Consider the following 57,671-nt stretch of genomic DNA (forward strand, 5'->3'; position numbering starts at 1 on the left):
AACTCGGACGTGAAACGCATCAGCGGCGAACCTACTGGCAGGGCGACCTGCTGGCAACCTAGCTCGGTGCCAGGCCCACCACCCTAACCCAATCAGTAGGGGAGTATCTTGATCAAGTGATAGTGGTTGAGAGCTAGTTTTTGTTCATAGCTCCTCTCTCTTTATAAGAGAGTAGCTCAGGTTTTGCATAAGGTTTCACCTGTCAGTTCAACAGGCTAGATCCCATCCCAAACATTCCTGCATCACCTGGCCCAATAGGTACAGGGATCCGCAGATTACAGCTGGTGGCTCAGTGAGGTTTTTCGGCTTGAGCAACTGAGCCCGAAGAGCGGAGAGATTGGGCAGTGCCCGTGCCGAGGCGAGATGAGGCTGCAGAGTCTGGGCTAGCTGAGCAAGTTGCTCGGGATCCGTCCCAGAGTGGCCGGCAATTGGCAGGGCAAAAAAGCAATCTCCCGGCCGCAGCAGGGTACTGAGAATGCCCTGGACATCCTTGGTGGTGAGGATGCCCATATACCAGGTGAGGGGGCCAGGTTGATACTTATCCAGATAGCGACGGAGAGCCTGGGCAGCGGGTAAGTTGTGGGCTCCATCCATCAGCAACTGGCGGGATCCAATCTGCACCCGCTGTAGGCGCCCCGGCCAACGGGTGATGGCAAATCCTTTTTCGACAGTGTCATCAGGGATCCGCCAGCCCTGTTGCTGTAGGGTTTCCACAACGGCAAGGGCTACTGCTGCATTGGTGAGTTGTACATCGCCGCTGAGGGGCAAGGTGAGGAGCTGCCCTCGCCAGTGGACGGTTTGAGGCTCTGACCATCGCAGAGGTTCGACCATCTTCAGGGGGCTTCGCAATTGCTCTGCCTTGGCTCGGATAACTGCTGTGACCTCTGGGGTTTGGGGTGCGCACACTGCCGGGATCCCTGGCTTGAGAATGCCCGCCTTTTCAGAGGCAATTTGGGGAAGGCTGTTGCCCAAGCGCTGCCAATGATCCCAGCCGATGGAGGTGATAGCCGTTACCACTGGCTCGATCCCAGCATTGGTAGCATCCAGCCGCCCCCCCAGGCCCACTTCTATCACTGCCACATCCACCTTTTGCCGGCGGAAGTACAGCCAAGCGGCAGCGGTGATAACCTCAAACTGGGTGGGAGAAGCCTCGTCAGGGGCATAGGTTTGTAGGCAGTCCCGCACCTGGGCCAGCGCTTGGCTCCAGTCGTTGGCGGAAATGTATTCCCCGTTCAGCCAAATCCGTTCCCGCCAGTCCACCAAATGGGGAGAGGTGTAGCGGCCCACACGATAGCCTGCCGCCCACAACACGTGGCTGACCCAGGCACAGACAGATCCTTTGCCGTTGGTGCCGGCTACGTGGATGGCCGGGATCCCAGCTTGGGGCTGTCCTAGACGCTGCAGCAAGACTTGCATGCGTTCCAGACTGAGATCCACACCAAAATGGCCCAGGGACTCCAGAAAGGCCGGCCAATCCCAGTCTGGGATCTGGGACAGGGTTAGGGACAAGTTGCTCTGGTTCAAGCAAAGACTCCGTCTTGCCAGGGTGGGTGAGATTTGGGATTTTTTCTAGGGATCAACAATTCTAGAGGTTCACTACAAAAGCGTCACGGATGCCCGGCTGCTTGAGCACCTCTTCCAGGATCCCATCCGGCAGGGGATCGTCCAAGCTGAGCACCATGACTGCATCGCCGCGGATGATCTTGCGCCCCACCTGCATGCTGGCGATGTTGACATTGTAGGCTCCCAGCAGGGTGCCAATCCGTCCGATGATTCCCGGCATATCCCGGTGCAGGGTCATCAGCATGTTGGCGGAAGGGGGCACATTCACCGGGAACTCGTCGATCTGGGTAATCCGCACCTCTCGCTCCCCAATCAACGCCCCCGAAACCGAGCGGATCCCATTGGGGCCGTGGGCAATCAACGTCAGGGATCCGGAATAATCTTTCAAAGAGGGATCTCGGGTTTCCACCACCCGGATGCCCCGTTCTTTGGCCTCAATGGAGGCGTTGACGTAGTTGACCCGCTCCCGCAGCGCCAGCGTCAAAAGCCCTTTGAGGGCGGCAATGACGATCGGCTGACCATCTTTTTCTGCCAGATCTCCCTGCAGGCGGATCTCCAACTGGTTGACGCGATCCCCCGCCAATTGGCCAACCAAGTTGCCCAGGGTTTCGGCCAAGTCCAGGTAGGGTCTGAGGTTTTGCAGCACCTCTGCCTGTAGGCCGGGGATGTTCACGGCAGAGCGGGCCGGCAGCCCCAGCAACACATCGCGGATCTGCTCGGCCACATCAATGGCCACATTCACTTGGGCTTCTTCGGTGGAGGCCCCCAAGTGGGGAGTGAGCAGGACTTCTTTGCCCAGGGAAAACAGCGGGGAGTCCTTCAGGGGCTCATTGGCAAATACATCCAAAGCCGCTCCGGCAATTTGGCCGGATTTCAGGGCTTCGTACAGGGCTTGTTCATCCACCAAACCGCCACGGGCGCAGTTGATCAGGCGGGCAGTCGGCTTCATCATGCGGAAGGTTTCGGCGTTGAACAGGTTGGTGGTTTCAGGGGTTTTGGGAATGTGCAAGGTGATGTAGTCGGATTCCTGGACCAAAGTTGTGAAGTCCACCAGGCGTACCCCCAGTTGCTCGGCCCGCTCCACGGACAGATAGGGGTCATAGGCCAGCAGCTTCATCCCCATCGCCTTGGCAATCTGGGCCACATGGGATCCAATCCGACCCAATCCGACAATCCCCAGCGTTTTTTTGTAGACTTCTACGCCGACAAACTCTTGCCGATTCCACAGGCCCGACTTCAGAGAGGCATTGGCATCGGGTATGTGGCGGGAGAGGGCCATCATCAAGGCAATGGCGTGCTCGGCAGCGGCAATGGTGTTGCCCTCTGGGGAGTTGACCACCAGGATCCCGGCTTTGGTTGCGGCGGGCACATCGATGTTGTCAACGCCAACGCCCGCCCGCCCGATGATTTTTAAGTTCGTCCCCGCCTCGATTACCTCTCGGGTAACCCGTGTACCAGAGCGCACCATGATGGCATCGTAGTTGGGGATGACCGCGATCAACTGCTCTGGGGTGAGCTGGGTTTGCACATCCACCTGAGCGACTTGGGAGAGAATGTCGATCCCCGCCTGATCGATGGGATCTGTGACGATGACTCTGGGCATAAGCAGCGTTAGTCCAGTGGGATGGAGGGCAACAGAAGTAGGGGAACAGATTACCCAAAAAATTGGGTCTAAAGCTCCGTCCTACCGCTACGCAGTTCGCCTTGGCCTCAGGAAGCTGCAGGAGGGCTTTAATGCTATGGTCATCCTTAGCGGCAGGGTAGTCAACCGCTCTGTTCAAGCAAGCGGGCTATAGGCCTTAAGCCCAGCAGTGCGAAGGCCAACGAAGACACGCTGTGAATATTCTGGTCGTCAATGCCGGTTCCAGCAGCCTCAAATCCTCCCTATTTCTGACGGTTGAGGGAAGGGTGGAGGCCACGCCCATCTGGCAAGCCCAGGTGGATTTCACCTACAAGCCGGGGGAGGCCCTCATCCAGACTCGTCGGCGAGGCGGTGGGTGGGAATCTTTTCCCTCCGCTTCACCTGAGGGAGGGATCGGCCAACTGGCCCCGCTGTTTCAAAGCCTCTGGCAAGGGGAGGGATCCCTGCTCCCGCAGGCGGCTGAGATCGGCGGCGTCGGCCATCGGGTGGTGCATGGGGGATCCCTGTACCGGCAGCCCACCTTAATTACGCCAGAGGTGGAGAGGGCGATTGAGCAATTGATCCCCTTGGCCCCAGCCCACAACCCTGCTGCGCTGGCTGGCATCCGTCTGCTAAGGCAACTGTTGCCGGGGATCCCTCAGGTGGCCGTTTTCGACACCGCCTTCCACCAGCAAATGCCTCTGGCCGCAGCCCTTTACCCCCTTCCCTACGCTTGGGCTGAACAAGGGATCCGCCGCTACGGGTTTCATGGCATCAACCACGAGCATTGCGCCCGTCGCGCTGCCGAGATCTTGAACCGACCCCTGGAGGAGTTGCGGCTGATCACTTGTCACCTGGGCAACGGCTGCTCGTTGGCGGCCATTCGCGGGGGCAGAAGTGTGGACACCACCATGGGCTACACCCCCCTGGAGGGCTTGATGATGGGATCCCGGTCGGGGTCGGTGGATCCGGGCATTTTGATCCATCAGTTGCGCCAGGGCATGAGCGTGGATGAACTGGATCGGATCTTGAACCGAGAATCAGGGCTGAAGGGCGTTTCCGGCCTGAGCAGCGATATGCGGGTTGTGTTGGAGGCAATGGAGGCAGGCCATGCCCGGGCGGAGCTGGCTTTTGAGCTGTTTGTTCACCGTCTGCGCAGCCAGATTGGGGCGATGCTCATGAGCTTGGATCGGCTGGATGCGCTGGTGTTCTCTGGGGGGATTGGGGAAAACTCGGCGCCGGTGCGGGCAGCAACCTGTGCAGATCTGGGTTTTTTAGGGATCCAGATCGACCCGGTTTTGAATGCCGGATCCCCCCGCAACTGCGATATCAGCACTTCGGATGCTCCGGTGCGGGTTCTGGTGATCTCAGCCCAAGAGGACTGGGCCATTGCCACAGCTTGCCAAAACCTTTTGCAAGGGGAATAGACGAAGGATTCCAGGCTGCTTCTCGCCAGGTTCTCTCCTTTCCGCCCGCTGGCTTGGTGGAGACAAACTCTAGACAATAAGCTCAAAAAAAGAAGACCTTTTGGAGTGGAGGAAAACCATGCAGCGAAGGCATGAACGGATCCCAGTGCTGGTGCTGCTGAGCAGTGTTCTGGTGGGGTGTGGGGGCACGACCGGCAGCAGCGATCTTCTGCCCCTGCCACCTCCCATACCTGCTCCGTCCCTCACCATTACCGATCTCTCCCCGCGCACCGTCTTGGTGGGGCAAACTCCAACCTTTGTGGTGTCTTTCCGGGTAGAGGCCCCTGCCGGGATCCGGGGTTCCAACGCCTTTTTGGCTTCCGTCACCACCCCACTGGGCAATTTCGTAACTCTGGGAGCTTTTGATGCCGCTCAGTTGCCCGGCTGCTTCGTTGGGGCGACCACCTGCACCGTTACAGGGCTGACCCTGACCCAGAATCGCTTTACCCTCACTCAAACGGGATCCCATCAGCTCACCATCAGTGTGTTCGATCGGCAGGAGCGGCTGGGCAGCGGCAGTTTCACATTTACTGGAGTGCTTTGAAAACGGTTTGGATAAAGACACAGAGGATACTAGTCTTGCAGGATCCCCAGAAACTCAAAACTCACTCTAGGCCCTATCTCTCAGGTGGATTTCTGAGGCTTCCGGCCAAGGGATCAGGCCACCTCGGTCAAACTTGAACGGCCTCGCCGTTCCTGAGGAGATCGAGTTTTGTTGCTTCAAATCGGGTGGGGATAAAGTCGAGTATGTAGTCACTCTAAACATCATGGTCTAAACATCATGAATGAAACCTTTCCGTCTGGCTCCCCTCTCCCTCTGGAAGAGGAGCTGAGGGTGGTCGCGGAAGCGGCGCGGAGCGTTTGGGCACGGTCTCCAGCAGGAATGTAACTCGGAGATCCCAACTCAGGTGATCCGGATCAGCGCAAGCCTTTGGTCAGGGGAGTAGGTTATAGTTATCCAAAAAGATAACAATTTTGACGAAAAAGACATCTTCTGCTTTCCCCAAGCTGACCTTTGGATATGCTGAAGCCGATCTAGGGAATGGAGGCGCTGAACGGTGGAGAATGGGATCGTGTGTCAACTCACTTTAGAATGGACCGAGGCCGACCGGCGCCGATCGCAAACGGTTTCGCCTGTCCCCTCTAAGCTGGTTACCATTGGACGGGATCCCAGCTGTGATGTGGTGCTCAATGACCCAACTCGCTCGGTCTCAGGAGTTCACGCCGGGCTTTATTTTGATCCCAAAACCTTAAACTTTCACATTCGCAACTTAACTCGGGATCGTTTGCCTCCTAAGCAGCCCAACCCCGTCTGGGTGAATGGCCGAAAAATAATTCAGGAAGAGCTTGCGCTTGAGGCCAATAGCCAAATTCAATTGGGGCGCGTTGTGCTGAGCGTGAAGTCCATAGAAGTGGCCAGGAAGAATCAGGGGGTTCCCCTCAGCCGCGGCACTTTGGACGCCCTCAAGGTTAAGTGCAGCCGCCTGGAAAACCCTCACTACCTACCCCCGGAATATCAGGGCCAGAATTGTCCCTACTGTGGGCATTTGGTTTTGAGCGCTACCTTGGTGATCCCTCCTCCAGAAGCTGGCAAAGCCCCGCAATCTCCTGCCTAGGGCAACGATTCTTCCCACGGATCCCGGCAGCCAATCCAAGTCCATAAGGGATTGAAGAAAGGGATCCCGGGCAAACCAAAAGTGACCTGTGAGGTCGCGCTGTTCTGTGTTTTCTCAATGGCCTCTTCATGATCTTTGTAAAGGTAAGCAGAAGCTATGCAAATTCAACTGAGCTGGGAAGATCCCATCACCGAAGAACAGCAGGAGCTGATTTTTCCATTGCCTCTTGCCTTGGGCAGGGAGCTGGCCCAATTGCCACAGGAATGGCAAGGTCGAGAAGTGGCGCGGGCTGTGTTTGCCAGCCAGGAGATCTCCCGTTATCACGCCCTCGTCTATCTCGGTGAGGATGGCCAGGTCATCTATGAAGATCGCAGTGCCAACGGCAGCCGCATCAATGGGGAAAAAATCCGTCAGGCACGCCGGGTGCTCCAGGGGGGAGAAGTGGTGGAGCTTGGCCCCTACAGCATCACCGTGGGTTTGGTGTCCCCCAGGGATCCCAATGCCACCCTTCTGACCGCCACCCCTACTCTTTTGCTGGAGCCGCGCACCGAACTGATTCGCCCGGCCACCCAACCCGACACCGCATTTGAGGTTCCCCCGGCTTCCACGGTGGTTTTTGCCCCAGAGCAGCTTCCCGAGGTGCGGCCTGGCTCGGATTTTCCGCCGCCGGATTTGTTTCGAGCCGAGCAAATTGCCCTGAGCGCCCTCAAAGCCACCGGACTACCTGTGGAAGAGACCCTCTATTTGGCCTTGGGCGGCGGTATCGGCAGCTTTGTCTGGGTGGATACCCTGCGCATCTACGGGGTCAGACCGGAACACATTCGCGTCATCAGCATTGCCCGTAAACCCTACGAACGGTATGAACGGCTTTTGACCAACTGCCAGATCCCCCGCTGGAAGCGAATTCGCTCTGGCTCCGATTCTTGCCCGGACAACATTTGGGGCTGGCCCGGCTATGCCCTGCGAGATGCTTGGCGTTCCTTTTTCTCTGGCCGATTGTTGGAAGCACTCGGTTTTTTGTGGCAGGTGTTTAGCGAGCCTTTGTTGGCAGATACCTATACGCCGCGGGCGGGGGATGTATTTGCCTCGATGGATCGGGAGGCAGCCCGAATCGGTTGGGAGCAAATGCTGTGTTACGGCCATATTCGCGCCATTCGCAAAACGGAGGATGGGCGATATGTGGTGGCCTATTCGGCAACGCGGCCCGGCCATACAGATCACCGCTTTATGGTGGCTAAGTATCTCCATTTGGCAACTGGATATCCGGCCATCAAACTGCTCAACGACCTGCAGGAGTTTCGCGAACAAACAGGAGATTTGAGATCGGTGGTACACGGCTATGAGCCTCATGATCACGTTTATGAGCAGTTGGAGAAACAAGGTGGCACCGTCCTAATTCGGGGATTTGGGATCGTCGCCTCTCAGGTGATGGAACGCCTTTACGAAGCCCGCAAAGTCAACCCCCGCATCTCGGTGGTGCATCTGAGCCGTGCGCCCAAAAGCGGTAATCGCTTCGGACGAGCCAAACGGGCAGTGGATAACCATTGGGAGTTTCAGCCCTTCAACTGGCCCAAGGGCACTTGGGGAGGAGTTCTGCGTGCCAAATTGGAAGCGGCGACCCCCCTGGAACGGCGCGAACTGCTGGAAGCTTGGGGCGGCACCACGACAGCAAGTCGGCGGAAATGGCGGCGGATCGTGCGGCAAGGGTTGCGAGAGGGCTGGTACTCGATTGTGTTCGGCAAGGTGGAGTCGGTGGTTCCCGGCGACAAGGGTAAGCCGGTAACCTACATTCGAGGTACCCACAACAACACGCAATTAAAGGTGGAGGCCGATTTCGTTATCGACTGTACGGGTTTGGTTTCGGATCCCATGACCAATCCTCTCCTCAACGATCTAATTACCCACTACAACCTGCCCCTCAATCCTCACGGGCGCTTGCATGTCTCCAACGACTTTGAGCTGGTGGAGATGCGCAACCGGGATGGGCGAATGTACGCCGCTGGGATCATCACCTTGGGCGGGCCCTATGCGCCGGTGGATACGTTTTTGGGTTTACAGTACTGTGCCCATCGCTCGGTGGAACACCTGGCTCGACTGCGGGCACCGGGGGTCAAAGGTCTAGAAGGGATCCGATCCCTGTGGCAATGGTGCAAGTGGGCCCTAAACATCAGCCCCTAGCTTGCCGACATTGGGCAACGCTCCTGGATTTTGCCGGATGTTTATGGTTATCAACGCTATTGTTGGCGACACATCATGGCTATTCCCCATCCCGTTGAACCTGGTGAAAGGGGTGTTGCGTTGATCCCCAACTCTTCTATACCAAAGGGGGAAGGGTTGGGGGTGAGGGCCAGAAGGTTCCCTCAAACAGACTGGGAGCGACACGGATCCTGATGATCTCGATTGGCAAAACTGCGGGAGGAAAAAATGACTCCGACCTTGATTGGCCGCTGGCAAACTCGGGTTTTCTTATTGGCCACCGTTGGTGTTTTGGCAAGTTTACCCTTTTATTTTGGGCTCACCGGACATGGCGGCAGCCTCACCTATTTTTGGGTATTGCTCTACGTGGGTCTGTTTGGCTGTGTTTGGGATGTCGTTTATAACTATCTGATGGGGTGGATGTGGGATCACGATTGGCCTGGGATCCTTCAGCTTTTGGCCGGCATTTGGGAAGGGCTTTTTTTGGGTACAGTCTTGAAGGTGGTGGGTCTTCCTTATATCCCAACCCAACGGTTTGACTTGGGAGATTTTATTCTCCACTACAGTGTGGTCTGGGTTTGCCTTTACCTCAGCGCTTGGGTGGTGATGCGCATTTTGTTTCCCCGCTGGCGCTTTCGCGGTGGAGAGTGGCTGGGGCCATGGCCTCGCTCTGGCAGCTAGAGAGGGGATCCACTGCCGCTAGAATCAGGCTGGGAGACCTCCCCGGATAAGTCTGTGTTTTGATCAGGTCTGTACAGGCTAAGGGGAGTTGAGACTTGTTGCTGACCCAGATTTTCACCCCATGCAAGCCTGTACCCTGATTGCCCGCGCCAAGATCAACCTCTACCTGGAAATCCTCGGCTCCCGTCCTGATGGGTATTCAGAGGTGGCGATGGTGTTGCAGAGCATTCATTTGGCGGATCGACTGCAGTTGAAGAGCCGTCCTCACGGGATCCACCTCACCTGCGATCGTCCAGAAGTGCCTGCAGATGCCCGCAACCTTGCCTATCAAGCCGCTGAGCTGCTGCAAAAAGAGTGTCACTCTGCCGCTGGCGTGGAGATTCACATCGAAAAGCACATTCCGGTGGCAGCAGGTTTGGCGGGGGGCTCGGCTGATGCGGCGGCGGTTTTGGTGGGGTTAAACCAACTGTGGGGGCTGGGCCTGACGGTGGGAGAGTTGCAGAGTTTGGCAGCCCGCTTGGGATCCGACATTCCCTTCTGTATCCAGGGGGGAACGCAACTGGCCACCGGGCGCGGGGAAGTTTTGGAGCCGCTGGCCGATTGGGAAGGGATCCCTGTGCTGCTGGCCAAGCCCAAGCACCTGGGGGTTTCCACCGCCTGGGCCTATCAAGCCTTTCGTTCTCGTCAGGGGAGCTTGGGAGGGGATGCCCTACCCAAACCCACACTGCCCACCTTGCCGCAGGCGTTGGCGGCTCTCAGCCGTCAGGATCCGCCGGCGTTAGCCAGAAGTTTGCGCAATGACTTGGAACAGGTGGTTTTGCCGGAGTACGCGATTGTAGGGGAACTGCGCCAAGCTCTTCTCTCGGCGGGGGCCCTGGGATCCCTGATGTCGGGGTCGGGGCCAACGGTCTTCGGGATCATGCCCAGCCTGGAGCTGGCCGCCCAAGCGCGCGACACCCTGCGTCGCCAGTTTCAAGATGTAGAGTTTTGGGTGACGCAGTTTGCCCCCACCGGGATTCTGCTGCAGCCGGATCCCTGTAGCCTCAGTCCTACCTAGGTTGTCGACTGGATGGGCTGAATGTGGGATCCCCACCTGACCTTCTCTATCCTCCCCTCCAGTTGACCAAAAAAACTGGGTTACAAGCCCCGCCCTTCTAGGGCGGCTTTTGTAAGATGCTATTAGACAGGAAAGGCAACTTTGCATGTACCTTGTCCGCAAGCTCAAGCTAGGCGTCTCAGAGCAACTGCAGCTGTTGAGCAGGGCAGCAGGCGAGCTGTACTCAAAAGTGCTCGTTCACTTTTGGCGGGTCGTCCGCAAGAAGGGATTGTGGTTAAAGCCTTCCACATTCATGCGTTGGTTTCCCAACGACCCTGAGAATACACTTCATGCCCACAGTGCAGACGCAGTAGTGCAAAGCTTCTTTGCCTCTCTCAAGTCCTGGCGGGAACGCCGCAAAACCGACCCCAACGCCCGTCCACCTCGACGCCGTCGGTACTTCTACAAAGTCCAGTGGAAATCTTCAGCCATCCAAGTCGTCAATGGGAAGCTGCGATTGTCGAACGGGAAAGGCAAGGAGCCCCTGATTGTTAACTGGGCTTGGGATACGCCTGTTTGGGTAGAGATGGGCTGGGATGGCCAGCAGTATGAGCTGAGGGCTTGCTACAAGGTGGGGGATACGCCGCCGGAAGAAGAGGGGGAAGAGAGCAACGTTGCCGCTGTGGATTTGGGTGAGATTCACCCCGCAGTCGCTCATGAGGGGGGACAAACCTACATCGCCAATGGCAGGCTGCTGCGCTCCAAAAGGCGCTACCAGAACAAGCTGCAGGGCAAGCTAGCTCGACTCCTGGCGCGCAAAAAGCGGGGCTCTCGGCGGTGGAAGCGGCTAGTTCGCTCTCAACGTTTGCAGCTCAAGAAGCTGCGCAATCAAATTCGGGATATTCTGCACAAGCAGACAACCCGATTGGTCTCCACGCTCCACAAGCGAGGCGTGCAGACAGTTGTGATTGGCGACCTTCGGGATATCCGGATGTCTGCCAACTACAACAAAAAGGCGAATCAGAAGATCCACCAGATGTTGCATGGTCAAGTCCGGCATCTCATCACCTACAAAGCTGAGCGGTTGGGGATGAGAGTGGTACTGCAAGATGAGCGGTACAGCTCTCAGGAGTGTCCTGTTTGTGGACAGAGAAACAAGCCCAAAGGTCGTGTGTACAGGTGTGGGTGTGGGTTTGAGTTCCATCGGGACGGGGTGGGGGCAATTAACATCCGCAGGAAGTATCTGGGCTCCGGCCCAGTAGTTGGGGCCATGGCATCCCACATAGGGTTGAGGTTTCAGCCTCATGCCCTGTGTAGCTCAGTCGGTAGGAGCAATTCTGCTGGCTGAGAAAGCATCCCCGTCCTTTAAGACGGGGAGTATGTCAAATAGTAGGATGAGCACCTGAACTTAACCTTGCGTTTACAGACTGCTGGCCTTAGCGGTCTAGCTACCTCTTCAGCTTTGAACCTCCCTCATGCCGCCCATCACCAAGATCCTGATCGCCAACCGGGGTGAGATTGCCCTGCGCATCATCCGCACCTGTCAGGAAATGGGGATCCGAACTGTGGCCGTTTACTCCACCGCGGATCAGAACTCCCTGCACGTCCAACTGGCGGACGAGGCTGTTTGCGTAGGAGATGCCCCGGTGGCCAAAAGCTACCTCAACATTCCCAACATCATCTCGGCAGCCCTCACCCGCGGGGCCACTGCCATTCATCCGGGCTATGGGTTCTTGGCGGAGAATGCCAAATTTGCCGAGATGTGTGCCGACCACAACTTGATCTTCATCGGCCCCTCGCCAGAGGCGATGCGCAAGATGGGCGACAAGGCCACGGCCCGCGAGACCATGCAAGCGGTGGGGGTGCCGACGGTGCCGGGCAGCCGCGGGTTGATCACCTCTGAGGAGGAGGCAGTGAAGCTGGCGGAGAAAATCGGCTACCCCGTGATCATCAAAGCCACCGCCGGTGGCGGGGGGCGGGGTATGCGGGTGGCGCGGGATGCCCAGGAGCTGCTGAAGATGCTGCGCACCGCTCAGGGGGAAGCCCAAGCAGCCTTTGGCAACGGCGGGGTTTACTTGGAGAAGTTCATCGAGCGCCCCCGTCATGTGGAGTTTCAAATCTTGGCGGATAGTCAGGGCAATGTGGTGCATCTGTACGAGCGGGATTGCTCCATTCAACGGCGACACCAAAAGCTGTTGGAAGAGGCCCCCAGCCCGGCTTTGACAACGGCTCTACGCAGCCGCATGGGAGCAGCGGCGGTGAAAGCGGCCAAGGTGGTGAATTACGTGGGAGCGGGCACGGTGGAGTTTTTGCTGGATAAAAACGGCCAGTTTTACTTCATCGAGATGAATACCCGCATCCAGGTGGAGCATCCGGTTACTGAGATGGTGACCGGGCTGGATCTGATTGCCGAGCAGATTCGCATTGCCCAAGGTCAACCCCTCACCTTTCGCCAGAAGGATGTGGAGTTGCGGGGCCATGCTATCGAATGCCGCATCAACGCCGAGGATCCCAAGCAGCAGTTTCGGCCTTGCGCTGGCACGATCAGTGCCTATTTGCCCCCTGGGGGGCCGGGGGTGCGCATGGATTCCCACATCTACACCGACTACACCATTCCCCCCTACTACGATTCGCTGTTGGGCAAGCTGATCGTCTGGGGGCCTAACCGGGCAGCAGCCATCCGCCGCATGCAGCGGGCTTTGGGGGAATGCGCCATCACTGGGGTGCCCACCACGATCCCTTTCCACCAGCAGATCCTGCGCCATGAAGCTTTTTTGAGGGGCGAAGTGTACACGGACTTCATCGCTCAGCATTTGATGCCGGGGTAGGGGCCGAGTCCAAGCTGGAGCTTGCTCGCAGGGGAAGGATAGAGTTGGTTGAGGGTTGCCAGTGGGCTAAAGATGAGGGATCCCCGACCTGGTCAGGTTCGACAGACTCAACCGAGCGGCCCTGTTCCCAGCCTCAGCCATCTGGCGGCGCAATTTTTGCAGGAGCGGCAGCGGGATCTGGCCCCTGCCAGCCGCCGTACCTACCGCATTGCTCTGGAGCAGTTTGCCAAAACTTGCCCGGTGCCGCTGCCCCAGGTGCAGCCTGTCCACGTTCAGTCCTTTTTGAACAGCTTGAAGGGCCGTCCGTTTCGCAACCGCTCCGGCCAGCGGATCCATCCGCCCGCCTCTCCGGCCACCTACAACTTGAAGCGGTTGGCCTTGCAGCAATTTTTTGAATGGGCCAGGCAACGGGGCTACCTTCAAGATCCCCTGCCCACTCAAGCCATTCGACCTGCCCGCCTACCCGCTCGTTTGCCCCGCGATCTGGATCGGTTGTTGTTGCAGCGGGTGTTGCAGCGGGCCCAAAACCATTCTCTGCGCTACGCGGCTTTGATTCGCCTGATGCTGGAGTGCGGGCTGCGGGCCCAGGAGCTGTTGGACTTAACCGTTCAAGATTTTCAAATCAGCCCCGAGGGATCCCTGTTGGAAGTGCGCTGTGGCAAGGGGAGTAAACCTCGCGCTGTGGCAGTAGGGGATCCCCTCTCCGAGCTGTTGCAGCAGTATCTGAGCCGAGAACGGGGCCCGTGCGCGCCGACGGATCCCTTGTTTGTTTCCCAATCTCGCTGCTTGGCCTACCGGGGGCGCCCCCTCACCTACGATGGCCTGCGGCATATTGTGCTCAAGCTAACCGAGCCTGAGCCGGGACATCAAACCCCCCACCAGTTTCGCCACAGTTTTGCCACCTTGTTGCTGGATCGCGGCGTTGCCCCCGAACACATTCAGCACTTGCTGGGCCACACAACTGCCGCCATGACGATGCGCTACACCCAGCGGGCCAACTTGAGAGCAGCCATCGCCCGTTCCCGTGAGATCTTGAATCAGGGCTTGGTTTAGGGATCCCTGGCTGTACTATGGCCTCTGTCGTTTCCAGTGAGACAGACGCGGATTGCTCGCAGAAAGAGGGATCCCCAAAAAGAGATCAAGGATCCTCAAGGACGGACAAACCTGACTAAGGTGGTTGGAATGACCTGAAAACAACCGATAACCAATGGGTTATTTCAAGTTACACGCTGGAGAGGAATGTAGAGCACATGCTCTCTCCCCTTGCCAATGGGCAACTGCGGCCCAAGACTGGCCTTCTGTTGTTCCAACCAGATGATCAGGTTTTTGTTCTCAGGATAGTATTCCAAAACATACTTGATGAAGTCATCAATTGTACATGGCTCGTTGAAACCTCCCATCCACTGATGAAAGTGGCTATGCACTTCGCTGGCTATAGTAATCAGGTTGGAAAGATTTGCTGCAATCTTTGGATAGTGCGCTTCAGAGTAGAGATGGTGAACCGTTAGGCTACTGGCTGTTTTTCGAGTAACTCTACAGAGATTTTTATCCCTTCTTCTTGCAAGCTCTTTTGCCCTTTCTATCTGCCTTTGTCTATCCTGGATTGTCTTGACGATTGCCTGAATCTGGGGTTCAATGCGTTCGCCAACATCTCGACACCAGTCTTTTCTGTGGTTTTGCTTGAGGACTTCTACCATAATCTTGGCAAGCTCATAGATGCCTCGCAAAGAGAGGTAGACAGTGTCGTCGTTGCCAAAGCGTGTGTAATGAACGTCTTTGATGAGTTTACTTTGTTTTGATGCAATCTCAAGCGCTTTCTTAAGGTAATCAGTTCGAGTTCCAAAGATCGTCACAACATCTTGAAGAGATAGCCAAAACTGATCTTGTCTTCTGACCAGAGAGGAGCTGTTTTCGAGGATCCTATGATCCACCAGAGCCTTCTGCCTCTTGCGATACTCTTCCTTGAACCAATTCCTAATGCTTGTGCTAATGCTTGTGTCTGTAGAGTACTTACGACCTTGCTCTGACCTAGACCTTAAAAAGGATAAAATGGCGTAAGCACCAGACTGCGTGTATTCTCTCAGCCCCGAACTTTTGTTGATAACGCGATAGTCTTTACCTTCCACCAGTTCCCACTCATCATCAGGGATACTGTCAAAGTAGGCTTCAATCTCCCTGAGTTCCTCAAGGCTGATACCCAAAAATTCGGCGAGCTTGTTTGAAGAAACATAGACTATAGCCATTGCTCAAATTTCTCCGTAAGGCTTTTGTAGAAGAGAGTCAATCGCTGGAAAATTTTGTCATCCCCGGTTGGAGAATCGGGATGGTAGATCTTGCTCAGGCGATAAAAGGCAGCTTTGATGTCCTCATTGGTAGCTCGATCGGGGTCAAGTCCAAAAACCCGCCATGGCAAGTCGTACTTGAAGATGTTGATCCCGTTGATGCAGCCATACCCCTCTTCCCCCTCTTCGTTGGGAAGGATCCCGATGTGCTGACGATAAATGCGCTCCAAATCGTCTATGTTGGATAAGCTCAGCTTGCCCATGCCGCTGGTTGCCAGTTTGAAGCTGGCTGACTTTCTCAGCTCGGCTGCGTTTTTAACGCCAAAGTGGTTGTAAATCGCTTTCTGCAGCTCTTTGACAGACAACCGAGGCGGTGGCTGTAGCTGCCTGACCACAAACCGCGCAAAATTCTCCAGGAGTTCCTTAGAGATGCCGTAGGTATCGGAAAGGCGCTGGATTTCTGCAGCAATCGCCCCTTGCGGATCGGGCTTGGTCTCTTCTCTTGAGGTTGCCCTAGTTGTTTTTGGTTTTGTGCTGGCGGCTTTTTTGGGCATGGCTTCCCCTCAAGTCAGTGATGCCAAGTGTAGATCCGCACAAAGCTTATAGGCTGTCTGTGAATTTATTTGCACAATGATGCAGACAATCTTAGGTCAGTGTAACAATGTTGCCGGTACCTGTAAAGCTTTGCACCACATAAGCTTCGCCATACCGATGCCCAGTTGGATGGCTTGGTGTGGGGAGCAGATCCGCACTGGGCGGCCCCGCAGGCGAATCTCGCCAGCATCCGGCTGGTAGAGGCCCGCCAGCATGTTCATCAGGGTGGTTTTCCCGGCGCCATTCTCCCCCCGGAGAGCGTAAATCTCCCCGGCCCGTAGTTCAAAGTCCACGCTAGAGCGCCCCCAGCTTGCCTGTTCGGTTGAGTTCCCCCGCCAGGATCCCTACCAGACAGGCTCTCTCATAAAAAGGCTGATCATAAATGGAAGGCTCTCTGAAGAAAGAGGTACACAGGTTGAGTACCACCTTTCCTTGGCAGTGAACGTATTTCCGGCTACTTTTCAGCGCCAGCTTGGGGCCGCCCCTTCAGCTTTTGGGGATCAGTCGCTTCGGACAGGCAGCACGGATGTGGGATTCGCTCAGGTCGGGCATGAGAGCCAAGGCCCGCTGGGCATCAATTTGCGCTTCGCACACCGCCTCCAGCACCTGTTCGGCCATCAGGGAAAGGGGCATATCGGCAGTTTGTTCGGGATCGGTATCCACGGAAATTGGTCGGACTCCCACAGGGGGGGGTGGCAACACCGGCGGAGCTGCCTGCGGGGATAGGGTAGTGGAAGTGCCCACCTCCAACTGCGCTTCTGCCAGGGCCACACCGCGCCCCACCATCAACAGGGATCCCAGCAACAGGAGCCATCCCAGCCCACGCCCCCCTTTGCGGAACTGAGTCGGAGCCTTCTGCTGTCGCTCAAGGCTGCTGATGTTTACGGCCCTCTTGAACCTGTCACCGAGCATGTCACCTCTCCGAAACCACCCCTTTGCTCAAGATATCCAACACAACTTGAATTTGCAGTAGGCTATCGTTGGCCCTCCAGGTAGTGCCCACCCGTTGCCAAACTTTGCCCGCTCCAGCCCTGCCCCCTCTATGGCCCGTCTGTCTCAAGAGCTAGCCCGGTTTTCCCGCCTTCCCGAGAGCCCAGAGCAACCCGAACCCTCCCCGGAAGGGTTGATCCGCATCGAAGACATTCTAAAACTGGCGGGCGAGCGCAGTTTTGGCTTGTTTTTGGCGGTGCTCTCTTTCCCTTCTGCTTTGCCTCTGCCGGCTCCCGGCTATTCCACTCCCTTTGGCGTGGTCATCCTGTTGCTGGCCGCACAAATGCTGGCAGGGCGAACTACTCCTTGGCTGCCGAAATGGGTGTTGCAGACCTCTATTGAACGGAAGCATTTTCAAAAGTGGGTGCAGGCCGGGATCCCATGGTTGCAGCGCATTGAAAACATTGCCCGCCCCCGTTGGAAGCAGCTCTGCACCACACGGCTCGGCCAAGTCTGGCTGGGCACCTGGATCGGCTTGATGGGGATTTCCATGATCATCCCCGTTCCAGGCACCAACACCCTGCCGGCAATGGGGGTTTTCGTCACCGCTTTTGGCCTCCTGGAAGAAGACGGGATCCTGTGCAGCTTGGGATCCCTGATCTGTGTGGCAGGAGGACTGCTGACCACTTCCATTTTGATCGGCCTGTGGTGGGGGGGAACAACCCTCTTGGATTGGCTGGGGAGATAGCCGTGCCGACACCACTTATGATTCCGGCCTTGCACCGGTTATCGGGATGTCGGGGCCAGCGCCAGATCCTGAGTGAGGCGCAACTCGATCACCTGATTGGGATCCAGCACCACCACCTGTGGTGCCGTTACATTGCCGATCACCGCTCCGGCCACCCCTGCCCCCAGCACTTCTTCTGTGGCAATGGCATTGTCTCCGGTTACCAAGCCGAGAATGGCGCCCGCTGCCGCGCCGATGGCTGCATCCTGAATGATTTTGCCTGTGGTGGTGTAGCGGGGATCCTTGACATCGTGAATGATGTCCGATTGGGCAGCCAAGGGGAACAGTTGGTTGTTGACAATGATGCTTTCCGCCACAAAACGGGTGCCCCCTGGGGCCGGCTCAAAGCGGCCATCCACCCGTGAGCCAAAAGGCACCAGAATATCCCCCTGGGCGTTGCGAATCGGGTTGCGGACGATCAAAGACATGGGCCGGGTTTCGTTGGGGGCAATGAAGAGGCGCTCGTTGAAGGGGGTGGTGGTTTGCATCAGGGTGCCCGCCGCCAGAGTGGAAAGGCGCAGGTCAAAGCCCGGCTGGGAACCGGAGAGGGATCCCCCTGGGTTTTGCGCCACCAAGGATCCCCGGCTGAGCATGGCCTGGTGGGTGAAGGCTGCTACCTCGGCGCGAGTGGCGGGACGGTTGGGTTCCAAGAGCATCGGGTCTGGATAATTGACGATCAACCCGGCGCGGTTGGCCGCTGCAATTTGCGCCAGGGCCCAATTGGGGATGGCTGCCGCATCTCGGTAGCGGCTGAAGAGATCTCCGGGCTGAGCGGCTGGGATCGCTCCCGTGTTGCCAATGGCGTTGGTCAAAACCACCAGCGCTTCGGTGCGGGTAACGGGCTGCTCAGGGCGGAAGGTGCCATCGGGAAAGCCTGCCACCAAGTTGTTGGCTGCTGCCGTCGAGATGGCGCTGGCTGCCCAGTGGGTGGGGGGCACATCCCGAAAGCCGATGAACGTACCAGAGGTATTGCGAAGGCGGAAAGCGGTATTGACAATGGTGGCAAACTGAGCGCGGGTAACCGGCTCATTGGGGCGGAAGGTGCCATCGGGGAAGCCGTTCAACACTCCCTGAGCGGAGAGGGTCTCAATGTAGGCTTGGGCCCAGTGACCAAAGGTGTCGCGGAAAGGGGCGGCCATGGCCACCTGGCAGTGGATACCCAAGACAGCTCCCGATAGGAGTATGCCTGCTGCACGTGGATTTAAAAGAGAGGGAAACATCGTTCATTCACCGAGTTGTCGTAGCGCCCATTGCTGGGTCGATGGCTACTTTTATTCTGGCTATTTCCTCAGTGATGACAATGGCGGAAACCCTTGCTCTGAGGTAATTTGAGCGTTTCTAACCTAAGATTTGCAGCAAAACGCAACTGCAGAGGATTGATAAGGAAACCCCTAAATCTCTGTCGCGTCAGCTAGAAATCGCAGGAGCCCCGCACTGTACCCGTAGGGTCAGTGTCGGGAGGAAAGCGCTTTGATGAAGTACAATGAACTTATGAGCCAAGTCCTGACCGTCTCCTGTAAGCTCAAGGCGTCCCAGTCGCAAGCCGCCAAATTGGACGCGACGATGGATGCCTTTGTGCAGGCACTGAACTGGGTCAACCAGAACACGCCGGAGAAGATCGTCAATGCGGTCAAACTGCAATCCCTTTGCTACTACGAGATTCGAGCCCGGTTCGGCTTGTCCAGTAACTTGGCCCAACAGGTCTGCAGACGGGTGGCCGGCGCTCGCAAAGTGGCGAGACAGCGCAACCGTCCAGTTAAAGAGTTCAAGCGTGGGTTCGTTACCTACGACGCACGCATCTTCTCGTTCCGTCAAAAAGACTGGACGGTGTCGCTGACCACGGTTGAAGGGAGAGAACGCTTTGAGCTAGCCATTGGTAACTACCAGAGGGGAATGCTGGCTGGCTCTAACCCCAAATCGGCCACCCTAGTCCAGCGGAAGGATGGCTCCTACTACATCCAGATTTGCGTAGAGGAAAAGCCACCCAAGCAACAAGATACCGACAAGGTGATCGGGGTGGACTTTGGAAGGACAGATATTGCCCATACATCGGAAGGAGATAACTGGAATGGACAGCAGTTGAACAGAGTCCGAGACCACTACTCCCGGTTGAGGGCGGCACTCCAACGCAAAGCCAGTAAGGGCACACGCAGTTCGCGGCGCAGATGCAGAGAACTGTTGCAACGGCTGTCTGGCAAGGAGAGACGCTTTCAAGTGTGGGTCAATCATCGCATCTCCAAAGCTATTGTCTCTAGGGCAAAAGCTACCAACAGCGCTATTGCTCTGGAAGACCTGACAGGGATCCGGGAAAGGGTCAATCAACAGCCACGCAGCAAAGCCGAGCGGCGTAGGACCAACAGTTGGGCGTTCTACCAACTACGTCAGTTTCTGGAGTACAAGGCGAGGGTTGCAGGGGTTTCTCTGATTCTTGTGCCGCCCGCCTACACGTCGCAGACCTGCCACCGGTGTTTGCACATCCATCCCGACCCTGCGCAATCCTACCGCAGTGGTAAGTCGTTCAAGTGTGGGCACTGTGGATGGGAAGGGGATGCGGATTTGAATGGTGCGAATGTGATTGCGCTCTTGGGGGCTGTCGTAAACCAGCCTAGAGGTCCGGGCTTGTTTTGTTCTCTGGTAGAGCAGAACAGGCTCAGGGCTACTGAAAGCCCGCTCCGTACCGCTTAGCGGTCGAAGCCGGGTAGTTTACTCCCTCATTTCACAGCTACCGTAGTCTTCAGCTTTCAACCAGGCCACCCTTGAAACCACTATTATGGGTCAAGGCACCCCAGCCAAATGACGAATCCTGTCCGTCTCCCTAAAATAGCGACAGATAACAGGTGAATAGCGCTTTACCCTTTTCCCTAACAGCCTCCTCGAGTCCTCATGAAGCGTGTACTGGTCGTAGATGACGATCCCCTCTCCCTGAAGGTGCTGAGCCGCCACCTGACTCAGCATGGCTATCGGGTTTGTACAGGCGCTTCGGGTGTAGAAGGGTTGCGTCTGTTTGCCCAAGAGCAGCCGGATGTGGTGGTTTCAGATGTGGTGATGCCGGAAATGGACGGCTTCGAGTTTTGCCGACAGCTGCGCCAACAGCGCGGCGGCGAGCTCGTCCCCTTCATTTTTCTCTCTTCGCGGGGAGAGATCGATGACCGAGTTCAGGGCTACGAGCGGGGGGCGGATGACTACATCATCAAGCCCTTTGAACCCCTGGAACTGGTGGCCAAAATCGAGGCCCAGATTGAACGCTCCCGCCGCACCCAATCGGAAATTCTGCGGCTGATCCAACAGCAGTCCCAGCCAAAACCGGAAGCGGCCCCCCGACCCACTCCACCCGAATTGCCCCTGACCCCTGCTGAGGAGCGGGTCTTTCGGGAAGTCATTCGCGGCTTCACCAACAAGCAAATCGGCGAGAAGCTGTTCATCAGCCCGCGCACCGTGCAAACTCACCTGACCAACATTCTCAGCAAGCTTTCTTTGGAAAATCGCTCGCAACTGGTGCGTTTTGCCTACGAACGGGGCTACACCGCCGAAGAGGAGCCGGGCCAGAAGGGATCCCTTTCAGGCCAGGTGTAGCCTCAAAACAGCACGTGGCGCTTTTCGCACCCGGCAGGGGATCCGCTCCTTGCCCAAGCGGACAAATGCCTCGTAGCGATGGCAGCCGGAGAACCCGTAGTACTCCCCTTCCACTTCCAAAACCTCAATGGGCTCCTGTAGGCCGACTGCTTCAATGGAAGCCATCAGCGCCTGCACCTTATCCGGATCCGTTTGCCGCGGCAAAGGGCGGCGAATTTGGGCAAGGGGAATCTCGCGAATCTGCGCCATGTTGAACTTTCTCCCTAAGCAAGCTACTTAATCATACTCGTTATGACTTTGCTCTATCAAGACTGGCAGAGGGGATGGATTCTCAGGCCAGAGCATGGCAGGATAACACCATTCCTCACTGCTCTATCGCTCAGAAGTTAACCCAGCCATGTGGCAACTCCTCAAAGCCTTATGGGGAAAGATCGCCGGCCAAGCCCCCCCTGCACCCCCCGCTGCCGCGCCACGACCACCCCTTGACAAGAGGCTGGTTCAGCAGCCCTCTCCCCGGAATGTCCCTGCTGCAGAGGCCGCCCGCAAAGAAGAAGCCCCTGAGCCCACACCAGAACATCCCGCCCCAAAAGTTGCAGTAGCTCAACGGGGTGAGGAACCTGTGGTGTTGCTCCCTTCTCAGGAGAAATCCCCAGACTCTGTGGCAGTAGAATCCCCCATCGGCCCGGCTCAACCCACCTCTACAGCCAAAAGCATCAGCAGCTTCTGGGCCATGACCGACACTGGATCCCGGATTTCCTGCATTGCTGCCACCACCGACAGTGGCCGTGCGGTCAGCTCCATTGCGACTGCTAGGCTCCGCCAACCGGAATAGCGACCGGGATCCCTCTGGCTCCAGAAAAAAACTTCAGGGCAAGTTAGGAATAACTCCCATCCATTTCCACCCGCTACTGCAGGGATCCCCAGGGGGCATTGGGCCGATAATGGACAGGTAGCGTTGGGGGTTCCAAGCATGCTGGAGATGATCTTTAACGGGGCCAACTGGTTTGCTCTGCCCTTTTGGGCCTTGATGATTCTGCTGCCGGGTTGGAAGGTAACCCGCAAAGTGATGGAATCGCTTTTGCCCATCGCTCTTCTGGCGGCGGTTTATTTGTATCTTTTGGTCACCGGGTTTAATGCCGATGTTCTCAAGGAATTTTCCAACCCTCAACTGTCTCTGACCAGCCTAACCGACCTATTCAGTCAACCCGCTGTTATGGCGACGGGATGGGTCCACTACATCGTCATGGATTTGTTTGTGGGCCGCTGGATCTTTTTGGAAGGGTGGGATAAGCGAGTATGGACAACCCATTCTCTGATTTTGTGCTTGTTTGCCGGGCCTGTGGGTCTGCTCTCCCATTTGCTTACAGTGGCGATTGTACAAGCAACTCGCCAGAACCGGCCCAGTGTTGCTCAACCTGAAAAAGGCTCAGAAGTGCCGCAAGAATCCATCTAGCCCCTGCTTGGCTTTATGGCTCTTTCCGATGCACAGGGTGCAAAATGAGCAGCGTGGGATCATCCTCGACCTCAACGTTGCTGCCACGCAGCTCCCCAGCGCTACGTACTCGCCAGCACACAGGGTGGTTCCCGAGTGCCTTTAGGTGCCGTTGTAAACAACAACCACAAAACCCACTGAGGTCGGATCCAACCGTCAGGCTGTCGGGTTTAGGGCCTACAGCCCGTTTACGCGAACAATGCGCCCTGTGCTGCTGTGGGCGAGAGCGGCTGACTACCCTGGCACTGCAGGCAGCGTAGCACAAAGCCGCTTTAAAGGGCGGGGCTTCAAACCCAGTTTTTCGGTAACCGAATTCTTGTATTCTGAAACCCTGACATACTCCCCGCCCTACTGGCTTGCTTCCGCGCAGCGATGGGACGGGGCCTTAAGCTCAGTCTTCGGGTAAACAGGAGTGCAAACCTCTCATGACTGCTACCTTTGTTCACGCACCCTTGGCGCAAACTGTTCTGCCTCGCCCTTCCCGAACTCGGGATCTCCTGCTGGTTCTGGGGGGAAGTTTGTTCGTAGCTGCCCTGGCTCAGGTGCGGATCCCTCTGCCCTTCACGCCGGTACCGATTACCGGGCAAACCTTTGGGGTGATGCTGGTGGGGGCAGGCTTTGGGGCACGGCTGGGCTTTCTCACGTTGCTGGTCTACCTGCTGGAAGGGATCCTGGGATTGCCCTTCTTCAGCGGTGGCGGATCCGGGCTTGGCCACTTGGCCGGGGCGACGGGGGGCTACCTGTTGGCTTTTCCCCTGGCTGCAGGGCTGATGGGCTGGTTGGTGGAGCGCTGGGGCGTGGATCGCAACCCCTGGAAGATGGCGCTGGCGATGTTATCCTGCTCAGCTCTGATTTTTTTGCTGGGAGCCACTTGGCTGGGGGTGTGGCTGAACCAGAATGTTGAGCCCACCTCGATCTTGGCCGTCCTCAACAAAGGGGTCTTCCCTTTTATCCCAGGAGACTTGGTGAAGTGCGGACTGGCGGCAGTGCTGCTGCCCACCATCTGGCGCCGGGTGGGTCGGGAAAGGCCACCGGCAGACTCCTAGCCCACTGGGCAAGAGCAGCAACTCTAAAGACCGCTCCGGCAAAGCAGAAGGGGCCTGGGATTAGCCTCGGGTCGGAAAATCTAAAAAAAAGATAACAGCTCCGAGGATTTGGCCTTTTTTCTGAGATTCTAAAAACTGTGCTCAATGCGATGTTCAATACGGCCTATTCATGGAGCTTTTCTTTATATTGCTCTAGAGTTTTATAAGTCGCTGACTGGTCGCGGCAGAGCCCCCTTGTGGGGCTTTTTATTTTCTATCTGCCGACCGGAAAAAGTTGAACTCAACCTACTATGGTCATTCCAAGCTATAATTTGATCTCTATAGACTCCCTAAATAGACGGGATCCCTGCCATGCAACAGACGCGCCGGATCCCAGAAACATCCTGGTGGGTAGTCATTCAGCCCTTGACGGGCACCTTCTTTTCCAGCCACTGAGCCACTTGATCTGCCAGGTCAACTCCTTCCAACTGACAGAGTTCTCGCAGCATTGTTGGGCTGGTCACATTCACTTCGGTTAGTCGTTCCCCGATAACATCAATCCCGACAAAATACAGCTTCTCCTGCCTGAGCACCGGTGCCAAAGCCCCGCAGAGAGCCCGTTCTTTTTCGGTAATCTTGGTTTTTTCCACTCGACCGCCGGCAGCAACATTGCCCCGAAAATCGCCCTCTCCAGGGATCCGATTGACGGCGCCCAAAGGTTCTCCTTCCAGCAACAAAATGCGTTTATCTCCTGCCGCCGCCTGTGGCAAATACTCTTGCACCATCACGGGCAGCCGACCAAATTGGGTGCTCATTTCAATCAACGAGTTGAGGTTTGGATCCCCGGCATTGACCCTCAGGATCCCTTCCCCACCTTTGCCACCCAAAGGCTTGAGCACCGCCTGTCCTTCCTGTTCGACGAACTGACGCAGCAGGCGTTTGTTGCTGCTGACGCGGGTACGCGGGATCCACTCTTGGAATTGCAGGGCATAGAGCTTTTCGTTGGCCGAGCGGATCCCGGCAGGATGATTGAGCACCAGCGTGCGGCTGGGGGAGAGACGATCCAAAAGGTAAGTGGCATAGAGATAGGCCGCATCTACCGGCGGATCCTTGCGCATCCACACCGCCTGCATTTGGCTCAGGGGCAGCAGTTGCCGGTCTTTGACCTCATACCAGGGATCCGCCTTCAGATCCAACCGGATTTCCTCAAGGGATCCCCACGTTTCCCCTTGATCCCAGTAGAGATCCGCCAGGCCCAGGCAGAAAATGCGGTGCCCCCGTTTCTGCAGAGCTTCCATCAGGGCAATGCTGGTGTCATGGCCCACCTGCAACTGAGGCAATGGATCGACAATAAAAGCTACCTGCATGGGAGGTGTGGTTCACTGACGAAAGGCTGCCCCGAGTATGCAACAAATCGGAGCCGATTGTGCTCTGCTGGCAGGCTGTTTCCACAAGAGAAGACCCCCTCTGGAAAGCTCGATGCAGAGTTGTCTTTTTAATATCCTCTTAACCTCGACAGGCGACGCAAACGTTAGCTTGATAGGTGGAATCCCCAGTTGGCCCTCAGTTCTCGGCTGGGTTGACCGGATTTCTGGCCTAACCTGTGAGGAATGCTCCATCTGTGAGTGCTCCCCCTTCTCAACCCTCAGAGCCGGTTCGCATTGAAACCACGCGGGACTTGCTGGAAGCCTTGCGTGAGGGGCGCTCCCTGGTGGGTGCCAACCTGGAGAATGCCTACCTCTCGCGGGGCCTGTTCGACCGCATTCAGATGCCCAAATCCAATTTGACGCGGGCTAACCTGCGCTCGATCAGCCTGCAGCAAGCCGACCTACGTCTGTGCAACTTTCGCCGCGCTGAGCTAGAGCGGGCCAATTTTACCGCCTCAGATCTACGGGGATCCAGCTTTAGCCAGGCTCTGGGGGACTACAGCAACTTTACCGCCGCCAAACTGGACAAAAGCAGCTTTCAGGGGGGCCGTTTCAGCCATGCCATCTTTCGCGAAGCCAGCTTGGTGGCTGCTAATCTGGCGGAGGGGAACTTTTTTGCCGCCGACTTCCGCCAGGCCAACCTATCTCGCTGCAACCTCTCCCAGGCTGCCTTGGTGAGTTGCCAGCTTCAGTTTGCCAACCTAGAACAAGCCATTTTGGTGGGGGCCAACCTACGGGACGCTCAGATTGAAGATACGCTCTTCAGTGGAGCCGATTTTACCGATGCCAAGCTCTCCGATGAGACGCGCAAGCTCTTAATCGAGCGGGCCAGCGGCACCAACGAGCTTACCCAACGGGATACCCTCAACACCTTGCTGGCGGGATTGCAGCCCAAGTCGCGTAAGCTTTTTGGCTTGCTGTGAGGTTGGAGCTGTCAGACACAACTGGGCTGAGGAGAAAGCTCAAAACCGGTTGAGGTCGATCCCGGCTTCCCGGGCCATGGCTCCTATACCCTTGGCCTTGAGAGTCTTCAAGGCTTTGGTGGAAAGGCGCAGACGAACAAACCGCTTACCCTCTTCCCACCAGATGCGCTTCCACTGCAAATTGACTTCCTGCAGGCGCTTGGTGCGCCGGTGGGAGTGGGAGATGGCAAAAGCGTTGTTGCGTTTCTTGTTGGTTAGTTGGCAGCGACGCGCCATGGGATCAAAGCAAACTCAGCCTAGCTATCGTAAGGCATCTTTTTGTTGGGCAGCAAGCTGAAGTTGACTTTGCAACTGGGCTAGCTCTGCCTTCAGTCGGTCAAAGGTTTGTTGGCAGTGGTTAACGCTTTTTAGGGGCAGCTCTTCATTTTTGGCAATGCAGGTCACCTGTACAGAGCCGTCGGCAGCCTGACGGGTGCGATCCACAAACACTTCCACCGTCACCAGTTTGGTGTGGGGATTTTTTCCGGGAGGCTCGCCGGCCACCCAGTAATCAGGGCTGCTGTGGAGGACATTGAGTTGGCAGCGCTCCAAAACGGCGCGGATCGACTCGCTGAGCTGCTCGGCTGAGCCCACAAGCTGGGTAACGCAAGAGTATCGAGCCATAGAACAGGCAAGCCACCACGGTTATCCTACCATTAAGTTTTCGGCTCCTGCAGCCAAAGGCGAACCGGCAAAATTGCGCTCAAGAGTACTCTACACCGGCTCGGTTAGCCCTGCTGCGAGGAGGTGAATTACGTTAGAACATGAACAACTCCCAGGAGAGTTGCCATGTTTAGGGTCTCCTGTTTGGCTCATTCTCTTTTGCTACTGGGATCCCTGGGCCTGGGTTGGATAGGCGTGTCTTTTGCCCACGCGCAGCCCTTTCAGGCGGGCGACCTGGATGGGGATGGCCGTTTGACGGTGCAGGATCTCAACCTGTTGGGGGCCTACTTGCGGGGAGAACGGGGATTGACCGACGACCAGATCCGAGCTGCCGATGTCGACCAGGATGGACGGATCACAGAAGCCGACTGGCAAGTGTTGCAGCAGCGCATTCAGGCAGCAACGGATGTGCCCACAGGACAGGTGCAGTTGGATTCCGCCTATTCGGGACAGGTGGTGGATCGGCTGACAGGGCAGCCCTTGGCCGGGGCGGAGGTGGCCATTCCGGGGGCGGGTATTTCGGTGCGCACCGATGCCCAGGGTCGGTTTCGCCTGCCAGGGCCGCTGCCGGCAGAAGAAATTTTGGTGGCGCGGCTGGAAAATTACTTGCCCTATTCCCAAAGTACAGGCAACGGTCAAGCCAGCGGGGATCGGCCTTGGCAACTGCAGTTGGAGCGCTGGGATCCCAACACAACTTTGGTACTGGAGGCGAATGTCATCCGCCTGGGGGATAACCAGTACTCACCGGAATCGGCTGCCGCCGGGCAATTTTTGGGCCCTGCCCAAGGGGTGGAGATGACCCGCTCTTTCACTTTGCAACGCCTGCCTTCGCGCCCACTGGTTTTGCGGATTGGATCCCTGATTGGGTTGGATACAGCTGCCGCCTATCGGGCCGGTCAATCCCGGATCCCCAGTGCCAACATGTCTCCCATGCAGGTCATCCTGAACGGAGTGGAAGTCGAACAGATTCACCTGGGGGGAGATAACCTACAGATTCCCCTGCCGCTGCAACCTCTGCGCCTAGGCCTGAACACTGTTACCCTGCGCACTGGCAAAACCCTGATTCAGCCCCCCATGGTCACCCGTGGTCCCCAAGTGCCGATCAGCATTCCCCTTTTCGGGGGATCCCTGCACATCTCGGTGCCGCTGGGAGGTGATACAGTCATCCGGCACGGTGGAGCCTGGGTGGATCATGACGATGTGCAGTTGGCTAACGTAACCATCGAGATCCCCAAGTAAACTACCCGGCCCTGACTGCTTCGCAGTACGGGGCGGGCTTAAGGCCTCCGGCCCGCTGGCGCGAACGGTAGCCCTGCAGTTGGCAAGCCAACCACGGGCCTCTAGGCTGGTTTACGACAGCCCCAAGCTTGGCAATCATGTTGGCCCCATTCCAGTCCGCATCCCCTTCCCATCCACAGTGCCCACACTTGAACGACTTGCCACTGCGGTAGGATTGCGCAGGGTCGGGATGGATGTGCAAACACCGGTGGCAGGTCTGCGACGTGTAGGCAGGCGGCACCAGAATCAAGGTAACCCCTGCACGCAGAGCCTTGTATTCCAGAAACTGCCTCAGCTGGTAGAACGCCCAACTGTTGGCCCTGCGCCGCTCGGCTTTGCTGCGTGGCTGTTGATTGACCCTTTCCCGGATCCCTGTCAGGTCTTCCAGAGCAATAGCGCTGTTGGTAGCTTTTGCCCTAGAGACAATAGCTTTAGAGATGCGATGATTGACCCACGCTTGAAAGCGTCTCTCCTTGCCAGACAGCCGTTGCAACAGTTCTCTGCATCTGCGCCGCGAACTGCGTGTGCCCTTACTGGCTTTGCGTTGGAGTACCGCCCTCAACCGGGAGTAGTGGTCTCGGACTCTGTTCAACTGCTGTCCATTCCAGTTGTCCCCCTCTGACGTATGGGCAATATCTGTCCTTCCAAAGTCCACCCCGATCACCTTGTCGGTATCTTGTTGCTTGGGTGGTTTTTTCTCTACGCAAATCTGGATGTAGTAGGAGCCGTCTCTGCGCTTGACCAGAGTGGCCGATTTGGGATTGGAGCCCGCCAACTGTTCTCTCTGGTAACGGCCAATCGCCAGCTCAAAGCGCTCTCGACCCTCCACTGTGGTCAGCGACACCGTCCAGTCTTTCTCGCGGAACGAAAAGATATGAGCGTCATAGGTCGCGAAGCCCCCCTTGAACGCTTTGACGGGGCGGTTTTTCTGTCGGGTAACCTTGCGGGCACCGGCCAGCCGTCTGCAGACCTGCTGAGCCAAGTTACTGGACAAGCCGAACCGGGCACGGATTTCGCGGTAGCACAGAGATTGAAGTTTAACGGCGTTGGTGACTTTCTCGGGCGTGTTTTGGTTGACCCAGTTCAACGCCTGCACAAAGGCATCCAAGGTCGCGTCCAACTTTGCGGCCTGCGACTGGGACACCTTGAGCTTGCAGGAGACGGTCAGAACTTGGGTCATGGTTCTATCGTAACTTCCGCATTCCTCCCGACACTGACCCTACGGGTACAGTGCGGGGCTCCTGCGATTTCTAGCTGACCCTGCTCCGTTCAATGGTTTTACGGCCCATACCGTCAGCCAATAGCTTGGACGTTGAATCCAGGTTGAGCGGGCCACGGGGCCTGTCGGTCAAGAGGAACAAGTTTGAGCCTGCTTTCGATAACTGACTCGATATCTGATCCGTTTGCTCAACAAGGGAAATACGTTTGTCCAGCGATTGGAAGATTCCCCTTCCAATAGCAGGCATACTGCAGTTGCTGAATTGCTCCTCTTCGATGCCTCTGGGAGTTCTGGGCATCTCGATCTTCGAGAGGGATCCCTGAGGTGGCCCATGTGAGTGAGGTGAAATCCCGGCAACCGATCAGACCGATCAACCCAAACCAAGGAGAGCTGACCATGAGCATGAATAGGGCTTCTGCCTTCCCCTTAACCTGGCTGTGGACGGGATCCCTGGCCCTGGGGGTGACGGCCCTGGTGACCCGCCAAGTGATCTGGGGGCTCTTACCTTTGGCAGCAGCCTACCCTGCCATCCGCCGCCGCGAAGAACAGCTTGGCCAAGTTCTGGAACAGACCTGGACACAGCAGCAACAGACAGCAACCCAACTGGAGACCCTGCAAGCGCGTTTCGAGGTGCTGGACGCTCGGCTCACTGCTGAACCGTCCCTTCTGCAGCAGACCTTGGCTTCCCCGGCTGAAGCCATTCAAGAGCTCGAGCAGAAAGTAAAGGTTTTGGAGCCCATCTGGGTACAGCAGCAGCAGACGGCGGCCCAACTGGAAACAGTTCAAGGACGGATCGACGCCCTCGAAGCTCGGCCCACGTCTCATCTGTCCGTGCGGCAACAGCTGGCCCCCATCACCCAGGCCATCCAGCAAATCCAGCAGCGGTTAAAAGCCGTGGAGCTGCGGTTGAATGCTCTGCCGGTATCCCAGCCCCAAGTGACTTTGGAGCAACTGGAGTTGGTGCAGGCGCAACTCCAACACCTGCAGCAGCTGGTGGCATCCCAGCCGAACCCTGCTTTTCCCCGCAAAGCCCTGGGGGTGTTCATCGACGCGGCCAATCTCCACGCCAGCGCCCAGCAGCAGGGATCCCATCTCGACTACCCCAGTCTGCTGAGCTGGCTGGCCCAGGGCAGATCCGAAATGGAAGTGCATGTCTACAGCGGGGTAGATCGCCACAACCTAGCTCAGCGCCGTTTCCTGCGGGAGTTGAGAAAACAGGGCTATCGGGTGGTCACCAAGCCGGTGGTGATCCACGCCGACGGCAGCCGCAAAGCCAATCTGGATGGGGAGCTGATCGTGGACTTGATGGCGATGCACTCCCACTACGAGACGGTGCTGCTGCTGAGTGGGGATGGAGATTTTGTGCCGGCCCTCAAGCATATCCGCCGCCAAGGCTGCCGGCTGGAGGTAGCCGCCTACAGGCCGAACACGAACCCGGCGTTAATTCGGATAGCCGACCAGTTCGTGGATTTGTGCGCTTGGCAGGGGACAGGAACGCTGGTGCCGCTGCCTGCAAAACAGACTCCGGCCACCGGCTAAACCTTGCCATCTCAGCACAGTTACATCGATCCCTGACTCCCCTCTCCCAAGGCAGGGAGAGGGGCTGGGGGTGAGGGTAGGCGGCACAGCGTCTTAACCTTGTTTATTTAAAGTGATCAGAAGTGCTCATCTTCTCTAACCATTTTCTGATTTGCAGTCTCAACGCCTGAGACTCGCTTGGATCAACCTTGCCCCAGCAGTCAACTTAACCCCAATTGGAGAGTCCAGATGTCAACGCAACTCACACAGCGGTTTGTGCAGGCAATGCACTATGCCCATCGCTGGCATGCTTCTCAAACCCGCAAGGGAACCGGGATCCCTTACCTCAGCCATCTGTTGGCCGTAGCAGCCATCGCCCTGGAGCATGGGGCGGATGAAGATGAAGCGATTGCCGCTCTGCTCCACGACAGCCTAGAGGACGGCCCCCACAACACAGGCGAGCCCCGCGCCCAAATCGAGCAACAGATCCGGGAGCACTTTGGAGAACGGGTGCTGCAGATCATCCTGGGATGTACGGATACCGAAAGCGATGGCTCCCGAGGCGAGCCCAAAGAAAACTGGAAAGAGCGCAAAACCGCCTACCTGAAGCACCTGGAAACGGCAAATGCCTCGGTTTTGTTGGTGGCCGCCTCTGACAAGCTGCACAACGCCCGCTGCATCTTGCGGGATTTTCGCCAACTGGGGGATGAACTCTGGCAGCGGTTTTCCGCCGGAAAAGAGGGATCCCTGTGGTATTATCGATCGTTGGCAGAGATTCTGAGGCGACGGCTGCCCGGCAATCTATCGGCGGAGCTTCAAGAGCTGGTGGCTGAGTTGCAATGCCAAGCTGGAGCGGTAATGCCTTGACAGAGACAAGCAGGGCTGAAGAAAATGCTGAGGGCAGCCCTATTCATCACACTTTTTGGGTCACGCACCTATGGTTCTCGCTGTTGGCACCCCTGCTCCTGGGTTTAACACCACTGACACCCAAGGCAACCAAGTCTCTCTGGCTGATTTTGCCGGCAAAACCGTAGTCCTCTACTTTTATCCCAAAGACGACACCCCCGGCTGTACCAAAGAAGCCTGTGGATTCCGCGACGCCTACGCCGATTACCAGAGCAAGGACGTGGTGGTGCTGGGGGTGAGCATGGACGACCAAGCTTCTCACCAAAAGTTCACCGAAAAGTACAACTTGCCTTTCCCCCTACTGGTGGATAGCAGTGGGGTGATCACCCGCGCCTACGATGTGGATGGGGGCGGCTATGCCAAGCGGGTGACCTACGTCATTGATGGCGAGGGCAAAATTGCCAAGGTCTACCAGAACATCAATACCGAAACCCATGCCCGCGATATTTTGGCGGATTTGGGTTTGTAGAAACGCTGCCTCTTTTCAGCTAGAAATCGCAGGAGCCCCGCACTGTACCCGTAGGGTCAGTGTCGGGAGGAATGCGGAAGTCACAATAGAACCATGACCCAAGTCCTGACCGTCTCCTGCAAGCTCAAGGTGTCCCAGTCGCAGGCCGCCAAATTGGACGCGACTTTGGAGGCTTTTGGCCAAGCCTTGAACTGGGTCAACCAGAACACGCCGAAGAAAGTCGCCAACGCCGTTAAGCTCCAGTCTCTGTGCTACCGCGAAATCCGTGCCCGGTTCGGCTTATCCAGTAACTTGGCAAGGACTACGTCCCGCTTACGCGACCAGCAGGTCTGCAGGCGGCTGGCCGGCGCCCGTAAAGTTGCCCGACAGAAAAACCGCCCGGTCAAAGCGTTCAAGAGAGGCTTTGCGACCTACGATGCCCGTATCTTTTCGTTTCGCGAGAAAGACTGGACGGTGTCGCTGACCACGGTGGAGGGTCGGGAGCGCTTTGAGCTGGCGATTGGCCGCTACCAGAGAGAACGGCTGGCGGGCTCCAATCCCAAATCTGCCACTCTGGTCAAGCGTAAAGACGGTTCCTACTCTATTCAGATCTGTGTGGAAGCGGAGCCATCCCCACCGCAACGCACGGATAGAGTGCTGGGCGTGGATTTGGGAAGGACGGATATTGCTCATACGTCAGAAGGGGATAACTGGAATGGACAGCAGTTGAACCGAATCCGAGACCACTACTCCAAGCTGAGGGCGGTACTCCAACGCAAAGCCAGTAAGGGCACCCGCAGTTCGCGGCGCAGATGCCGTCAACTGTTGCAACGGCTGTCTGGCAAGGAGAGACGCTTTCAGGCGTGGGTCAATCATCGCATCTCCAAAGCTATTGTCTCTAGGGCAAAGGCGACAAACAGCGCTATTGCCCTGGAAGACCTGACAGGGATTCGGGAAAGGGTCAATCAACAGCCACGCAGCAAGACAGAGCGTAGGCGGGCAAATAGTTGGGCGTTTTATCAACTCCGTCAATTTTTGGAGTACAAGGCTCTGCGTGCGGGGGTTGCTCTGATTCTTGTTCCGCCTGCCTACACGTCGCAGACCTGCCACCGGTGTTTGCACATTCATCCCGACCCTGCGCAATCCTATCGCAGTGGAAAGAAGTTTAAGTGTGGACACTGTGGATGGGAAGGGGATGCGGATTTGAATGGTGCGAATGTGATTGCGCTTTTGGGGGCTGCTGTAAACCAGCCTAGAGGCCCGTGGTTGGCTTGCCAACTGCAGGGCTACCGAAAGCCCGCCCTGTACTGCGAAGTAGTCAGGGTCGGGTAGTTTACTACTCCTCGCTAGATCCCGGCCTTTGCGCATGAAAGACGACATTCCGGTCGCCCGTCGCCAGTCCACTCCGGCGAAAAAAGCGCAAAGTTCGGTGCCTGCCCTGAGGTCCCGTCTAGTCTTGGGCCTGGTGCTGGTTGGGCTAGTGCTCCTGGCGGGTTGGGGGATAGAGAAGTTACCGGGATCCCAGCAGGCGGCGGATCCCCAAGTTCTGGAGGAAGCCGGTCAGCCCTCTCTGCCGCAGCCAACTGTGCAGAATGGGCGACCTTCTCTGTTGGGGCACTATGCCTATTCAGAAGCTCCTGCAGATAGCTTGCGGGTGGTGGGCCACTACCACGGTCGTGAGGTGCGCCTGCGCCAGGCGGCTGCCGAAAGTTACCTTCGCATGAGCGAAGCAGCTCAAGCTGCCGGGATCCGCCTTGTCCCCATTTCCGGGTTTCGCTCCATTGCGGATCAGGAATTCTTGTTTTTTCAATTGGCTCAATCCCGAGCCTTGCGACCCGAGGAGCGAGCTGCTGTCAGTGCTCCCCCTGGCTACAGCGAGCACCACACTGGCTATGCCATCGACCTTGGGGATGCCGGGTTTCCGCAGTGGGATACTCAAGAAGCCTTTGAGACCACCCCGGCCTTCCAGTGGCTGCAGAGCAACGCGGCCCGCTTTGGCTTTGAGCTGTCTTTCCCCAGAAACAACCCTCAGGGGGTGAATTACGAACCCTGGCACTGGCGCTTTGTGGGTGACCGTGACAGCCTGGAGACCTTCTACGCTCCCCAAATCAAACCATTCCCAAATCAGCCCAATCAAACCGAGACCCCTACTCTCCCGTCTTCCAGAGGGAGAAGAGCTGGGAGTGAGGGCTGACTCCTTTGGGGAGAGAGGAAAGGGGGAGCTCCTTGGGACTACCGTCACGGCCCTCTCCCTTGCAGGGATCTCATTCCCCTCTTGAATGGGTTCACAAGCCTAAGCAAGCGGATGACGCGATTCGAACGCGCGACCGTCTCGTTGGCAACGAGAAGCTCTACCACTGAGCTACATCCGCGTCGGGAAATTTATGATGGCAAGTTTTGCGGTGGTTTGTCAAGTCAGGGATCCCTGGCGCATTTTGTTCCAGAATGAGAGAAGTTCATCTTTCTTTGCAGTTGCGCAAAGTCTGGGCGGGATCCCGGGCAGCGCCTGTTTGAGGGTATTGCTATGCGGGTAGCCATTATTGGGGCCGGATTGGCCGGGTTGGTGACGGCAGTCGATTTGGTTGAAGCAGGACACGAGGTGCAGCTCTACGAGGCGCGGCCTTTTGTCGGCGGCAAGGTGGGATCCTGGCAGGATGCCGATGGCAACCACATCGAGATGGGGCTGCACGTTTTTTTCTGCAACTACAGCAATTTGTTTGCCCTGATGAAAAAGGTGGGGGCCTACGAGAACCTGCTGCCCAAGCAACACACCCACACCTTTGTCAACCGAGGTGGGCAAACGGCCAGTCTGGATTTTCGCTTTCCCCTGGGGGCGCCTTTCAACGGCCTCAAAGCTTTTTTCACCACCGAGCAGCTCTCTTGGGCGGACAAGCTGCGCAACGCCTTGGCGCTGGGCACCAGCCCTTTGATTCGCGGCTTGCTGGACTATGAAGGGGCAATGCGGCAAATTCGCGCCTTGGATCGGATGAGCTTTGCCGATTGGTTTCGGCGGCATGGGGGATCCGAAGGTAGCCTGAAGCGGATGTGGAACCCGATTGCCTATGCCTTGGGCTTTATTGACACAGAGCAGATTTCTGCCCGCTGCATGCTGACGATCTTTCAGATGTTTGCCAGCAAAACAGAGGCTTCCAAGCTCAATCTCCTCAAGGGATCCCCGGACACTTACCTCACTCAGCCCATCGTCCGCTACATCCAAGCCCGCGGGGGCCAGATCCACACCCGCAGGGGGGTCAGCCGCATTGAAGTGAGCGACTCCTCTCCCTACCCCGTGACCGGCTTGCTCTTGGCCAACGGAGAGCGGGTGGAGGCAGATGTGTACGTGTGCGCAGCGGCGGTGGAAGGGGCCAAACGGCTGATCCCGGAAGTATGGCGGCAGTGGCCACAATTCGACAACCTCTACAAGCTGGAATCCGTACCGGTGGCCACGGTGCAGTTGCGCTTCGATGGCTGGGTGACGGAGCTGAACCCCCAAGGCCAGGCCAAACGAGCCAGCCAACACCCAGAGGCTCTGGGTATCGACAATCTCCTCTACACCGCCGATGCCGATTTTTCCTGCTTTGCCGATCTGGCCCTCACCAGCCCCGCCGACTACTACAAGCCGGGCCAGGGATCTCTATTACAATGCGTGCTCACGCCGGGGGATCCCTTCATTTCCATGCCCAACGAGCAAATTGCCCAGCACGTGTTGCACCAAGTCCACGAGCTGTTTCCCTCATCCCGGCAACTGAACATGACCTGGTACAGCGTGGTGAAACTGGCCCACTCCCTCTATCGAGAAGCACCGGGCATGGATCCCTATCGCCCACAGCAAAAGACCCCAGTACCCAACTTCTTTTTTGCCGGCAGCTACACCGCCCAAGACTACATCGACAGCATGGAAGGGGCCACCCTCTCCGGCCACCTGGCTGCTCAGGCCATTCTGGCTGCCCACAGGGATCCCTGATAGGAGCATGACTCTAGTCAATAATAAGCTCAACTATACTGAAAATAATGTATAATATGTTCAGTACGGATTACTACCAGTTGATCTTTCTGTTTACTTTCGAGTCTGCCAACATGGTAGCCAAAGCAAAGCAGAAAATTGGTAGTAAGACGACACGGAAACTGCGCTTTGGGTATTCTACTCAAAGCTTTGCGGGATACCGCCATTCTGGTTGGAAACAAACAGAATGCTATCGCTGCATAGTTGAACAGTGATGTTCAGCAGTGTTCAGCGTAAATGTATCAGGACTTAAAACCGGCTTAAAACCGTCGTGAAGCCGCTTGCCAACTCCAAACTGCTGTCTCCTTTTATGGAAGAAGGGGACTTTTGCTGTGGGAAAAGAGCTGGAAGTGAGCGCAACATAGCAATGGGGAGCTGGAACAGGCTCCGCTCGCAGCTCTGGAAACCCGCAGTTTATGGCTCGACTGGAAGATCTCACCCCTGGCGCCAAGGTCAAAGGGATCCTGCCCAATCAAACCGTTGCCATCGTGAGTGTGAGGTGGTACGGCAGCAGCACCATCGAGGCCATCTACAAAGACACTCAGGGGCGTCTCCATTCAGAGCTTCTGTTTCGGGATAAAGAGCCAACCCTAGAGGTGGTAGCCGAGGGATCCCTTGGCAACTTCGAGGGAGACGGCGCCTTATTTCGCCTAGCTTCAGAGGCCTATCGGATTCGGCTGGCGCACCTGTTTGATCCCTTGCTGGCCGTTCACACCTCTCTGGTAGAACCCCTGCCCCACCAGATCAGCGCCGTCTATGGGGAAATGCTCACGCGGCAGCCGCTGCGGTTTTTGCTGGCCGATGACCCAGGTGCCGGCAAAACCATCATGGCAGGGCTTTTGGTTAGAGAGCTATTGATTCGAGGTGACTTGCACCGCTGTCTCATCGTTTGCCCGGGGAGTCTAACGCTGCAGTGGCAAGATGAGATGGTGCAAAAGTTTCATTTGCCCTTTGAGATCTTGACCAACGATCGCATTCAAGCCGCCCGAACTGGCAACCCTTTCCTGGAGATACCTCTTCTCATTGCCCGCCTCGATAAGCTCAGCCGAGATGAGGCCCTGCAGGAGAAACTGAGGCAAACTGATTGGGATCTGGTTATTGTTGATGAGGCCCACAAACTCTCCGCATCCTTCTTTGGGGGAGAAATCAAAGAAACCAAGCGTTACAAGCTGGGCAAGTTGCTCTCGCAGCTAACACGCCACTTTTTACTGATGACAGCCACTCCCCACAACGGTAGAGAAGAAGACTTTCAGCTTTTTTTGGCTTTGCTGGATGGGGATCGCTTTGAGGGGAGATTCCGAGATGGAGTTCATACCTGTGATGCCTCGGATTTGATGCGGCGGCTGGTGAAAGAAGACCTGCTCAAGTTCGATGGCAAGCCTCTCTTTCCCGAACGGCGAGCTTACACCGTCCAGTACGTCTTGTCTGACCTGGAAGCCAGGCTCTATAAGGAAGTGACCGATTACGTGCGCGAAGAGTTTAACCGCGCGGAAGCTTTAGAGCAAGGTAGCCGCAAAAGGACGGTCGGTTTTGCTTTAACCATCCTGCAACGTCGGCTAGCCTCTTCTCCAGAAGCGATCTACCAATCCTTGCTGCGAAGACGAGAGAGACTGCAGCGGAAGCTAAAGGAAGAACAATTGCGCAGCCGGGGAGACAACCTTGCTTTTACCACTTCCCTGCTAGACGAAGAAGGCTGGGATGAGGATTTTGAAGACTGCCCTGCTGAAGAGCGGGAACCGCGAGAAGAAGAGCTGGTAGATCAGGCAACTGCCGCCCGCACAATTGTCGAGCTGCAGGCAGAAATTCAGCGGCTGCAGGAGCTGGAAAAATTAGCCTTGCAAGTGAGACGTAGCGGCAAAGACCGCAAGTGGGAGGAGCTATCGAAACTCTTGCAAAATCAGGGGGAGATGTTTGATGCCGGCGGACATCGGCGCAAGTTGGTTATCTTCACCGAACATCGAGATACCCTCAACTATCTGGCTGACCGAGTGGGGAACTTGCTGGGCCAACCGGAAGCGGTGATCACCATTCACGGCAGCATGGGTCGAGAAGAGCGCAAAAAAGCCGAGGAAGCCTTTAAACAGGATCCCGCCGTTCAAGTACTCATTGCTACCGATGCTGCGGGAGAAGGGATCAACCTTCAACGGGCCCACCTGATGGTGAACTACGACCTGCCTTGGAACCCCAACCGCCTGGAGCAGCGCTTTGGGAGAATTCACCGCATTGGTCAAACCGAGGTCTGCCACCTGTGGAACCTAGTGGCCGAGGAAACGCGGGAAGGAGATGTCTACTTGGCTTTGCTGAAAAAAATAGAAATCGAGCAAAGGGCCTTGGGGGGCAAGGTCTTCGATGTCCTGGGCAAAGCGATTGCCGGTCAAGAACTGCGAGAGCTGCTGATCGAGGCCATTCGCTACGGGGATCGTCCAGAGGTCAAGGCCCGACTCAATCAAGTGATTGCAGATCGCCTAGACCACGAGCGGCTCAGGGAACTCCTGGCAGAACGCGCCCTGGCCCACGACTCGATGGATACGACCAAAGTGCAGCAAATCCGGGCGGAAATGGAGCGAGCCGAGGCCCGCAAGCTCCAGCCTCATTTCATTGCCTCCTTCTTCCTAGAAGCTTTTCAACGCTTGGGTGGCACCATTCGAGAGCGGGAACCCAAACGCTATGAAATTACCCATGTGCCGGCAGCAATTCGCAATCGCGACCGCCAGATTGGGTTGGGCGCACCCATCTTAAAAAAATACGAGCGGATTACCTTTAACAAAAACCTCATCAGCGTCCCCAACAAGCCCCCGGCAGAGTTCATCTGCCCAGGCCATCCCCTGCTGGATGCCACTCTGGACTTGGTTTTGGAGCAACACCGAGATTTGCTCAGACAGGGATCCATCCTCGTCGATGAAAACGATCCCGGCGAAACACCACGGATACTGGTGTACCTAGAGCATGCCCTTCAGGATGGGCGCCTAGACCGAAATGGCCAGCGACGGGTTATCTCCCGACGGATGCAATATGTGGAGATCTTTCTCCCCGCTCCCCAAGGGCTAGGAGGAGGAGAGAGCGTCAGGGTAAGAAGCGCCGGCTATGCTCCCTACTTGGACTACCGGCCCCTAACTCCCGCAGAGCGCGACCTTGTGAAAGCGAAAGCTGGATCCCACATCCCCCAGCTCTCGGCTTCAGAGGTAGAAAGCCAAGCCATCGCTTACGCCATTGAGCGTTTAGTTCCCCAGCATTTCCAGGAAATCAAAGCTCAGCGGGAAGAATTGATCAACAAGACGGAGCTGGCTGTTAAAGATCGCCTCACCCGAGAAATTAACTACTGGGATCATCAAGCTGCACAGTTGCGGCTGCAAGAGCAAGCCGGCAGGCCCAACGCCAAGCTCAACTCTGCCAAGGCTCAGCAGCGGGCGGATGAGTTGGCGGATCGCCTTCAGAAGCGCCTATCGGAGTTGGAGCAGGAGCGCCAGCTATCCTCCTTGCCGCCGGTGGTAACCGGGAAAGCCTTGGTGATCCCCATCGGACTGCTGCAGCGGCTACAGGGCAAGCGAGGGTCAACCCCTACCACCTTTGCCCGCGAAACCCGGCGAGTAGAACAAGCAGCAATGGCTGCCGTTATGGCCATAGAGCGGGCGTTGGGCTACGAACCTCGTGATGTCAGCGCTGAAAACCTGGGCTATGATATCGAATCCGCTGGAAGGGAAGGCCTTCGCTTCATTGAAGTCAAAGGCAGAGTTGAGGGAGCAAAGACGGTAACCGTTACCAAAAATGAAATCTTGACAGCTCTCAACAAACCCGACCATTTCATCCTGGCTTTGGTAGAAGTGCCAGCCGATCCCGCCTTTCCAGAAGGGGATGCCTTCAGGGTAAAGACCCCTGCAGGCACCTACACCGTGCCGGGCGAAGGCTGCCAGGTGCGGTATGTGCGGCGGCCTTTTCAACGGGAGCCGGATTTTGGGGCCAGTAGCGTCAACTATGATTGGAAAGAATTGTGGAATCGAGGAAGGGATCCCAAATAGATACTAACTTTCATTGGTAGGATGAATTCATGCTACTGGAATTGCGGCAAATCCATGTTCCAGCAGGTCAGCGAGTTGTCTTGCAGGGCATCTCTTGGCAAGAGTTTGAAACCATACTGAGCGAATTGGGAAACCAGCGGGGGTCTCGGTTGGCTTACGATCATGGCTTGCTGGAGATCATGATGCCGCTTCCAGAGCATGAGGATGATAAAGAGATCATTGGTGATTTAATTAAAGCGCTGTTGGAAGAGCTGGATATTGAGTTCCGCAGTTTAGGTTCGGTGACCTTAAGAAAGCCTACAACTTATGGCCTGGAGCCTAACCAGTGCTTTTATATTCAGAATGAGATAGCAATTCGCGGCAAGAAACGAATAGATCTCATGATCGATCCACTACCCGATCTTGCAATTGAAGTTGATATCACATCCCGAACCCATCTTGATCTTTACGCAGCACTTCAGGTACCGGAGCTATGGCGATTTGATCAAGGCATTCTTCAAGTTAATGTACTCCGATTTGGCAATTACCAAGAAGTTGATGAAAGCCCAACTTTCCCAGGCTTAAACCTAAAGCAAGTTATCCCTCATTACCTACAGGAGAGCAAAGTCTTAGGTAGAAACAAAGCAATTCAAGCATTCCGCCGATGGGTACAAGGACAAATCCAGTCGTCGTCCAGAAAAAGTAGCAACTCAATCGGCACCCAACATGGCTTGTCCCAAATCAAGATGCCTCAGTTGCTCTTGAACAGACTGGGGCCATCTCTTCGTTGAGCCCGCCTTCCCCTCAGACTAAACTCTAAACTGCAGCCTGTTTAACCCGAGTAAACTACCCGACACCAACCGCTAGGCGGTACGGAGCGGGCTTTTAGTAGCCCTGCAGTTAGCAAGCCAACCACGTTCGCGAAGCGAGCCGTAGGCTTGACCTCTGGGGTGGTTTACAGCACCCCCAATCGACCGTTACCAGTGCCTTAAACAACCGTTTCTGGTGTCCGCAGTGTTATTATAGCATTCCTCCCGACACCGACCCTACGGGTACAGTGCGGGGCTCCTGCAATTTCTAGCTGACCCTTGTCTAATGAGCCGCCGCAAGAAGCTGATTGAAGTTGCCCTGCCCCTCGAAGCCATCAATCTGGAATCGGCTCGCGAGAAATCCATCCGCCATGGTCACCCCAGCACCCTACATCTCTGGTGGGCGCGGCGACCCCTGGCAGCCTGTCGGGCAGTGCTCTGGGCTTCCCTGGTCGATGACCCTTCCAGTTGGCCGGACAAGTTCCCCACCGAGGCCGACCAAGAACGAGAGCGGCAGCGGCTGTTCAACATCCTGGGCCGCATAGAGATCGAACAGGGGAAGCGAGTAGTGCGGGGTCTGGTGTCCTGGGATGACGTGAACGATCCCAACTCCGGCGTGCTGGAGGCAGCGCAGCGAGAAATTGCCCGATGTCTAGCCTGGGATCGAGGAGAAGAGCCCCCTACGGATCCGGCAGCAGTTAGAGAATACATCGCCAAGTACGCGCCGCCCGTTTACGATCCCTTTGCCGGTGGCGGATCCATCCCGTTGGAAGCGCAGCGCTTGGGGTTAGAGGCCCATGCCAGCGATCTCAACCCGGTGGCGGTGCTGATCAACAAGGCATTGATCGAGATTCCACCGAAGTTTAAGGACAAAGCCCCCATCAACCCTGAAGATCGGGCCAAGAAGCATATCTCAGCCTGGCGGGGTGCCCAAGGATTGGCAGCAGATGTCCGGTATTACGGGGCTTGGATGCGGAAACAAGCCTTTGAACGCATTGGACATCTCTATCCTTCCTATTCAAACCCCTTAGGCACAGAGGAGTTGACGGTGATTGCCTGGTTGTGGGCGCGGACGGTGACCTGTCCAAATCCAGCCTGCCGCTGTCAGATGCCCTTGGTGCGATCGTTTCAGCTTTCGACGAAGAAGGGGAAAGAGGCTTGGGTAGAGCCGGTGGTGGTGAATGGGGGAGAGAGCGCTTCTGCTCCCTCAATCCGGTTTGTGGTCAGGTCAGGTAAGGGCAAAGCGCCGGAGGGAACCGTAGGCCGCAAAGGAGCACGCTGCATTGCCTGCGGAACACCTGTACCACTGGAGTACATCCGCAAAGAGGGTCAGGCCCGACGCATGGGATCCCAGATGATGGCCATAGTGGCAGAGGGGCCAAACGGCAGAGTGTACCTGCCTCCCACGGCAGAGCATGAAGCCATCGCCAATTCTGCCCAACCCACCTGGAAACCGGATACCGAATTAATTCCTAATTCACGTCATGTTACGCCTGTAATTTACGGCATGACCAAACACGCCGATCTTTTCACCCCCCGGCAACTGGTAGCCCTTACAACCTTCAGCGACTTGGTGACGGAAGCACGGGAAAAAGCCATCAAAGATGCGATCGCCGCCGGACTCCCCAATGACGATGTGCCCTTGGCTGAGGGGGGAACAGGAGCTAGGGCCTATGGAGAGGCGATTAGTGTTTATTTGAGTTTTGCGATCAACAAAAGTTCGGATTATTGGAGCAGCATTTGCACTTGGCACACCAGTGGCGAGAAAATGAGCCATGTTTTTACACGACAAGCAATTCCTATGGCTTGGGATTTTGCCGAAGCCAATCCCATGAGTGATTCAACAGGAAACTTCAATGGTGCGATTGATTGGATTGTTAAAGTTCTTGAAAACGCGCTTCCCAATTCTCTTGCTCAAGTCACCCAACACGACGCAACAGCTCCTCACCCCCACGACACCACCCCCAAACTCATCTCCACCGATCCGCCTTATTATTCTGCGGTTCCCTATGCAGACCTGTCGGATTTCTTTTATGTTTGGTTGCGCCGCTCCCTTGGTTCCATCTATCCCACCATTTTCAATACCGTTTTAGTCCCCAAAGCCCAAGAAATGGTGGCGGATCACTTTCGGCATGGCAGTAAGGATAACGCCAAGGAATTTTTTGAAGCCAGCCTAATCAAAGTTTTCCAGCGTGTTAACCGTCTGAATCATCCCGATTATCCCGTTACAGTTTACTACGCTCTCAAGCAAACGGAAGAAGACTCCTCATCCCCCGATTCTCTCTCCCAAGTGGAGCAAGGGGAAGAAGATGAGGATATAGACGATCCAGTTCCCCTCTCCCCCTCTGGGAGAAGGGCTAGGGGTGTTCGCGTTAGCGGCACAGAACCCATGGGCAGAGTCTCTACCGGTTGGGAAACGATTCTGGAAGGACTGATTCAATCCAACTTCAGCATTGACGGCACTTGGCCCCTACGAACCGAACTCGCTAACCGAATGCGGGGTCAAGACTCCAATGCTCTTACTTCTTCCATTGTCCTGGTCTGTCGTCCTCGTCCTGCCGATGCGCCCAAGGCTACCCGTCGCCAATTCCTTGCCGAGCTGAAGCGCGAGCTGCCCAAGGCGCTTAAACTTCTGCAGCAGGGCAGCATTGCGCCTGTGGACTTGGCCCAAGCCAGCATCGGCCCCGGCATGGCCATCTATTCCCGCTACGCTGCAGTTTTGGAAAGCGATGGCTCGCCCCTGACCGTCCGCACTGCCCTGCAGCTGATCAACCAGTACCTAGATGAATATCTCAGCGAACAGGAAGGGGAACTCGATGAGGGCAGCCGCTGGGCCACCACTTGGTTTGCCCAATATCAATTTGAGCCAGGCCCCTACGGGGAAGCAGAAGTCCTCAGCAAGGCCAGAAACGTCAGCATTGAGTCCCTTGAGGAACTTGGGATCCTAGAAGCCAAGGCCGGCAAGGTGCGGTTGTTGAGAAGAGAGGAAATAGCCCAGAGAAAAGAAAAGGGAGCAGATTCCCTCTCCTTGCTCCTTGCTTCCTCCGCCTGGCTCATCACCCAGACCCTCATCCACACCCTCGATCGGAAAGGAGAAATGGAAGCCGCCGCTCTCCTGGCTGCCTTGGGAGATAGAGGTGCGGTTGCCCGCGATCTGGCCTATCGGCTCTATACCCTCTGCGAAAAGAAAGGCTGGACTCAAGAAGCCCTAGCCTATAACACTCTCGTCATTGCCTGGCCGGAAATTAACCGGCTAGCATCCGAGATAAAGAAAAAGCAGCATGATCCTTTCCAGCCCAGCTTGCTTTAGTTCCCTACCTCTGGGGGAAGCAAAGCGTGACATACTCCCATCGCTGACCCTACGGGTACAGTGCGGGGCTTAGCTACCCCCACACCCCCATAAGCTAAAAGACCTCAGAGTTTCTATCCTTACACCCAACCAGACGATGGTCACCCTCCAGCTTCGACAACTCACCATCCCACCCGGCCAGCGCCTGCTGATTCACAATCTGAATTGGTTAGACTTTGAAGCCATCCTAGATGAGCTGGGCGAAAAGCGAGCCAGCCGCATTGCCTACAGCGATGGGATATTGGAAATCAGAATGCCCTCACCCAAGCATGAGCGAGAAAAATCCATCATTGGAGACATTGTCAAAATCTTGCTAGAGGAACTGGAAGTTGACTGCGAATGTTTTGGGTCAGCTACCTTCAAACAGCAAGCAATGAACTACGGGATCGAACCTGATGAATGCTTCTATATCCAAAATCACCAGGCCGTGATTGGCAAAGATCGGCTGGATCTATCTGTTGACCCGCCTCCGGATCTGGCCATCGAAGTGGATGTTACTTCCAAAACCCAGATTGAGGCTTACACCCGCCTAGGAGTGCCCGAACTTTGGGTTTATCAAGGCAACCAGCTAACCATCTACATCCTGCAATCCGGCCAATATCAGGCTTCTGCCACCAGCCCAACCTTTCCTCAGCTACCGATTTTAGAGTGGGTGCCAGAAGTCTTGGCCCAAAGTCGAGATCTGGGTAGAAGTCCAGCCCTTCGTGCCCTTCGCCAAAAAATACGCTCCATCTTAGGGAATTAATACGAGCCATAGGCCACGTACTCTGAGAGTTTTGCCCAAAGAAGATGATGCTTGCCCTCAACCTGCAACCGGCTTTGAATTTAACCGATGAAGTTTTCGAACAGCTTTGCCGGCAAAATCCTGAGCTGCGCCTAGAGCGCACTGCCCAAGGAGAACTGATCGCCACGGCCCCTGCAGGCAGCGAAAGCAGCCGTCAAAACTTGAGCCTTAGCGCCCAGCTCTGGCAGTGGAACCGGCAAACCCAGCTTGGTGTAGCCTTTGACTCCTCTGCAGGTTTTGCCCTGCCGAATGGGGCCATCCGCTCTCCCGATGCCGCTTGGATTGCCAAAGAGCGCTGGCAGCAGCTTACCCCAGAGCAGCGCCGTCGCTTTGCTCCTCTTTGCCCTGACTTTGTGCTGGAACTAAAGTCTCCTACTGACGAGCTGGCTATCCTTCAGGCCAAGCTGCAGGAGTACCTGGACAACGGATCCCAACTGGGCTGGTTAATCGACCCGGAAAGCGGGAAGGTCTATGTCTATCGCACAGGTCAGCCGGTGCAAGTTTTGGAGCAGCCTGTGAGTTTGTCTGGGGATCCCGTTCTCCCTGGCTTTGTGGTGGATCTCACCTTAATCTGGGAATAGTGCTCCCCACGCTCTAAAACTGCCCACCAGGATGAGCTCATGATTGCCCTCAACCTGCAGCCGGCTGTGAATTTAACCGATGAAGTTTTCGAGCAGCTTTGTCGGCAGAATCCTGAGCTGCGCCTGGAACGCACCGCCCAAGGAGAACTGATCGCCATGGCCCCTGCAGGCAGCGAAACTGGATTCCGCAATGCCGACCTGCTGGGCCAACTGTGGCAGTGGAATCGAGGCAAGAACTTAGGTTTTGTCTTTGACTCTTCCGCGGGCTTTGCCCTGCCCAATGGGGCCATCCGCTCTCCCGATGCCGCTTGGATTGCCAAAGAGCGCTGGCAGCAGCTTACCTCGGAGCAGCGTCGTCGCTTTGCTCCTCTTTGCCCCGACTTTGTGCTGGAACTGAAGTCCCCCACTGACGAGCTGGCTATCCTTCAGGCCAAGCTGCAGGAGTACCTAGACAACGGATCCCAACTGGGCTGGCTGATCGATCCAGAAAGCCAGCGGGTTTACGTCTACCGCCCAGGTCAGCTGGTGCAAGTTTTGGAGCGGCCTACTAGCTTGTCTGGGGATCCGGTTCTCCCTGGCTTTGTTGTGGATCTCACTTTAATCTGGAAATAATCGACCCACCCCCTAACTTCAATTTCATTCAATCACTTATGGCTATCAGCAACCACGAACGAGTTGGACGCGCCCTCAACCTTCTGCGGCAGGGGCTTTATCCTTTTGTCGTGCGGGAGATGCAAGCCTTCCATGGAGAGAAGTGGCTGACAGTTGTCGCCGACAACCTGCCCGAGCGCTCTCCCAAATTCAAAAGTCCTGAGCAGATCCTGGAGGAAGATGTTTTGGCGCTGCTGACTCTCATGTGGGAGCAGTGGAACACCGTCTTCAGGCAAACTCTGGGACAAGCGGAGCGCACCCTAGTCAGCGAGCTGCGCAATACCCGCAACACCTGGGCCCACACCTGCACTTTTGGTTTTGACGATGCCTATCGCGCCCTCGATAGCGTTGCCCGACTGCTGAGCGCCATTGCTGCCCCCCAAGCTGCCGAAGTTGAAAAACAAAAACAAGAGCTACTGCGACTGCGCTTCGAAGAACAGGCCAAGCGGGAAAGCCGTCGCGCTATGGGATCCCCTACAGAAGGTCAGCCCCAGGCTGGCCTCAAGCCCTGGCGCGAGGTTGCCACTCCCCACCCCGATGTGGCTTCAGGTCGCTTCCAACAAGCCGAATTTGCCGCCGATCTTTGGGAAGTCTACCTGGGCGAAGGTTCGGATGAGTACCGGGATCCCGTCGAGTTCTACCGCCGCACCTACCTTACCGAGGGATTGCAACAACTGCTCACCAATGCCCTGAAGCGCCTCAGCGGCCAAGGGGGGGATCCCGTGATAGAGTTGCAGACCAACTTTGGCGGCGGCAAAACCCACGCCATGCTTGCCCTCTACCACCTCTTTGGAAGAGGGGCTAGGGGTGAGGGCCCCCTACCCGGCACAGAGTCTCTTCTCCAAGCCGTCGGCCTGCAGAGACCACCTCAAAACGTCAGGATAGCCGTCCTGGTGGGGAACAAGCTCCAGCCCAGCGGCATTCCCTCCTACAAGCCTGAGCACGCCCAGCAAAACCGCCCCCTGATCCGCACCCTTTGGGGGGAGTTGGCCTGGCAACTGGGAGGTGCCGAAGGCTATGCGCGGGTGCAGCAGGCCGACGCAACTTCCACCAACCCCGGCGATGCGCTTAAAGTCTTGTTCAACCGCTATGCCCCTTGCCTGATCCTAATCGATGAGTGGGTGGCCTATGCTCGCCAACTCCACGACAGCCCTGACCTAGCCGGCGGCAGTTTCGACACCCAGTTTACCTTTGCCCAAACCCTGAGCGAATCGGCCAAGAACGCAAAAGATACACTGCTGGTGGTGAGCCTTCCTTCTTCGGATATCGAAATTGGCGGGGAGCGGGGCAAAGAAGCTCTGGTTCGCCTGAGAAATGCCATTGGCCGGGTGGAATCCCCTTGGCGGCCCGCGAGCGCTGAAGAAAGCTTTGAAATTGTCCGCCGCCGCCTGTTTCAGCCCCTCACCAATCCCGAGCTATTTGTGCAGCGGGATGCCGTGGTGAAAGCGTTCATGGATCTCTATCGCAGCCAAAGCCAGGAATTTCCCAGCGAGTGCAAAGAAAGTGACTACGAACGCCGCCTCAAGGCTGCTTATCCCATTCACCCAGAGCTGTTTGACCGCCTTTACTCCGACTGGTCTACTCTCGACAAGTTTCAACGCACCCGCGGTGTGCTACGGCTGATGGCCAGGGTCATCCACACCCTCTGGGAGCGAAATGACCGCAGCCTGATGATCCTGCCCGCCCACATCCCCATGGACGATCAACAGGTACAAGCAGAGCTGACCCGCTACCTAGACGACAACTGGCTGCCGGTAATCGACAAAGACGTGGATGGCCCCACTTCCCTGCCCCTGACTCTCGACCGAGATCACCCCAACCTGGGCCGGTATTCCGCCTGTCGCCGGGTTGCCCGCACCATCTACATGGGATCCGCCCCCACCCTGCGGGCCGCCAACCGCGGCATTGAGGAGCGCCGCATCAAGCTGGGCTGCGTGCAACCGGGAGAACACCCCATCACCTTCGGCGATGCCCTGCGGCGGCTATCCGACCAGGCAACTTACCTATACGGAGATGGCAGTCGCTACTGGATTTCCACCCAGCCCAACGTCAACCGCACTGCTCAGGAGCGAGCCGAGCAACTGTTGAGGGACGAGCCCCACACCCTCTGCCAAGAGATCATCCGGCGCCTCAAAGCCGACAGAAATCGCGGTGAGTTCAGCGCCGTTCACGTTGCCCCCGACTCCACTGCCGATATTCCCGACGATCCCACTTTAGGCGTGCGGCTGGTGATCCTGCATCCTCAGTATTCCCATAGCCGGGGTAGCCAGGATAGCCCTGGGCGAGTCTGGGCTGAGCAGGCCCTCCAGCGTCGCGGCAGCGGCCCCCGCTACTACAGGAACATGCTGCTGTTTTTGGCGCCCGACAAAACCCGCCTGGAAAGCCTAGAACGCAATACCGCCCAATACCTAGCTTGGAAAGGGATCCTGGAAGACAAAGATCTCCTCAACCTAGATGCCTTCCAAACCGCCCAAGCCAATACCAAGCTGCACCAATCCGAGGCTGCTGTTGAGGCTGCTCTGCGGGAAACCTATCAATGGCTGCTGATCCCAGCCCAGCCTGATCCCCAAGGCAGTCTAGAGTGGAAAGAATGCCGACTGCAGGGGCAAGATTCCCCCATTTTGCAAGCCAGCCGCAAAGCTGTCCACGAGGGGGATCTGGTTACCGCTTACTCTGCCATCACCCTCCGCCTGGATACGCTGGATAGATTCCTCTGGCGCGAGGCTGATCACATCGATCTCAAACGACTGTGGGAATGCCTGGCCCAGTACCTCTACCTACCCCGCTTGAAAGACCCATCCGTTCTTCTAAGAGCTGTAGAAGACGGGGTAGCCTCAACTGCTTGGGAGGATAGCTTTGCCTACGCAGAGGCCTTCGATGAGTCCAAAGGCAAATACCTCGGCTTGCAAGTGGCAGCCATAGTCAAGCCCAGCATCGGTTCCAACAGCCTGCTGGTCAAGCCAGAGGTTGCCCGCCGTCAATTGGAAGCCCTTCAAGTTCCTTCCCCAAAGGCGCCCTGCATCTTCCCAGACAGCACTCCGCCTCTTCCTGGCCCCGGCGAGGAGGATTCCCCAGTTACGAATCAAGGAAATCAAGTTTCCCAGCCGGCGTTGCCGAGGCGATTTTACGGCAGGGTGGAAATGGATCCCCTGCGGGTCAACAGAGATGTTGCAACCCTTGCCGACGAGGTCATCCGGCACCTGACCAATCTGCCAGGAGCCACTGTCAAAATTACCCTGGAAATCGACGCGGAAATACCGGAAGGCTTACCGGAGAGCGTGAGGCGCACGGTAGCGGAAAACTGCCGAACCTTAAAGTTCTGCACCCTGGAGTTCGAGGACAATCCGCATAGTCATTTTTAAGCGGGAATGAAACTTTTTCCTTAGCATTGTGCACTAGCTGATACATTCACGCTGAACTCTCCTGAACATGGTTCAGGAAAGAAGCGATCGCATCCTGCCTATCTCTGAGCAGGAAGGCGGTATCCCGCAAAGCCCTGAGGAATACCCCCCGAGCGCTTTCCCCCTTCACTTCCCGGCAACCGTTGCGGTGGACTCAAGGATCAGGGGGAAACTTGGTCTACTATATCCCTCTCAATGACTTTTGCCAAACCGCCTAAAGCTCAGTAAATTCAGCAAAGTTCAGGGTTTTGGGGGTTAGAGGCATGCTCTCCTCTTCCACTGGGAGAGGGGCGGGGAGTGAAAGCTAGCAGCGCAGAAGGCTTGGGATCCCTAGGAATCTACTCTTCCAAATCCTGCAAGTACTGGCGGATATCGGCCAAGATGCGTTCTAGGTCTTCTGGGGCCTGGAGAGCGCGTGCCCATTCTAGGTCATGACCACCTTGGGATCCCTGCTGGGCCAGCGCTACCCCCAAGTGCTCCAGCTCGCGAACCACTTGGCAAAAAGCGTTGGCTCCCACATTGGAGCTGGCTCCTTTGAGGCGATGGGCGATCCGCCGCATTCTTTCTGCGTCGTAACCGGCAATAGCTTGGCGCAATTGCGGCAGCTGGTCTTCACAATCTTGGATGAACACCTGCAGCAGCTCCCGCTGAAACCCGCGATCCCCGCCGGAAACCTGATCCAGATAGGCAGAGTCGATGGGATAGGGCAAGGTGGGAGAAGAGGGATCCCGGCTCTCAGCGGGGGAAGCTGGAGAGGCTGCTTCAGAAGCGGCTTGGTTGGAGGATCCCCCTGCAGACTGAGCAATCAGCTGGCTCCAGTGGTTGAGCAACCTTTGCAAATCTTCCTTCAGCACCGGCTTGCTGAGATAGTCGTCCATACCTGCCTGCAGGCAGCGCTCCCTATCCTCCTGCATGGCGTTGGCCGTGATGGCAATCACCACTGTGCGGTGGCCGGATCTCCGTTCCTGTTGGCGTAGGCGGCGGGTGGCCTCGTAGCCGTCCATCACCGGCATTTGGCAATCCATGAGAATAAGGTCATATCTGACCTGCTGCAGGAGATCCAATACCTCCTGACCATTGGCCACCACATCGGCCTTGTAGCCCAAACTCTCGAGCTGGCGCAAAGCCACCTTTTGGTTGACGGGGTTATCCTCTGCCAGCAAAATGCGCAGCGATTGACGGGGACGATCCTCCCTGGGGGTCGTCTGAGGGAGGACGGGACTCATTCCCAAGAGCGAAGTGGATAAACCAGAAGATTTCCCCAGGGCCATGACCAGCGCTTCCTGCAGACGGCTTTGTTTTACCGGCTTAACCAAGTAGGCGGCAAAGCCGATTTCGGCAGCGCGGCGGGAGTGCTCCCCCAGTCCCAGGGAGGTCATCATCACCAGTTGCGTCTCGGCCAGTTGCGGATCTGCCTTGATCCAGCGGCCCAAGGTCTCCCCATCCACCTCTGGCATTTGCATATCCAAAACGGCCAGGGAGAAGGGTCTGCCTTCCCGAACGGCTTGGCGCAGTTTGTCCATAGCCTGATAGGCATTTTCGGCCTCTTCCACCACCATTCCCCAAGCCGTGGCCTGGCAGCGCAGGATCTTGCGATTGGTGGCATTGTCGTCCACCACCAACAGCCGCTTGCCCTGCAAATCCACCGGGACACGAGCAGAAGGCTGGGAAAGCTGCTGGGCATAGGGCTGCCGCTCCAGAGTCAGCTCGACGCTGAAGGTGCTGCCCTGTCCCTCCTGGCTTTGCAACGAGATGGTTCCCCCCATCAGTTCTGTCAGTTGTTTGCAGATGGCCAAGCCCAGTCCCGTACCTCCGTATTTGCGGGTAGTAGAGGCATCCACCTGGCTAAACGGTTGAAACAGCTTGCTCTGCGCCGCCGCCGGGATCCCGATTCCGGTATCTCTCACCGAGAGCCTGAGGTGGACATGGGTAGCGGTTTCTTGCAGCACCTCCGCTTGGATCACCACCTCCCCCTGGTGGGTGAACTTAATGGCGTTGCTTACCAAATTGTTGAGGATTTGCCGTAGTCGCGAGGCATCTCCCCGCAGGTAGCGCGGCACTTCCGGTGGCATGAGCACCGCCAGCTCCAATCCCTTGGCGTGGGCAGTGGGGGCAAACAGATCCGCCACCTCCTCCAGACACGAGCGGAGATCGAAATCCAGGATCTCCAGCTCCATTTCCCCGGCCTCCAATTTGGAGAAGTCCAGGATGTCGTTGATGAGGGTGAGCAGGGCATCGCCACTGATGCGGATGGTCTCTACAAAGTCTCGCTGTTCTGCATTGAGGGGGGTCTCCAGCAGCAGGCCCGTCATCCCCAACACCGCGTTCATGGGGGTGCGGATCTCGTGGCTCATGGTGGCTAAGAAGCTGCTTTTGGCCTGGGCAGCCTGCTCTGCTGCTTTGCGGGCCTGCTCCAGCTCCAGGCCGCGCTTTCTCTCCCGTTCCAAAAGGGCTGCCTGGGTGAGGGCAATGCCAATTTGGCTGGCCAACTGCGACAGCAGCTCCATCTCAAACGGCTGCCACTGACGCGGGCCAGAGCACTGGTGGGCCAGCAACAACCCCCACAACTGCTGCTCCAAAAACAGCGGCACCACCAAGTTGGCCCTGACCTGCATTTTTTGCAGCAGCTCTAGGTAACAAGGCTCCAGTCCTTCACTTTCCACATCGCTAACAACGCGAACGCGGCCCTGGCTGTAGAGCTGGGCGTACTTTTCCTGAAAACAGGGATCCTCGATCACCTCTCCCAGCAAGGAGGGGATCCCCGGCTGAGTTTTCTCTTTGGAGATGATCCCAGAACCATCCGGCTGGAAGCGGTAGACCAAGACTCGGTCCGCTTTGATCAGGGCTTGGATTTCTGTTACCGTCGTCTCTAGGATCTCGGCGATATCCAAAGATTCGCGGATCTTCAAGCTGAGATTGGCTAGCAACTGAGCCCGGCGGTTTTGCCGCTCCAATTCCTCTGCCGCTTTCTTCTGCTCGGTAATGTTGCGGAAGATGCCTCGCGTAGCCACCATCACTCCATCTTCAAAGCGGCAGTTGACATTGCCCTCCACCCAAACGGTTTCACCGCTGGCCGTGAGGAAAGCTGTCTCTACCCTCTCCAGTTTCTCCCCTGCTAGAAGCTTCTGGAAAAGAGCCTGGCAGTGCTCTCGGCAGTCGGGATGGAGAATGTCGAAGAGGGTCATTTGATAAACTTGAGCTTCGTCATAGCCCAAGGTCTCTTTCCAAGCGCGGTTGACATACAAAAAGTGCCCTTTAGCATCCACGCTTTGGATGAGGTCAGTGGCATTTTCAAAGAGATCCCGGTAGCGCTCTTCGCTTTCTTTCAAGGCCAGCTCCGCCAGCTTGCGGTCGGTGATGTCGATGCCGGTGCCCATGACAAACTCCACCTCGCCGGCAGCGTTGATTAGGGCGGTGTTAGACCAAGAAATAAGCCGCAGTGCCCCCTGCTTGCTGCGCCAAAAATTCTCATGGCGATTCAAAAAGAGGGAATGATTGCCCTTGAGCTGTTCAAAAGCTTGCTTCACACCAGGCACATCTTCCGGCGGGATCAAACCCAAATCCCATAGCAGCCGGCCCTTGACCTCTGCCAGCGAGTAGCCAGAGAGCTGCTCGGCAGCGCGGTTGAAGCGCAAAATGTGTCCCTCAGGATCCAGAACCACCACCAGCGCCCCTGCCGTATCGATAACCGCGTTGGTAAAATCTCGCTCTTGCTTGAGGGATCGCTCTGCCTTTTCCCGCTCAGCACTTTCTCGGCGAATGAGGGAGTAAACAGCAGCCAAGATGCAGTAGGTAAACGTTAGACTCGCTAGCAGGATGGCATTGGTGCCGCTCCAGGCTAGCTGAAACTGATCGCTACTTTGCTGCAGCCGGCGGTGATCTTCCTCTTCTAGCGACGCTACCACGTCGACAATCCGCTGCCTCAATTTTTCCTCTTCCTGACTTTGCAGCGCTTCTTGAACCGCAGATAGCTCCCCTTGCTTCCTCAGCTCAATCAAATCATGGTTGAGTTTCAGCCACGGCGCCAGCAGCAGCTCTAGCCGGCTCAGGTGCTCTTGCTGCACGGGATCCGAGGCCGCAAATTCCTGTAGCCGATCCAGAAGATCAAACAGCGAATCGGTGCTTGTCTGATAGCTCCGTAAGAAGCTCGCATTGCCTGTAAGGAGATAGCTGCGCTTGTGGACTTCTGCGGCCTGCACTTCTCTTAGCAGCTTCTCTAGAACCTCGTGCTCTTCTAGAAGCTGGGTTACCTCCCTGTTGATCTGGGGCAGACGGGAAGCAGCGCGGTGGGCGGAGTAGGCGATCCCTGCCAAGATCAGGGCAGCCAGGCCAAAACCAGCGCCAACCTTGAAAAGAAGTCCGCTCTTACGGGCAGACTTGTCCTCCTTTGACCTTTGGGCCGGCAGCAGAGGCGTCTGAGCCAGTTCCCTCAAAGTACGGCGCAGCTCCAGTTGGGCCACCACCTGATGGGCCAGGGCTTGTAATTGCTCCAGTTGTTCTGGGGTCAGGTGCCGAGGCTGATAATCGACAACGCAAAGCGTGCCCAGGGCCTGCCCTTCTGGAGTTACCAAGGGAATGCCAGCGTAAAAGCGAATGTGGGGCTCTTGAGCGACAAACGGGTTATCGGCAAAGCGGGGATCCTGAGTGGCATCGGGCACCACCAGCGGCTCTTTAGGCGACAAGATGGCGTGGGCGCAGAAGGCCACATCCCGTGGGGTCTCCTGCACATCGACGCCGAATTTGGCTTTAAACCACTGGCGGTGTTCGTCGATAAGGCTGACCAGAGCAATGGGCGTGCCGCAGATGTGGGCGGCAAGGCGGACGATCTCGTCAAAGGCAGTTTCAGGTGCCGTATCGAGAATCTGATACTGCCGCAGGGCAGCCAGCCGCTGCTCTTCGTTGGGAGGGAGGGGGGCCTTAGGCATAGGTCAAACTAAGCGGAGAGAAAGGGAGCCCGATCCACCGATCTCGGAGGTCGATAGTCTCAAGGTAAAAGAGGTAACCCCAGCATAACTTCCAAGCCTCTCCACCGGAAGCTACAGGGATCCGATCCCCAAGCTTGCTTCCTGTTGGATTAGTTTGCTACATTTTCGCCATGCTGGTGTCAGCTACTCTGGCTTCTGCAAACGAGCCAAAATAAGGGTCTGAGCCGTGGCCCGTCCAGAGCCGCCGCGGGCAGAAGGGAAAAAGACTTACCGGATCCCAGTTTCAGTATTTATACTGATGTCAAAGATGAGAAAGCTCAATAAGCATCCTCTGATGCATTTGGTTTCACTCACCCTATAAATAATCAAATCCTAACATTTTTAAGCAAGCTTCGAGTTGAAATTTCTCAACGGAAGACTTACTATAGAGCGACGAGCTTTGTAAAGGGGGAATACTCTCAGTCATGCAAAAACTCCAAGACAGTTTGGTAAAAGCTCTGAGCATCGATGGAGCACTGGGGTAGCACTGGGGGATTGGAAAACCGGGATGTGCCTGGGATACAAGGGTACCAACAGCCCTGCCTTTCCCGAAGCTAATCTAGAGCTGGCTGTTGCCGGAAACACAGAGGTGATCCGCGCCAAAATGCGAGTTGCTGAGTCTCTTAAGCTTACTGACAAAATCGAGGAGGTTCTTATCCTGCTGGAGACTCAGTACCACCTAATGCATCTAGTCCAGCACATCTCTGGTTTGTTTTTCTATCTGGTTCTGGATCGAGAGAAAGGCAACTTGGCCCTTGCCCGCATCAAGCTTGGCCAAATCGAAAAGGAGCTGGCCCTCTAGAAGTGGAGGTGAAGCCGGACAACCTGGCAGTATCCCCTGAAACCCATTTTGGGGGAGTGCGGAACCGGGGACTTGAACCCCGATGGCATTGCTGCCACTAGAACCTGAATCTAGCGCGTCTACCATTCCGCCAGTTCCGCGGTGATCTATAAGGATGCCCAAGGAAAGGGATCCTTGTCAAGGTCTGAGGCGGGCTTTGGAAGGGGATCCTGCCCTTATGCTAAGCTCGGCTGCGCACGCACTGGATCCAGAGCGCTAACTTTGGCAGCTTTTACCTTTGTTTGCGAGGGCACTTGTCCCAATACCCAGGCGCGGGCAGGATACTTCATTACCCCCCACGGGGAGATCCCCACCCCCTGCTTCATGCCGGTGGGGACTTTGGCCAATGTGAAAACCCTCACCCCTGCCCAACTCAAGGAAACCGGCGCCCACATTATCCTCAGCAACACCTATCACCTCCACCTCCAGCCTGGCGAAAGCATCATCCAAGAGGCCGGGGGGCTGCACCGCTTCATGGCTTGGCCGGGCCCCATCCTCACGGATTCGGGCGGCTTTCAGGTCTTCAGCCTCAGCGCCATCCGCCAAATCGACGAGGAAGGGGTAACGTTTCGCTCGCCCCGCGATGGCCGTCTCATCCGTTTCACCCCGGAGCTGTCTATCCAGATCCAAAATGCCCTGGGGGCAGACATCATCATGGCCTTTGACGAGTGCCCGCCCTATCCTGCTAGCCCTGAGGCGGTGGCGGCAGCGGTGCGGCGGACTACTCAATGGCTGAAGCGCTGCGTGGAAGCCCATCGCCGCTCAGATCAGGCTTTGTTTGGCATTGTGCAGGGGGGAGTTTACCCTGAGCTGCGCCGGCGGGCAGTGGAAGAGGTCTGTCGGTTGGATCTGCCGGGCTATGCCATTGGCGGGGTGAGTGTGGGGGAGCCGGTCGAGTTTATGCACGCCGTTGTGCGGCAAACAGCCCCTCTACTGCCGGCAGATCGCCCCCGTTATCTCATGGGGGTGGGCACCTATGCCGAGATGCGGGCCGCCGTGGCCGCCGGAGTGGATTTGTTTGACTGCGTGATCCCCACCCGCTATGCCCGCCATGGCACGGTGATCAGCCGGGGCAAACGCTGGAACATCAAAAATGCCGAGCACCGCCGCAGCCTGGATCCCATCGATCCCGACTGTCCCTGCTACACCTGCCGCCACTTCAGCCGAGCCTACTTGTGTCACCTCATCCGCGCGCAAGAGATCCTGGGCTACACTCTGCTCTCCATCCACAACATCACAGAGCTGATGCGCTACACCCAGAAGATGCGTCAGGCCATCTTGGAAGGCCAATTTCATGAGCACTGGGATCCCTGGAGCTAAGCCGGCCGGGAGATTTGTCTGGAAGCATCTGATCCATTTTGGTAGAATAAGTACATGGGATAGTACGTGCATTTAAGCTATCCCATGTAGCCGCAGGAAGGAGTCAGATCATGGCTATCCGAACCCTCAGCAGCGTGATTGAACAGCACATCGCCGGCCTTCCGGGCGTGGTTGCTGTTTTGATAGGGCGGGCCACTGATGGTACCACAGTAGCCAAAGTAACCTACGTCAGCGATTCCCAAGAGGAGCAGGCCCTAGAACTTTTGGGCACCTATGCCAGCGACCTAGTCCAGGCCAACAGTCGTCTATGCCAGCTTGTCAGCTCTGACCAAGAGGCGGACTACCTTTTGGCCGGCACTTCGGCGTTGCGGGTTGTCATCAAAGCGTTTCCCAAAAGCCCCTACTTTGTGTTATTCCTGACCCGTTCCATCACCGACCTGAAAGCGATTTCAGACCGGATTAAGGCCATCTTGATCGACGGAAAACCGCTGCTGCCCCCTGTGCAGGACAGCGCTATGTCTGTGGCTCAGGCTTTGATGGACTATGCCAAGCGCTACGCTCCGGATCCTAACTTTGTGGCTCTGCGCCTGTCTTTGAAAACGGGCCTAGACCGCAACCGTCTCGAAAAGGGCACCCTGACCCGACAGGAGCTGCGCATTCTTTACAAAGCGGTAGCAGATCTTTTGGGCCGAGAGCGTCTGCCTATTGCCATGCCGGCCTGAGTAGTTCAAAATAGCTAGCAAGCTTTGTCCAGGGGTAGTTGCTACACCTGGAAGGCTTTTTTAGGTTTACTTTAAGTTTATTTGCTCGCGCTTAAACCCTTTCATCTCGACTGCGACCGCAGGCTCGTCTCTTGAAGGCT

The 57,671-nt window shown here is 56.6% G+C and carries 44 protein-coding genes, 2 tRNA genes and 1 pseudogene; 32 read left to right on the forward strand and 15 right to left on the reverse strand.

The window, feature by feature from the left end:
- Positions 1-207: 207 nt before the first annotated feature.
- Together ACVW0C_RS07810 and serA are read right to left on the reverse strand one after the other, a co-directional pair.
- A complete protein-coding gene (locus ACVW0C_RS07810) occupies positions 208-1,509 on the reverse strand; it encodes a bifunctional folylpolyglutamate synthase/dihydrofolate synthase (protein WP_457384867.1) in 1,302 nt (433 codons plus the stop codon).
- Positions 1,510-1,585: 76 nt separating this feature from the next.
- Complete coding sequence (serA, locus tag ACVW0C_RS07815; RefSeq protein WP_011433001.1) at positions 1,586-3,166, reverse strand: phosphoglycerate dehydrogenase; 1,581 nt, start codon at positions 3,164-3,166, stop codon at positions 1,586-1,588.
- 233 nt (positions 3,167-3,399) lie between these two features.
- On the opposite strand from serA, the gene ACVW0C_RS07820 reads away from it, so the two are divergent.
- The 9 genes from ACVW0C_RS07820 to ACVW0C_RS07860 all read left to right on the forward strand — a co-directional run bounded on the left by ACVW0C_RS07820 (position 3,400) and on the right by ACVW0C_RS07860 (position 14,060).
- Positions 3,400-4,611, forward strand: coding sequence for an acetate kinase (locus tag ACVW0C_RS07820; RefSeq protein ID WP_414382804.1), 1,212 nt, complete (start codon positions 3,400-3,402; stop codon positions 4,609-4,611).
- A 118-nt stretch (positions 4,612-4,729) separates the two neighbouring features.
- Positions 4,730-5,194, forward strand: coding sequence for a hypothetical protein (locus ACVW0C_RS07825; protein ID WP_457384833.1), 465 nt, complete (start codon positions 4,730-4,732; stop codon positions 5,192-5,194).
- Positions 5,195-5,723: 529 nt separating this feature from the next.
- Positions 5,724-6,266, forward strand: a complete 543-nt coding sequence (locus ACVW0C_RS07830; RefSeq protein ID WP_414332257.1) for an FHA domain-containing protein — start codon at positions 5,724-5,726, stop codon at positions 6,264-6,266.
- A gap of 156 nt (positions 6,267-6,422) precedes the next feature.
- Complete coding sequence (locus tag ACVW0C_RS07835) at positions 6,423-8,444, forward strand: FHA domain-containing protein (protein ID WP_457384834.1); 2,022 nt, start codon at positions 6,423-6,425, stop codon at positions 8,442-8,444.
- A gap of 246 nt (positions 8,445-8,690) precedes the next feature.
- A complete protein-coding gene (locus tag ACVW0C_RS07840; RefSeq protein ID WP_414419742.1) occupies positions 8,691-9,143 on the forward strand; it encodes a hypothetical protein in 453 nt (150 codons plus the stop codon).
- A gap of 121 nt (positions 9,144-9,264) precedes the next feature.
- Positions 9,265-10,200 carry a 4-(cytidine 5'-diphospho)-2-C-methyl-D-erythritol kinase gene (ispE, locus tag ACVW0C_RS07845; RefSeq protein WP_414522547.1) on the forward strand — a complete coding sequence of 312 codons (936 nt, stop codon included), beginning with the start codon at positions 9,265-9,267 and terminating at the stop codon, positions 10,198-10,200.
- A 145-nt stretch (positions 10,201-10,345) separates the two neighbouring features.
- Positions 10,346-11,527, forward strand: a complete 1,182-nt coding sequence (locus tag ACVW0C_RS07850; RefSeq protein ID WP_457384835.1) for an RNA-guided endonuclease InsQ/TnpB family protein — start codon at positions 10,346-10,348, stop codon at positions 11,525-11,527.
- A 127-nt stretch (positions 11,528-11,654) separates the two neighbouring features.
- Positions 11,655-13,007, forward strand: coding sequence for an acetyl-CoA carboxylase biotin carboxylase subunit (gene accC / locus ACVW0C_RS07855; RefSeq protein WP_457384836.1), 1,353 nt, complete (start codon positions 11,655-11,657; stop codon positions 13,005-13,007).
- A 72-nt stretch (positions 13,008-13,079) separates the two neighbouring features.
- Entirely contained in the window at positions 13,080-14,060 is a 981-nt protein-coding gene (locus ACVW0C_RS07860; protein WP_457384837.1) for a tyrosine-type recombinase/integrase, read from the forward strand.
- Between the two features lie 164 nt (positions 14,061-14,224).
- Here the strand turns inward: ACVW0C_RS07860 and ACVW0C_RS07865 are convergent, their stop codons facing one another.
- The 4 genes and pseudogenes from ACVW0C_RS07865 to ACVW0C_RS07880 all read right to left on the reverse strand — a co-directional run bounded on the left by ACVW0C_RS07865 (position 14,225) and on the right by ACVW0C_RS07880 (position 16,795).
- Positions 14,225-15,250: a hypothetical protein gene (locus tag ACVW0C_RS07865; RefSeq protein ID WP_457384838.1), complete on the reverse strand. Its 1,026-nt coding sequence runs from the start codon at positions 15,248-15,250 to the stop codon at positions 14,225-14,227.
- Positions 15,241-15,843, reverse strand: a complete 603-nt coding sequence (locus ACVW0C_RS07870) for a J domain-containing protein (RefSeq protein ID WP_083757641.1) — start codon at positions 15,841-15,843, stop codon at positions 15,241-15,243. The genes ACVW0C_RS07865 and ACVW0C_RS07870 overlap by 10 nt, the downstream gene beginning before the upstream one ends.
- A gap of 150 nt (positions 15,844-15,993) precedes the next feature.
- Positions 15,994-16,176, reverse strand: a pseudogene (locus ACVW0C_RS07875) (ATP-binding cassette domain-containing protein); the annotation flags it as partial.
- A gap of 193 nt (positions 16,177-16,369) precedes the next feature.
- Positions 16,370-16,795: a hypothetical protein gene (locus tag ACVW0C_RS07880; RefSeq protein ID WP_457384839.1), complete on the reverse strand. Its 426-nt coding sequence runs from the start codon at positions 16,793-16,795 to the stop codon at positions 16,370-16,372.
- A gap of 130 nt (positions 16,796-16,925) precedes the next feature.
- Here ACVW0C_RS07880 and ACVW0C_RS07885 point away from each other — a divergent pair, with 130 nt between their 5' ends.
- Positions 16,926-17,561 carry an exopolysaccharide biosynthesis protein gene (locus ACVW0C_RS07885; RefSeq protein WP_457384840.1) on the forward strand — a complete coding sequence of 212 codons (636 nt, stop codon included), beginning with the start codon at positions 16,926-16,928 and terminating at the stop codon, positions 17,559-17,561.
- 38 nt (positions 17,562-17,599) lie between these two features.
- Here ACVW0C_RS07885 and ACVW0C_RS07890 read toward each other — a convergent pair whose 3' ends face one another.
- Positions 17,600-18,763 (reverse strand): S-layer homology domain-containing protein, encoded by a 1,164-nt coding sequence (locus ACVW0C_RS07890; protein WP_457384841.1) that lies wholly within the window; start codon positions 18,761-18,763, stop codon positions 17,600-17,602.
- A 328-nt stretch (positions 18,764-19,091) separates the two neighbouring features.
- Here ACVW0C_RS07890 and ACVW0C_RS07895 point away from each other — a divergent pair, with 328 nt between their 5' ends.
- Both ACVW0C_RS07895 and ACVW0C_RS07900 read left to right on the forward strand, forming a co-directional pair.
- On the forward strand, positions 19,092-20,285 hold the full coding sequence (locus ACVW0C_RS07895) for an RNA-guided endonuclease InsQ/TnpB family protein (protein ID WP_457384868.1): 1,194 nt from the start codon (positions 19,092-19,094) through the stop codon (positions 20,283-20,285).
- Positions 20,286-20,483: 198 nt separating this feature from the next.
- Positions 20,484-21,173: a response regulator transcription factor gene (locus tag ACVW0C_RS07900; RefSeq protein ID WP_414389514.1), complete on the forward strand. Its 690-nt coding sequence runs from the start codon at positions 20,484-20,486 to the stop codon at positions 21,171-21,173.
- On the opposite strand, the gene ACVW0C_RS07905 is transcribed toward ACVW0C_RS07900, so the two are convergent.
- Complete coding sequence (locus ACVW0C_RS07905; protein ID WP_011432677.1) at positions 21,159-21,422, reverse strand: sulfiredoxin; 264 nt, start codon at positions 21,420-21,422, stop codon at positions 21,159-21,161. The genes ACVW0C_RS07900 and ACVW0C_RS07905 overlap by 15 nt on opposite strands.
- A gap of 721 nt (positions 21,423-22,143) precedes the next feature.
- Between ACVW0C_RS07905 and ACVW0C_RS07910 the strand changes: the two genes are divergently transcribed.
- Positions 22,144-22,626: an ABA4-like family protein gene (locus ACVW0C_RS07910; RefSeq protein ID WP_457384842.1), complete on the forward strand. Its 483-nt coding sequence runs from the start codon at positions 22,144-22,146 to the stop codon at positions 22,624-22,626.
- A gap of 464 nt (positions 22,627-23,090) precedes the next feature.
- Positions 23,091-23,711: a biotin transporter BioY gene (locus tag ACVW0C_RS07915; RefSeq protein ID WP_457384843.1), complete on the forward strand. Its 621-nt coding sequence runs from the start codon at positions 23,091-23,093 to the stop codon at positions 23,709-23,711.
- A 398-nt stretch (positions 23,712-24,109) separates the two neighbouring features.
- On the opposite strand, the gene gshB is transcribed toward ACVW0C_RS07915, so the two are convergent.
- Complete coding sequence (gshB, locus tag ACVW0C_RS07920) at positions 24,110-25,057, reverse strand: glutathione synthase (protein ID WP_457384844.1); 948 nt, start codon at positions 25,055-25,057, stop codon at positions 24,110-24,112.
- 254 nt (positions 25,058-25,311) lie between these two features.
- On the opposite strand from gshB, the gene ACVW0C_RS07925 reads away from it, so the two are divergent.
- Positions 25,312-26,040 (forward strand): pentapeptide repeat-containing protein, encoded by a 729-nt coding sequence (locus tag ACVW0C_RS07925; RefSeq protein WP_457384845.1) that lies wholly within the window; start codon positions 25,312-25,314, stop codon positions 26,038-26,040.
- Between the two features lie 39 nt (positions 26,041-26,079).
- Here the strand turns inward: ACVW0C_RS07925 and rpmB are convergent, their stop codons facing one another.
- The gene (gene rpmB, locus ACVW0C_RS07930) at positions 26,080-26,316 is read right to left on the reverse strand and encodes a 50S ribosomal protein L28 (RefSeq protein ID WP_414413500.1); all 237 of its coding nucleotides are present in this window, start codon (positions 26,314-26,316) and stop codon (positions 26,080-26,082) included.
- Positions 26,317-26,340: 24 nt separating this feature from the next.
- Entirely contained in the window at positions 26,341-26,703 is a 363-nt protein-coding gene (locus tag ACVW0C_RS07935) for a hypothetical protein (protein ID WP_457384846.1), read from the reverse strand.
- A 165-nt stretch (positions 26,704-26,868) separates the two neighbouring features.
- Here ACVW0C_RS07935 and ACVW0C_RS07940 point away from each other — a divergent pair, with 165 nt between their 5' ends.
- The gene (locus ACVW0C_RS07940) at positions 26,869-27,981 is read left to right on the forward strand and encodes a dockerin type I domain-containing protein (RefSeq protein ID WP_457384847.1); all 1,113 of its coding nucleotides are present in this window, start codon (positions 26,869-26,871) and stop codon (positions 27,979-27,981) included.
- Between the two features lies 1 nt (position 27,982).
- On the opposite strand, the gene ACVW0C_RS07945 is transcribed toward ACVW0C_RS07940, so the two are convergent.
- Positions 27,983-29,200, reverse strand: a complete 1,218-nt coding sequence (locus ACVW0C_RS07945) for an RNA-guided endonuclease InsQ/TnpB family protein (RefSeq protein ID WP_457384848.1) — start codon at positions 29,198-29,200, stop codon at positions 27,983-27,985.
- A gap of 435 nt (positions 29,201-29,635) precedes the next feature.
- Here ACVW0C_RS07945 and ACVW0C_RS07950 point away from each other — a divergent pair, with 435 nt between their 5' ends.
- The 5 genes from ACVW0C_RS07950 (at position 29,636) to ACVW0C_RS07970 (ending at position 34,305) form a co-directional block, all read left to right on the forward strand.
- Positions 29,636-30,778 (forward strand): LabA-like NYN domain-containing protein, encoded by a 1,143-nt coding sequence (locus tag ACVW0C_RS07950; RefSeq protein ID WP_457384849.1) that lies wholly within the window; start codon positions 29,636-29,638, stop codon positions 30,776-30,778.
- A 228-nt stretch (positions 30,779-31,006) separates the two neighbouring features.
- Positions 31,007-31,624 (forward strand): HD domain-containing protein, encoded by a 618-nt coding sequence (locus tag ACVW0C_RS07955; RefSeq protein ID WP_011432688.1) that lies wholly within the window; start codon positions 31,007-31,009, stop codon positions 31,622-31,624.
- 70 nt (positions 31,625-31,694) lie between these two features.
- Positions 31,695-32,132 (forward strand): peroxiredoxin, encoded by a 438-nt coding sequence (locus tag ACVW0C_RS07960; protein WP_011432689.1) that lies wholly within the window; start codon positions 31,695-31,697, stop codon positions 32,130-32,132.
- A 93-nt stretch (positions 32,133-32,225) separates the two neighbouring features.
- The gene (locus tag ACVW0C_RS07965) at positions 32,226-33,443 is read left to right on the forward strand and encodes an RNA-guided endonuclease InsQ/TnpB family protein (RefSeq protein WP_457384850.1); all 1,218 of its coding nucleotides are present in this window, start codon (positions 32,226-32,228) and stop codon (positions 33,441-33,443) included.
- 34 nt (positions 33,444-33,477) lie between these two features.
- Positions 33,478-34,305 (forward strand): M15 family metallopeptidase, encoded by an 828-nt coding sequence (locus ACVW0C_RS07970; RefSeq protein ID WP_457384851.1) that lies wholly within the window; start codon positions 33,478-33,480, stop codon positions 34,303-34,305.
- Between the two features lie 106 nt (positions 34,306-34,411).
- On the opposite strand, the gene ACVW0C_RS07975 is transcribed toward ACVW0C_RS07970, so the two are convergent.
- Positions 34,412-34,483: transfer RNA gene (locus tag ACVW0C_RS07975), tRNA-Gly, on the reverse strand.
- Positions 34,484-34,635: 152 nt separating this feature from the next.
- On the opposite strand from ACVW0C_RS07975, the gene zds reads away from it, so the two are divergent.
- From zds to ACVW0C_RS08015, 8 genes are all read left to right on the forward strand, one after another.
- Entirely contained in the window at positions 34,636-36,075 is a 1,440-nt protein-coding gene (zds, locus tag ACVW0C_RS07980; RefSeq protein WP_457384852.1) for a 9,9'-di-cis-zeta-carotene desaturase, read from the forward strand.
- A 455-nt stretch (positions 36,076-36,530) separates the two neighbouring features.
- Complete coding sequence (locus ACVW0C_RS07985; protein ID WP_414328702.1) at positions 36,531-40,130, forward strand: helicase-related protein; 3,600 nt, start codon at positions 36,531-36,533, stop codon at positions 40,128-40,130.
- Between the two features lie 29 nt (positions 40,131-40,159).
- Positions 40,160-40,900, forward strand: coding sequence for a Uma2 family endonuclease (locus tag ACVW0C_RS07990; protein ID WP_457384853.1), 741 nt, complete (start codon positions 40,160-40,162; stop codon positions 40,898-40,900).
- A 304-nt stretch (positions 40,901-41,204) separates the two neighbouring features.
- A complete protein-coding gene (locus ACVW0C_RS07995; RefSeq protein ID WP_457384854.1) occupies positions 41,205-44,228 on the forward strand; it encodes a DUF1156 domain-containing protein in 3,024 nt (1,007 codons plus the stop codon).
- Between the two features lie 136 nt (positions 44,229-44,364).
- Positions 44,365-45,012 (forward strand): Uma2 family endonuclease, encoded by a 648-nt coding sequence (locus ACVW0C_RS08000; RefSeq protein WP_414329080.1) that lies wholly within the window; start codon positions 44,365-44,367, stop codon positions 45,010-45,012.
- Between the two features lie 47 nt (positions 45,013-45,059).
- A complete protein-coding gene (locus ACVW0C_RS08005; protein WP_457384869.1) occupies positions 45,060-45,632 on the forward strand; it encodes a Uma2 family endonuclease in 573 nt (190 codons plus the stop codon).
- Between the two features lie 39 nt (positions 45,633-45,671).
- Positions 45,672-46,244, forward strand: coding sequence for a Uma2 family endonuclease (locus ACVW0C_RS08010; protein WP_457384855.1), 573 nt, complete (start codon positions 45,672-45,674; stop codon positions 46,242-46,244).
- A 38-nt stretch (positions 46,245-46,282) separates the two neighbouring features.
- On the forward strand, positions 46,283-49,645 hold the full coding sequence (locus tag ACVW0C_RS08015) for a Swt1 family HEPN domain-containing protein (protein WP_457384856.1): 3,363 nt from the start codon (positions 46,283-46,285) through the stop codon (positions 49,643-49,645).
- Between the two features lie 377 nt (positions 49,646-50,022).
- Here ACVW0C_RS08015 and ACVW0C_RS08020 read toward each other — a convergent pair whose 3' ends face one another.
- The gene (locus ACVW0C_RS08020; protein ID WP_457384857.1) at positions 50,023-54,609 is read right to left on the reverse strand and encodes a GAF domain-containing protein; all 4,587 of its coding nucleotides are present in this window, start codon (positions 54,607-54,609) and stop codon (positions 50,023-50,025) included.
- 547 nt (positions 54,610-55,156) lie between these two features.
- Here ACVW0C_RS08020 and ACVW0C_RS08025 point away from each other — a divergent pair.
- Positions 55,157-55,450: a hypothetical protein gene (locus tag ACVW0C_RS08025; RefSeq protein WP_457384858.1), complete on the forward strand. Its 294-nt coding sequence runs from the start codon at positions 55,157-55,159 to the stop codon at positions 55,448-55,450.
- A gap of 57 nt (positions 55,451-55,507) precedes the next feature.
- Here the strand turns inward: ACVW0C_RS08025 and ACVW0C_RS08030 are convergent.
- Positions 55,508-55,590, reverse strand: a tRNA-Leu gene (locus tag ACVW0C_RS08030).
- 121 nt (positions 55,591-55,711) lie between these two features.
- Here ACVW0C_RS08030 and tgt point away from each other — a divergent pair.
- A complete protein-coding gene (gene tgt / locus ACVW0C_RS08035; RefSeq protein WP_457384859.1) occupies positions 55,712-56,809 on the forward strand; it encodes a tRNA guanosine(34) transglycosylase Tgt in 1,098 nt (365 codons plus the stop codon).
- A gap of 110 nt (positions 56,810-56,919) precedes the next feature.
- The gene (locus tag ACVW0C_RS08040; RefSeq protein WP_457384860.1) at positions 56,920-57,531 is read left to right on the forward strand and encodes a hypothetical protein; all 612 of its coding nucleotides are present in this window, start codon (positions 56,920-56,922) and stop codon (positions 57,529-57,531) included.
- Positions 57,532-57,671 lie beyond the last annotated feature (140 nt).

The organism is Thermostichus sp. OS-CIW-26 (assembly GCF_054058395.1).

Bases quoted from the DNA above. Each gene is read 5' to 3' on its own strand.
- ACVW0C_RS07850 (WP_457384835.1), top strand. From the start codon at position 10,346: ATGTACCTTGTCCGCAAGCTCAAGCTAGGCGTCTCAGAGCAACTGCAG.
- ACVW0C_RS07865 (WP_457384838.1), bottom strand. From the start codon at position 15,250: ATGGCTATAGTCTATGTTTCTTCAAACAAGCTCGCCGAATTTTTGGGT.
- ACVW0C_RS07900 (WP_414389514.1), top strand. From the start codon at position 20,484: ATGAAGCGTGTACTGGTCGTAGATGACGATCCCCTCTCCCTGAAGGTG.
- zds (WP_457384852.1), top strand. From the start codon at position 34,636: ATGCGGGTAGCCATTATTGGGGCCGGATTGGCCGGGTTGGTGACGGCA.
- ACVW0C_RS08025 (WP_457384858.1), top strand. From the start codon at position 55,157: ATGTGCCTGGGATACAAGGGTACCAACAGCCCTGCCTTTCCCGAAGCT.
- ACVW0C_RS07825 (WP_457384833.1), top strand. From the start codon at position 4,730: ATGCAGCGAAGGCATGAACGGATCCCAGTGCTGGTGCTGCTGAGCAGT.
- ACVW0C_RS07905 (WP_011432677.1), bottom strand. From the start codon at position 21,422: ATGGCGCAGATTCGCGAGATTCCCCTTGCCCAAATTCGCCGCCCTTTG.
- ispE (WP_414522547.1), top strand. From the start codon at position 9,265: ATGCAAGCCTGTACCCTGATTGCCCGCGCCAAGATCAACCTCTACCTG.
- ACVW0C_RS08040 (WP_457384860.1), top strand. From the start codon at position 56,920: ATGGCTATCCGAACCCTCAGCAGCGTGATTGAACAGCACATCGCCGGC.
- ACVW0C_RS07885 (WP_457384840.1), top strand. From the start codon at position 16,926: ATGGCCCGTCTGTCTCAAGAGCTAGCCCGGTTTTCCCGCCTTCCCGAG.
- ACVW0C_RS07965 (WP_457384850.1), top strand. From the start codon at position 32,226: ATGACCCAAGTCCTGACCGTCTCCTGCAAGCTCAAGGTGTCCCAGTCG.
- ACVW0C_RS08010 (WP_457384855.1), top strand. From the start codon at position 45,672: ATGATTGCCCTCAACCTGCAGCCGGCTGTGAATTTAACCGATGAAGTT.
- ACVW0C_RS07870 (WP_083757641.1), bottom strand. From the start codon at position 15,843: ATGCCCAAAAAAGCCGCCAGCACAAAACCAAAAACAACTAGGGCAACC.
- ACVW0C_RS08020 (WP_457384857.1), bottom strand. From the start codon at position 54,609: ATGCCTAAGGCCCCCCTCCCTCCCAACGAAGAGCAGCGGCTGGCTGCC.
- ACVW0C_RS07840 (WP_414419742.1), top strand. From the start codon at position 8,691: ATGACTCCGACCTTGATTGGCCGCTGGCAAACTCGGGTTTTCTTATTG.
- ACVW0C_RS07955 (WP_011432688.1), top strand. From the start codon at position 31,007: ATGTCAACGCAACTCACACAGCGGTTTGTGCAGGCAATGCACTATGCC.
- ACVW0C_RS07910 (WP_457384842.1), top strand. From the start codon at position 22,144: ATGCTGGAGATGATCTTTAACGGGGCCAACTGGTTTGCTCTGCCCTTT.
- ACVW0C_RS07990 (WP_457384853.1), top strand. From the start codon at position 40,160: ATGCTACTGGAATTGCGGCAAATCCATGTTCCAGCAGGTCAGCGAGTT.
- ACVW0C_RS08015 (WP_457384856.1), top strand. From the start codon at position 46,283: ATGGCTATCAGCAACCACGAACGAGTTGGACGCGCCCTCAACCTTCTG.
- serA (WP_011433001.1), bottom strand. From the start codon at position 3,166: ATGCCCAGAGTCATCGTCACAGATCCCATCGATCAGGCGGGGATCGAC.
- ACVW0C_RS08005 (WP_457384869.1), top strand. From the start codon at position 45,060: ATGCTTGCCCTCAACCTGCAACCGGCTTTGAATTTAACCGATGAAGTT.
- ACVW0C_RS07880 (WP_457384839.1), bottom strand. From the start codon at position 16,795: ATGCTCGGTGACAGGTTCAAGAGGGCCGTAAACATCAGCAGCCTTGAG.
- ACVW0C_RS07995 (WP_457384854.1), top strand. From the start codon at position 41,205: ATGAGCCGCCGCAAGAAGCTGATTGAAGTTGCCCTGCCCCTCGAAGCC.
- ACVW0C_RS07935 (WP_457384846.1), bottom strand. From the start codon at position 26,703: ATGGCTCGATACTCTTGCGTTACCCAGCTTGTGGGCTCAGCCGAGCAG.
- ACVW0C_RS07960 (WP_011432689.1), top strand. From the start codon at position 31,695: ATGGTTCTCGCTGTTGGCACCCCTGCTCCTGGGTTTAACACCACTGAC.
- ACVW0C_RS07895 (WP_457384868.1), top strand. From the start codon at position 19,092: ATGAGCCAAGTCCTGACCGTCTCCTGTAAGCTCAAGGCGTCCCAGTCG.
- ACVW0C_RS07915 (WP_457384843.1), top strand. From the start codon at position 23,091: ATGACTGCTACCTTTGTTCACGCACCCTTGGCGCAAACTGTTCTGCCT.
- ACVW0C_RS07970 (WP_457384851.1), top strand. From the start codon at position 33,478: ATGAAAGACGACATTCCGGTCGCCCGTCGCCAGTCCACTCCGGCGAAA.
- ACVW0C_RS07860 (WP_457384837.1), top strand. From the start codon at position 13,080: ATGAGGGATCCCCGACCTGGTCAGGTTCGACAGACTCAACCGAGCGGC.
- ACVW0C_RS07940 (WP_457384847.1), top strand. From the start codon at position 26,869: ATGTTTAGGGTCTCCTGTTTGGCTCATTCTCTTTTGCTACTGGGATCC.
- gshB (WP_457384844.1), bottom strand. From the start codon at position 25,057: ATGCAGGTAGCTTTTATTGTCGATCCATTGCCTCAGTTGCAGGTGGGC.
- ACVW0C_RS08000 (WP_414329080.1), top strand. From the start codon at position 44,365: ATGGTCACCCTCCAGCTTCGACAACTCACCATCCCACCCGGCCAGCGC.
- ACVW0C_RS07835 (WP_457384834.1), top strand. From the start codon at position 6,423: ATGCAAATTCAACTGAGCTGGGAAGATCCCATCACCGAAGAACAGCAG.
- ACVW0C_RS07945 (WP_457384848.1), bottom strand. From the start codon at position 29,200: ATGACCCAAGTTCTGACCGTCTCCTGCAAGCTCAAGGTGTCCCAGTCG.
- ACVW0C_RS07950 (WP_457384849.1), top strand. From the start codon at position 29,636: ATGAGCATGAATAGGGCTTCTGCCTTCCCCTTAACCTGGCTGTGGACG.
- accC (WP_457384836.1), top strand. From the start codon at position 11,655: ATGCCGCCCATCACCAAGATCCTGATCGCCAACCGGGGTGAGATTGCC.
- rpmB (WP_414413500.1), bottom strand. From the start codon at position 26,316: ATGGCGCGTCGCTGCCAACTAACCAACAAGAAACGCAACAACGCTTTT.
- ACVW0C_RS07985 (WP_414328702.1), top strand. From the start codon at position 36,531: ATGGCTCGACTGGAAGATCTCACCCCTGGCGCCAAGGTCAAAGGGATC.